Below are 57,671 nucleotides of genomic sequence, written 5' to 3'. Positions count from 1 at the left end.
CTTTCCACATCAATTGTGGTGATTGATTCCCGCCATCACATCCCCAACCAGAGTATTCAAATGTCTTCGCCATCGGGTGGCCTTCTTGAATATCTCTACTCACGAGTTCAAATGCATGGGCAGAACCGACCGCAAAAACACTCAATACCAAAACTGACTTGTATATCGCTTTCATGTTTTTCTTCCTTTCAATGAATTCAACACTAGTCTAAATACCCAGCAGTCCGAATCCTTGTCAGTAAGTATCAAAAACCACAAAATAATCTATAATTTTGACACTTTAAGATTCTAACACAAACTTCTTACTCTCTTAATTGCACTTGGTTTATGCTAATTAATCGCTCACGGAATAAGGAAGGAAAATGGAATTGGATATCTACGTGGTGGACGCCTTCACCGATACGCAATTCAAAGGCAACTCAGCAGCGGTGATACCGTTAGAGGAATGGCTAGCCCCAGAATTGATGCAAAATATCGCGACAGAAAACAACTTGTCGGAAACGGCTTTTCTAAAATCCATTGGCGCAAACCGATATGAGATTCGTTGGTTCTCTCCGATTACTGAAATCGATTTCTGTGGACACGCGACACTGGCCTCTTCGTTAGTTCTGTTTGATGAGTTTGGCATTAATGGCACGATTGAATTTCATACTCTGGAAGTAGGAACCCTCACCGTAGAGAAGAATGCGCAAGGTAAGATCGAGATGACGTTCCCTGCTCGTCCTCCAAAAGCCGTTTCTGATATTCCCTCGGCATTGATTGATGGCCTAAGTTGCGATGTGGAACGCGTACTGCTTAGCCCTCAAGCGTATTTCGTGGTGGTCGGCAACCAGCAGGAGGTACTTGAGGTTCAATACCGTTCAGAGCACCTCAAGACACTCGCTCCTTACGATGTGGTCGTTACCGCGAAAGGTGATCAACAAGACTTTGTATCGCGTTACTTTTGGCCTGCAAATGGTGGTGACGAAGACCCCGTAACTGGCTCGATTCACGCTGGGTTAGCACCGTTCTGGGCAGAAGCGTTAGGCAAAACATCACTGGTCGCTTACCAAGCTTCTCAGCGCGGAGGCATTTTGCACTGTGAAGTTACTGGCGAACAAGTAAGAGTATCTGGCGACGGCGTGCTCTACATGAAAGGCAAGATTTTTGTTTAAATGATATTCATGTAATCAACTTAAAAGAGCCAAGTAAAGCACGGCTTCCGCAGGATCAAGCCAGCTTCAACAATTAATCAATTGATGAATATTGAAGGAATTAACTTCCTAGCCGGACAAAACTGACTCACGTTACACTGAATGCAGTCCCACACTCTTCTATAGCTTGATACGAATTCGAGCTCACCTTCTTAGAGGAAGCGTCGCATGATGAAGCGAATCATTCTTGGCACCCTAGCCCTGACTCTTGTAACTGCCTGTTCCAAAGATGACGGACAGCAAGCCCTTGGCACATTAGAACGTGACCGCGTAACCTTCACTGCCACCTCTAGCGAGATAATTCGTGCCCTACCCATTAAGGAAGGCAGCCAAGTCACCGAAGGAGAAGTGCTGGTTCAGCTCGATACAAAGAACCAAGAAGCCGTTTTAGCTCACGCCGTTGCCGAACAAGCCAAGGCTGACGCCTATCTTTTGAAATTGACCAATGGTGAGCGACCAGAAGACATTGCCGCAGCGCAAGCTCGCGTTGCCAGAGCGGAAGCTCAATTGATTGAAGCGCAAAAGAACTACCAACGTAAAGCGGAGTTAGTTCGTAAAAAACTCATCAGCCAATCAGAAAAAGACACCGCTTTAGCAGCCAGAGATTCTGCCCGTGCAGAGCTAGACTCCTCACAAGAAGAGTTCAGCAAACTGACCGCTGGCTCTCGTCCTGAAGATATTGAACAAGCGAAAGCCGCACTCATGGCTGCAAAAGCCGATGTAGCACTACAAGAACAGAAACTGGCAGAACTCACCATCACGGCCACGCGAGATGGCTTGTTAGATAACCTACCGTTTAACCTTGGTGAACGCGTTCCGGTGAATGGCATTGTTGCCGTAATTCAAGCGAGCCGCGTCCCATACGCCCGTGTTTATGTTCCTGCTAACTATCGAGTCGACTTTGTGCCGGGTAAAGCGGTTAACGTGCATGTAGATGGCGTTGAGCAACCATATAGCGGCACCGTTCGTTGGGTTGCGACTGAGCCTTCATTCACTCCTTATTTCGCGCTTACCGAGGAAGAACGCTCGCGTTTGATGTACCTAGCAGAAGTCGACCTTCAAGACTCAGCGCAATCTTTGCCTTCGGGTATTCCTGCGCAAGTGGATTTGGTGGAGTGAGCCAATGACCGAATACGCGATTCAAGCTGAAAATGTGGTGAAAAAGTTTGGTGACTTCACCGCCATCAACAACATCACGCTTAATGTGCCCAAAGGCAGTATCTATGGTTTTCTTGGCCCAAACGGCTGTGGTAAATCGACAACCATTCGTGTGTTGACGGGCTTGCTTAGCCCAAGTGAGGGCAATGTCGATGTACTCGGGCTAGAGATCCCAAAACAATCTGAGCTTCTGCGCCTCAAGATTGGCTACATGACACAAAAGTTCTCCCTCTATGATGACCTGACGGTTCAAGAGAATCTTGAGTTTATTGGACAAATCTTTGGAATGGAAACCAAGGCCCTAAAGGCTCGCATCGAAGAACAACTAGCCACCTACGGTCTCGACCAACTGCGTAAACAGCGCGTCGGCGGAATGAGTGGCGGCCAGAAGCAACGCTTGTCTCTTGCCGCAGCCACTATGCACAAACCAGAATTGTTGTTTCTTGATGAACCCACGTCTGCGGTTGACCCAGAGAACCGACGCGATTTCTGGGAGCAGTTGTTTGACCTCTCTGACCAAGGCACGACGATTTTGGTCACTACGCACTACATGGATGAAGCAGAACGCTGTCATCGTCTGGCGATTATGGAAGCGGGCGAAATCCGCGCCGATGGTGAGCCAGAAGAACTCATGGCGCAAATGGGCGTTAACATCGTCGAAGTCAAAGCGGATAATTTACGCGAGCTAAAAGAGAAAGTCATTCAGCGTGAAGAGGTGCGCTCGGCCGCACAGCTCGGCATTCGTTTACGCATTTTAATCCACCAGCACATCGAAGAACCGATCGAATGGTTAACCCAGACCTTTCCTGAGCTTGATGGCTGCGAGATGAACATTGCTCGTCCTAGCTTGGAAGATGTGTTTGTCAGTGTTACGGGAGAAGGTCGCCAATGATGAAATCTATTGCCCGTATGAAAGCGGTAATGATCAAAGAGATCCGTCAGCTTTCACGTGACCGCATTACCTTTGGCATGGTCGTGATGATCCCGTTGATTCAGCTTTTGCTGTTCGGCTTTGCCATTAATACCGATATTCGCAATATTCCCGTTGGCGTCGTCGATCAAAGTGGCAGTACTGCTGGGCGTGTGATCACCGAGTCCGTCAAAGTCACGCAAGTGGTCGATGTGGTAGAAACTTTTGCTACCGCTTCAGAAGCCGAGCAAGCCATTCAAGACGGTTTAGTGCGAGCCGCTTTAATTCTACCTAGCGACCTAACCCAACGTATGGTGCAAGGGCGAGAGCTTGGCCAGTGGATTGTGGATGGTTCAGACACCATGATCAGCTCTGCGATTCTCTCGCTACAAACCATGCCGTTAACGGATTTTGATTTTGAGATACGCCCTGCCCCAACCAAAACCTTTGAAGTTGCGCTGTATTACAACCCGAGTCGGCGCTCGGCGGTGAACATTGTCCCCGGTTTGTTGGGCGTAATTCTAACCATGACGATGATCTTGTTCACCAGTGCGGCCATTGTTCGAGAACGGGAACGCGGCAATTTGGAGTTACTGATTACTACGCCAATTCACTCCATCGAACTCATGGTGGCGAAGATCATTCCCTACATCTTTGTTGGTCTGATACAGGTGTTTATCATTTTAGGCTTGGGTCATTGGATATTTGGTGTACCGATAAACGGCGCCATTAGTCAGATACTGTTTGGCACGCTGCTGTTTATCGCCGCGAGTTTAACCTTAGGTTTGGTGATATCCACCATTGCGACGACACAGCTTCAGGCCATGCAGATGACGGTGTTTATTCTTTTGCCGTCGATTCTTCTGTCCGGATTTATGTTCCCTTATGAAGGAATGCCCGTCGCCGCACAATGGATATCAGAAGCCCTACCAGCCACTCACTTTATGCGCATTATTCGTGGTGTTGTGCTGCGTGGTGCAGACCTAATGGAGCTATGGCGAGATACAGTTTGGTTACTTGGATTCACCGTTATCGGCCTTATTGTCGCTTCATTTCGCTTCAAAAAATCACTCGACTAATTCCACGATATTGCGTTCATTCCTTAAAAACAAAAATAGCCCCAACGAAGGGCTATTTTTTGTTTCTGTATTCATACACTGCGCTATCGAGCTCAACTCTCAGACAATATTAATAGTACTCACCGTAGGAACAATCTCGTAAATCGGAAATATTGTAGTTTTTCAAAGAGTTTATTTTAAAGTTGAACACTACCTGTTTACAGACAACGCCTTCGCGATCCGTGTACGTGATAATACCTTCACTGTACGCACGCTGACCATCAGAGGATGTCACGTCAGCAACAAGTTCCAAATGGCCCTTGTGCGCGTCTACGCGATTCATCATCTCAAACACATCGACCCACTCTTCGCGATTTGCCATTTGTATTAGCATGGACTTCGCCTGTGTTTCCAACTGCTGGGGGTATACATAATAACGGTTGTAACCAAAGTATGCGCACATAAGTAATAAAACGAGTGCAAATGAGGTTGTTCTTGTCATACAAGCTTCCTCTTGTTGTTATAAAAATCTTGCTTCGTTAATTCAGTATAGGAAGCGAGCAAAGTTTAGGTTATAGAACTTGCCCAAATAACAGGGGACAGTCAGAGACAGTCAATTCTATGACAAGCTCAACAACAAACTTTATTGCACTCTCATCATGGGCTTGAACAAAAATACGCCACAGAGACAGTAAGAAGTAAGAAGTAAGAAGTAAGAAGTAAGAAAGGAAAACTAACCGGAGCGCGGTGATAACAGAAAAGTAAAAGGAGTTGGAAGAAAAAGACAATCCGAGTGAATGTAGTGAGAGCGGAAATCAAGATTAGATTATCCGCCCATCAACTAGGCTCAAATTGTCAGTGACCACAACAATGTGACTCACCGAATTTAAACGTGTTGGTAACTATCTTCGAGAGACTCTGTCTGCGTTGTTTTTTCGCTCACTTCCACTTTAACCGCAGCGACCTTGAACTCAGGGATCTTCGCATGCGGATCCGTCGCCGTTGTCGTTAGGCGGTTGACTGGCGATTCAACAAAGTGGAATGGAATGAACACCACACCTTTTTGAATACGCTTAGTCACAAAGGCATCAATCTCAATGCTGCCGCGACGTGTAGACACCGTGAGACGCTGACCATTACTGATGCCTAGCGCTTCTGCGTCTTCCACGCTCACCATCGCGCGAGGGCCAGCAAGGTTATCCAACCCTTTGGTCTTACGCGTCATGGTGCCAGTGTGGAACTGCTCAAGTACGCGACCCGTCGTTAACACAAGTGGGTACTCTTCATCTGGCAACTCAGCCGCATAACGGAACGGTACACCCACCATCTGCCCTTTACCACGAGTAAACTGGGTTTGGTGCATGATGCGAGTACCTGCCGGGTTGTTCTTGTTGCTCGGCCATTGCACACCGTTTGGCGTAATGGCATCCCAACGAAGACCCGCGTATTGAGGTGTCACTCGTGCTATTTCATTGGTGATATCAGACACGCAGTGGTAATCCCAATCACTACCCATGGCATTGGCGATCTCTTGGATAATCCACCAATCTTCTTTCGCTTCACCCGGCGCCATGACAACCGGATTCACACGCTGTACACGACGTTCTGTATTGGTGAAGTGACCCGCTTTCTCTGCAAACGAGCAAGAAGGCAGAACCACATCCGCGTATTGTGCAGTCTCCGTTAGGAAGATGTCCTGAACCACTAAGAAATCGAGCGCTTCTAAGCCCTCAATCACATGCGCTTGGTTCGGGTCACTCAACACTGGGTTCTCACCCATAATGTACATACCACGGACGTCACGATGGCAAGCCGCATCAATGATTTCTGTCAGGGTTAGACCTTGCTCAGAAGGCAGATTTGGTGCGTTCCATTCAATCGCAAACTTCTGACGCACAATTGGGTTGTATACCTTTTGGTAGCCTGGGAAGCTGTTTGGCAAAGCACCCATATCACACGCGCCTTGCACGTTAGATTGACCACGCAGCGGGTTGATACCACCACCTTCAATACCGATGTTGCCACACAGCAATTGCAGGTTAGCGATAGAACGCACGTTGTCATGACCTGTCGTATGCTGAGTGATACCCATCGAATAGTAAACAGCCGTACGATCTGCCGTACCGATCATGCGCGCCATTGCTTGAATGTCTTCGGCTTTTACGCCCGTCACCAACTCCACTTTATCGAGGTTATAAGCTGGTGACATCACTTCTTGCAGTAAGGTATCAAAGCCGTCGACACGTTCTTCGATGTACTCTTGATCGTACCAACCGTTCTTGATGATCTGCTGCATGACACCATTTAGGAGCATCACATCCGTACCCGGACGGTGCGCCATATACAGTTCAGCATGCTCTGCCATATCGACACGTTTCGGGTCAGCCACAATCAAGCGAGCGCCGTGGTGACGAATTGCTTGCTTGATGTGTGAAGCGATGATCGGGTGCGCCGATGTGGTATCCGAACCAATAATAAAGATCACATCAGAATGCTTAATGCTTGGAATGTCGTTGGTCATTGCACCACTACCCAGTGATGCTTCAAGACCGGTTACACTCGATGCGTGGCACAAACGCGCACAGTGGTCGACGTTATTGGTGCCCAGTTCACGACGGACAAATTTTTGGAACGCGTAGTTGTCTTCGTTAGTGGTTTTCGCTGAAGAGAAACCCGCCAATGCGTTGCTGCCAAAATCTTGCTTGATGCCAGAGAACTTGCTCGCAATCAGTTGAATCGCCTCTTCCCAACTTGCAGGCTGCAACCAACCGTCTTTGCGGATCAATGGCGTGGTAAGACGCTCTTCACTGCCAATGAAGTCAAAACCAAAGCGCCCTTTCACACACAGCATGCCTTGGTTCACTGGCGAGTCACCGCCCTTCACATAACGAATCGTATTGGTTGCTTCATCCACGAACATAGTCAACTTACAACCCACACCACAGTATGTACAAATGGTGTCGACCGCTTTCAGATCTTCAGTACGGCCTTGCGAACGGTCACGACTATCGACCATTGCGCCCGTTGGACACACTTGAACGCACGCGCCACATTGCACGCAGTTCGAATCACCCATTAGGGTTAAGCCATTCTTGTTGCTTCCAAAGTGTGGACGATCGTCAGGACGTAATGCCGGACGACCTTGTTTATCGCACACAAAGTTCAGTACACCGTGTACGGCTTTGTCGCGGCACGCTTGGATGCACTGACCACAGCTAATACAGCGGTTAGCATCAAACTCAATAAACTCAGAGCTGCGGTCAACTTCGTACTTATGACGCAAGTCTTTCGCACGAAGATCTAACCAATCTTGATGCGATTTAATCTGCAAAGAGAAGTCAAAGCTTTGCTCAGCTTCGTATTCGGTGGAGTAATCACGCAGCGCACAATCGGTATTTGCCTGACAGCCACATTCTAGACAGCGCGCAGCTTCCTTCATCGCTTCTTCGTTATCAAAGCCCAACTCCACTTCAGCGAAGCTTTGCTCGCGTTGTGCTGGAGTCAGCTCAGGCATGATAGAGCGAGCGACTTTCTGGATGTTCTCGAAGTGAAGCGGATCGACTTGAGAGAGCTTCTTCTCTTTACGCGAGTTGAACGCCGCCTTTGGCATATCCGCCATATCACCATTCAAAAATAGGTCTATTGCTTTTGCCGCAACACGACCATCACCCACCGCTTCAACTGCCGTTGCAGGACCACGGCGGAAATCACCAATACTGAAGATGTTGCCCGTGCCTGTGTGCATGGTCTTTTCATCTGCATCAGAGGTGTTCCAGCGCGTTAGCGGAATAGATAAGTCCTCACCTTCTAGGAAGCTCAAATCAGGCTTTTGCGATACTGCTGCAATCACGGTGTCGAACTCTTCGGTAAAGAACTCGCCAGTTGGTTTAGGGCTTCGACGACCAGATGCATCCGGCTCACCCAACGCCATGCGCTCTAGACGAATCGCATTCACGCGTCCGGTTTCATCGGCAAGGTTTTCTGCAGGGTTGGTCAAGAAGTGGAATTTCACCCCTTCGTGTTCCGCTTCGACAATCTCGTAGTCTTCTGCCGGCATTTCGTCACGAGTGCGACGGTAAATCAACGTGGTGTCGGCACCAGCACGACGCGCAGTACGAGCACAGTCAATTGCCGTGTTACCACCACCGATCACCGCGACTTTCTGACCCGTTACATAGTTTTGCTCAGTAACGTAATCTTTAAGGTAATCAACGCCTAAGTAGCAACCTTCAAGGTCACTGCCTGTGTAATGCATTTCAACCGCTTGAGACGCGCCGACAGCCAAACACACTGCGTCGTATTCTTCGCTCAATTGAGAAAGCGTGAAATCCACACCCAGCTTTTGATTGGTGTGAACTTGCATGCCATTACGGCACATCAGTTCGATTTCTTTATCGAGAATGTCTTTTGGCAAACGGTATTCAGGAATACCGTAACGCAACCAACCGCCCGCTTTTGGCATGGATTCAAAGACCGTAACGTCGTAGCCTTCATTCGATAAGTAGTAGCCAGCCGTTAGACCACCAGGGCCACTGCCAACGACGGCAATGTTCAAACCTTTGCTCGGTTTCTTTTCTGGTACGTAGGCTTCATGCGCAGACAAATCCGCATCCGCGGCATGACGTTTTAGCTGACGAATTGCAATAGGCTCATCGACTAACGAGCGGCGACATTCACTCTCACAAAATGCCGGGCACACACGACCAATCGATAGCGGCATAGGAAGCGTACGCTTAATCACTTCAATCGCTTTTTGATGATCGTTCTGTGCGATGTGATAAAGGTACGATTGGATATCAACGCCCGCTGGACAAGCGGTTTTACATGGCGCTTCACAATCGGCGTAATGGTCCGTCATGATGCGGTTGAGTGCTTTTCTGCGGTGCTCGCTTAATTGTTCTGATTGCGTGACCACATTAAGGCCGCGGTAAACTTCGAGTTCACACGCACGCTTAGTACCGCCACTTTCGACTTCAACTACACACAAGTCACACGGTACTTTTTCATTACTTTTGTTCATTCCGCACAGCGATGGGATCTCGACCCCACACACTTTTGCTGCTTCTAAAAGGGTTAGACCCTCTTCTACAATTCTATATTTTCCATCGATGACAATTTCTATCATGCAACCCCCGCAGCAAAGCAAATCCAAATCTGCACAAGTAAAACCATGCATTCTATAAGGATAATCATTTGTAAGACAAGTTAGTGTGATGTAAAACTTATAAACCACATTTTTCACGTGTCATAAAAAGCGAGGGCTTCTTTCGCTAACTTTCAACACTCGGTGTTTAACAAACGTTTTACTCCCTCGAAAGTGCGAAAACTGTAGGGTTGGACTATTTTGATAATAAGAGTAATAAATGATTGACCTTACCCTTAGGTTAACCTTTAGAATCGAAGGGTTTTCATCATTTTCATCAAACACATGGGAAAGGGTATGCACTTAAAATCGCTGCATACAATCTGGTTAACTCTCTTCACGACGCTAGTGCTATTGGTATCTAGTGTGGCGAACAGTGAGCCGTTGATGAATATTCAAATGATGTCTACTGGCATGGCTCACCATCCTTCTATGATGAGTGACAGCGAACACTGCGGTATGCCTGGCATGATGGACGTCTCCATGACTGACGCTTCTATGTCCGAAGATGGCGATGCAAGAGAAACCAGCATGAACTGTGGTGGAGGCTCCGGCATGGTTCATACCTGCTGTACTGCCGCGTGTACGATAGTTTTCGTCCCCCTACCGAATCCTATCAATAGCCCAATGCCCGTCATCTATCGCGCAACTATTACTCCTGAAGTTGCTTCCCCAGTCGTACACGTCAGCCGCGACCTGTACCGACCTCCAATAGCCTAAATCCATCCTAGCATTCGACCCTGCGCGTGTATCGCAGGTTGTTTTAATGCGCCTGAACGATGAGGTAACAAGGCTTTACTGTTCCCGCAATAAAATCCGCACCTCCATCGATCCGGCGAACACTGGATTTAGATTATGGATATCAAACCATACCGCTTAGCTGCACCTATTTTTATGGTGGCTCTGGTCGCTGCGCCAACCTTGGTTAACGCCGCAGGTAAAGAGACGCACGCAGCGCAAAATTCCACATCAAGTGAGCGAGCTTCAACGACCAAGCTTGCCCAACTGATCAACGTCGCTTTGAGTAACGATGGCAATCGTAAGCAATACTCAGCGCAATCTGCAGCCATGCGTGAAACGGGCGTCGCGAGTGCGACCTTGATGGACCCAAAACTGAAAGTGGGTTTTGGTGGCTTGCCTGTCGACAGCTTCAAATTCGATGAAGACCCAATGACCAACATCTCCGTTGGTTTAATGCAACAATTTGAGCGTGGCTCGACGCTTGATTTACAGCAGAAGAAAGCCAATCAACAAGCTGACGGCCTTGGGCTTCAAGTCCATGCTCGTGAGCTTGAGGTAGCCAACAGCATGACTCAACTTTGGTTAGAACTTGGTTACCAGCAACGCGCGGAGCAAATCATGCTTGAGAACCGCAAGTTGATGAAGGAAATGGAAAGCTTTATTCAAACCAACTATTCGATTGGTAAGAGTGAAGCGCAAGATCTGCTCAACGCCCAGCTTCAAGTCAGTAAGTTGGATGAGAAACTGCAAGCCAATGCACAAATGCAACGTCGTCTTATATCTCAACTCTCCGAATGGTTGGGATCAGACTGGCTGGCAAACGAACAGGCTCTGCACGCGAGCAATCAACTTAATTGGGACACACTGAACAGCAAACTTGCTGCGAGTCAGAATTCTACCAAGCATTATCAGCAACTCAGCCAACACCCGATGGTTAAGATGGCCGACGTAAGTATTTCTGCCAATAAAACTCAGGTGGAAATTGCTGAGCAAGCCTACAACCCACAATTTGGCGTCGAAGTAATGTACGCCTACCGCCAAGCCGACAATATGATGGGTGAGCCAGCATCAGACTTGGTCAGCGCTTACCTCACCATGGACATTCCGTTGTTTACAGGTGACCGCCAAGATCGCAATCTCGCGGCCGCTCAATACCAAGTTGGCGCGGCACAATCACAAAAAGACACCTTACTAACGCAGATGAATGCCAAGGTGAACACTTTGCTGGTTGATCGCGGCAACTTAACCCAACGCTTAGAACGTTATCAATCCACCTTATTGCCTCAAGCGAAAGCGCGCATTCAAGCCGTTGAGCGGGGTTATCAAAACAACACAGCGCAGTTTAACGATGTGATTTCTGCCACGACTGACGAGTTGGCTCTGCAATTAGAGCAACAACGTCTGCTGACCGATCTCAACATCGCAAACAGCAATTTAGCCACCCTACTCGGTGGTTTCGACTATCAAGTCGAGCAACCAGAACTGTCTGAATTTAAAAAATAATAAGGTAAAACAATGAAAACATTACAAGTTGCAACCATCGCGCTGATTGTTGGTGGTGCTTTAGGGTTTGGTGCTAATCATTTTCTTACGGGCTCGGCTCACGACATGAGTGCGATGGGTGGCGAATCTGCTGCAAGCTCTAATGATCCGCTTTACTGGGTTGCCCCAATGGATCCGAATTACAAACGCGACAAGCCGGGTAAATCCCCAATGGGCATGGATTTGATTCCGGTTTACGCAGAAGACCTATCCGGTGAACAAGACGCACCGGGTACAGTGACTATTGACCCTTCAGTAGAAAATAACCTCGGGGTTAAAACCGCAAACGCGACACTACAGCAGTTATCACCACGCATCGAAACAGTTGGTTATATTGCCTTTGATGAAAGTCTGTTATGGCAAACCAACGTTCGTGTGGCGGGTTGGGTAGAAAAACTCTACATCAATGCCGTGGGTGAGAAAGTGAAAAAAGGCGATGTGCTGTTCACGCTCTACTCTCCAGAACTGGTTAAAGCACAAGAAGAATTGCTGAATGCGTACCGCACTGGCCGCAAAGGTCTTGTAAAAGGCGCGACCGAACGCTTGGTAACGCTTGGGGTTGACCGTGCTCAAATCAAATCTATTACTCGTAGTGGTAAAGCATCGCAAACCATTGAAATCAAAGCGCCTGCTGATGGCGTTATCGCGAGCTTAAACGTGCGTGAAGGTGGCTATTTGTCCCCTGCTCAAGCGGTGATCAGTGCAGGTCCTTTGGACAATGTTTGGGTTGATGCAGAAGTCTTTGAGCGTCAAGCACACTGGATGAAAGCGGGTTCTCAAGCCACGATGACCCTTGACGCGATTCCGGGCAATGAATGGCAAGGTGTCGTAGATTACGTGTACCCAATCCTCGATCCGAAAACACGTACGTTGCGTGTGCGCCTTAAATTCCCTAACCCAGATGGCGCATTGAAGCCAAACATGTTCGCCAATATTGCCTTGCAGCCTGTTACTGACGACGCAGTATTAACGATTCCTAAATCATCTGTTATCCGCTCTGGCGGTATGACTCGCGTTGTTCTGGCGGAAGGTGATGGCAAATACCGTTCTGCTCGAATTGAAGTTGGCCGTGAAGCTGGCGAACAAATCGAAGTATTACAAGGACTTAAACAGGACGACAAGATCGTTACTTCATCTCACTTCATGCTCGATTCTGAATCAAGCCAGTCGGCGGATCTGTCTCGCATCAATGGTGTAGAAGCGGCAGCAGAAACGGCATGGGCCAAAGGTGAGATCACGGATGTGATGAAAGATCACCGCATGCTGACCATCAACCACCAACCTGTACCAGAATGGGATTGGCCGGGCATGGTAATGAACTTCACTTTCGCAGATGGCGTTGAAATGGGTAACTTGAAAAAAGGTCAGGCTATCGAATTTGAAATGCAAAAGACGGAGTCCGGTCAGTACCAAATCATCGACTATAGGGCAGACAACAGCGTCATTGCAGCAGAAGTTTGGCTAACTGGTGACATTAGCATGCTGATGGCTGATTTTGGCATGATCACCTTAAAACACCTACCAGTTGCAGAATGGAACTGGGATGCGGGCGAGATGAACTTCTCTGTGGGTGAAGACGTTGATCTATCGGGCTTTGAAGAAGGACAAAAAGTTCGGTTTCTAGTTGAAAAACAAGGATCTGACTACGCTCTTAAACAGCTAGTTCCTGCAACAACAGCCGTCGAGGGTTAATTATGATCAATGCTATTATTCGTTGGTCACTGAGCAACCGATTCCTAGTGTTGGTCGCGACCTTAGCCCTTATATTAGGCGGACTTTACAGTGTAAAGAATACGCCTGTTGATGCGATTCCGGATCTTTCTGATGTGCAAGTGATCATCAAGACAAGCTATCCGGGTCAGGCTCCTCAAGTCGTCGAGGATCAAGTTACTTACCCACTCACCACCGCCATGCTTGCCGTGCCGGGTGCTGAGACAGTTCGTGGCTACTCTTTCTTTGGTGACTCTTACGTTTATATCATTTTCAACGATGATACCGACATGTACTGGGCACGTTCACGCGTGTTGGAGTACTTAAGCCAAGTAGCACCAAAGCTGCCACCGAACGCAAAACCAACGCTAGGTCCTGATGCAACGGGTGTGGGCTGGGTTTACAGCTACGTATTACAAGACAAAACCGGCAAGCATGATTTGGCCGATCTTCGCAGCCTGCAAGACTGGTTCTTGAAGTACGAATTGCAAACCGTTGATGGCGTTTCTGAAGTTGCGACCGTGGGCGGTATGGTGAAGCAGTATCAAGTGCAGATTGACCCTGCCAAGCTTCGTGCTTACAACCTCACTCTGCAACAAGTGAACATGGCAATCCAAAACGGCAACCAAGAAACCGGCGCGTCCGTTATCGAAGTGGCTGAAGCCGAGCACATGGTTCGTACCACGGGTTACCTAACCAGCATTGAAGACATAAAATCACTGCCGCTAAAAGTCACCGAGAAAGGCACGCCGTTGCTATTAGGTGATATCGCAGACATTAACCTTGGCCCACAAATGCGCCGTGGTATCTCAGAGCTGAATGGCGAAGGTGAAGCGGTCGGCGGCGTTATCGTGATGCGCTTTGGTGAAAACGCCAGTGAAGTGATTGCAAAAGTCAAAGACAAACTCGCAGACCTACAACGCAGCCTGCCAGAAGGCGTGGAAATTGTTGCAACCTACGACCGCTCTACCCTTATCGATTCAGCGGTAGAAAATCTATGGAAGAAGCTTGCAGAAGAGTTCATCGTCGTTGCGATTGTGTGTGCGTTGTTCCTATTCCACATTCGTTCTTCGTTGGTTATCGCTCTGAGCCTACCGGTTGGTATTCTTAGTGCGTTTATCGTAATGCATTGGCAAGGCATCAATGCCAACATCATGTCTTTGGGTGGTATTGCGATTGCCATCGGTGCCATGGTGGATGGTGCAATCGTGATGATTGAAAACGTTCACAAGCACATTGAACGAACGCCACTGACCGATAAAAACCGCTGGCAAGTAATCGGCAAAGCCGCAGAAGAGGTCGGCGCACCGCTGTTCTTCTCGTTGTTGATCATTACTCTTAGCTTCGTACCAGTGTTCGCCTTAGAAGGCCAAGAAGGCAAGATGTTCTCGCCGCTTGCATTCACTAAGACTTACGCCATGGCAGCGGCTGCAGGTTTGGCGATCACACTCGTCCCTGTTCTTATGGGCTACTTCATTCGCGGTAAGGTGTTACCGGAACACAAAAACCCGGTTAACCGTGGCTTGGTCGCGTTGTACCGTCCGCTGTTGAACACCAGCTTAAAATACCCTAAGACCATGATTGTTATCGCATTAGGTCTAATGGCATCGGCTTACTACCCAACCAGTAAACTGGGTAGCGAGTTCATCCCGCCGCTGGATGAAGGCGACTTGATGTACATGCCAACGACCTATCCGGGTATCTCGATTGGTAAGGCGCGTGAGCTTCTACAACAAACCAACAAGCTGATCAAAACCGTTCCAGAAGTGAAAACCGTATGGGGCAAAATAGGCCGAGCTGAGACCGCAACCGATCCAGCGCCACTCACCATGATCGAAACCGTGATTCAGTTGAAGCCACGCGATCAATGGCGTGAAGGCGTAACAACCGAGTCACTGCGCAAAGAGTTCGATAAGCTGGTTCAGTTCCCTGGTCTTACTAACGCTTGGGTAATGCCGATCAAAACGCGTATCGACATGTTGGCAACGGGCATCAAAACCCCTATCGGCATTAAGATCGCCGGACCTGATCTGAAAGTGATTGAGAAGATCGGTTCTCAGTTGGAGCCAATTCTTAACGGCGTACAAGGCACAGCATCGGTTTATGCAGAACGTGTAGCAGGTGGTCGTTATGTCACGATCGACATTAAACGTCGTGCCGCAGCGCGTTATGGCTTGAGCATCAAAGACGTTCAGCAGGTGATCTCCACTGCGGTGGGCGGCATGAATGTGGGTGAAACCATCGAAGGCTTGGAGCGTTACCCAATCAACGTTCGTTACCCACAAGACTACCGTGATTCAGTGGTTAAACTGCAAAACCTACCGTTAGTGACACCAAATGGCGCCCGTATTGCGCTGGCTGATGTAGCGGACATTCGTTACGAAGACGGCCCTCCGATGATCAAAACGGAAAACGCGCGTCCAAACGGCTGGGTATTTGTCGACATCGATGGTCGTGACCTTGGCTCTTACGTCGTAGAAGCGCAACAGGTTGTTGCTGATCAATTGGAACTTCCTGCGGGTTACTCGCTGGCTTGGTCTGGTCAATACGAATACATGGAGCGTGCGAAAGACCGCTTGAGTGTCGTGGTACCAATCACCATCGCCATCATTATGCTGCTGCTTTACTTCAGCTTCCGTCGTGTCGGTGAAGTGATGATCATCATGCTTACCCTACCACTCGCTATGGTTGGTGGTTTGTGGCTCATGCATATCCTCAACTACAACTTCTCGATTGCCGTTGGGGTCGGCTTTATTGCCCTAGCAGGCGTCGCGGTTGAAATTGGGGTCATCATGCTCGTCTACCTCAACCAAGCATGGCACTACAAAAAGCTGGATGCGGAAGAGAGCCAACAGAAGCTTGAGGCGAAAGACCTAACCGATGCCATTCGTGAAGGTGCAGGCCTGCGTGTCCGCCCAGTAATGATGACGGTACTGACGGTCATTATTGGTCTGATTCCGATCATGTACGGCGAAGGTACAGGATCAGAAGTCATGCAACGTATCGCCGCGCCAATGATTGGCGGTATGGCATCGGCACTGCTGCTGACACTGTTGGTACTTCCAGCCATCTTCAAGCTATGGAAACAACGTGAGTTGCGTCATAGCAATGCGACTAATCACCAAGCTAGCACTCAAGCTAGTGATGTAAACAACAACGCTTAATCCCTACTTTCCCCTCAATCAATTCGTTTGAGGGGAAGCAACCAAGTTATTAATGAATTAAAACAAGGATATAAAAATGAAAAAGACACTAATCACTCTTGCTCTAGCCCTAACAACAACGACTGCGTTTGCCCAAATGGATCATTCAAACATGGACCACGCGAACATGGATCATAGCAACATGAAGCATGAAAATATGGACCACGACAGCATGAAGATGGACCACAGTAAAATGGACCATTCAAACATGATGGATATGCCGGGCATGTCGGCAGTTGGTATGCCAGCAAAAGGGGCAAAGCCAGACAAGGTGGTACACGTTATCTTGGGTGATGACATGACCATCAAGTTCAAAAAAGACGTTAAAATTGAGCCAAACGATGTGGTGCAATTTGTGGTCATGAACACCGGTAAGATCAACCACGAGTTTACGATTGGTTCGGCTAAAGAGCAGCTAGAACATCGCGAAATGATGAAGACAATGAGTGGCGATCACATGCATGACTCAGGCAACGCAGTTACGGTAGAACCAGGTAAAGCGAAGCAATTACTGTGGCACTTCCACGGTGACAACAAGGTTGAGTTCGCGTGCAACATTCCGGGCCATGCAGAATCGGGCATGGTTAAAAAGATTGAACTGTAAGTAATTATCCAACTAGACAAAGGAGCTGATGATTCAGCTCCTTTTATTTCTCTGGATCAAACTATTCGTTAGCTCATGATAAGAAATTCTGAGCCAGTGTCTCACGCTAAGATATTTTTATGACCGAATCACCGACGTAATATATAAGCCAAACTACGGGCCTTGATAGCAACACTCTTCTCCTCATATTGAGACCGTATTAGCGTATTGCAAAGAATCCTACATAAAATAGACATAGATTTAACAGTGTTTAGAGTATTGGCTCGTTATAGTTTACGTGACATCGCTACGGTGCGAACTAAAACTAAAATTGAAGAACACGATCCATGAAAAAGTTATTTTTGTTGGCTGGGCTAATGGTTTGCTCAACCCTAAGTTACGCGTCCCAACTGAATGAGGACATTTCTCTCCTCGAGCAACAAACCTCAAGCAGAATTGGGGTGTCAGTTTGGGATACCCAAGCAGACGAGCGTTGGGACTACCGTGGCGATGAACGCTTCCCACTCATGAGCACATTCAAAACCCTAGCTTGTGCCAAAATGCTAAGTGATATGGACAGCGGTAAGCTAAGTAAGAATGCGACCGCAAAAGTCGATGAGCGCAGTATCGTTGTATGGTCTCCAGTGATGGATAAGCTCGCAGGCCAAAACACACGCATAGAGCACGCGTGTGAAGCCGCTATGTTAATGAGTGATAATACTGCAGCCAACTTGGTATTAAATGAAATTGGCGGCCCTAAAGCCGTAACAATGTTTCTGCGAACAATTGGAGATAAAGCAACGCGCCTAGACAGAATAGAACCTCGCTTGAACGAAGCCACACCAGGCGACAGCCGCGACACAACCACACCTAACGCCATACTAAACACTCTTCGAACTTTGGTCGAAGGCGAAACGTTGTCTTATGAGTCTCGTGTACAATTAAAAATCTGGATGCAGGACAACAAAGTTTCAGACTCGTTAATGCGTTCTGTATTACCAACAGGTTGGTCTATTGCAGACCGTTCTGGTGCGGGTGGTCATGGTTCGCGTGGCATTAACGCGATTATATGGAAGGAAAATCATCGACCTGTTTACATTAGTATTTATGTCACAGAAACCGAGCTCTCACTTCAAGCTAGGGACCAGCTCGTTGCGCAGATAAGTCAGTTGATTTTACAAAAGTACAAAGACAATTAAGTCTCTACTCACCTGACCCCATTTGTATCCTTTTCTAGCCCTTCTCTTCCAGAAGGGCTCATTCTGTACTTCCATCTTAAAAACACCACTTATTGAGTAATGACTTACTTATAAATAGGTATAAGATTTACTTATTTAGGGTGAGTTAACGCCCACATTAAGCGACCAAATGCACACAAACGGCGATAATTAAACCATACTCTTACCAAGAAGCACATTTTCTACAAAATAGCTTCACGTAATTTATTGTTGGTATTTGCAACATTGCCAAGGAGATGTCTATTGAGACTTGAAAGAACTTTTAACCCTGATGACTTATCGATGCAAAACATGGAAAGTCCGATATGTATGCCGATAGGGTTTGTTCACTTTTTAGCTCAATCGGAAACACTACAGCAAGTACTTGATACGGTGGCAGAATGGATAAATCGTATATTTAATTCTGACCGTGCGAGTATCACACTTTATGAAAACAATGATCATTTAAAGGTCTACTCTTTCTCTGGTAGTAAAGCGATTCCCGCTGAATTTTTAGTGCCCATTCATCAAGCGTTTGTTGGCCGAGTGTTCAAAAAGCAACAACTGATGATCTGCGACGATGTTACGCAATCTGATGAGATTGATTGTGTGATGCTCGCATCCAATGGTATGGGTACGTGTATGGACGCGCCTTTAATGCACGGTAAAGTCTGCCTAGGAACGCTTAATGTTGCGCATCATCAAACGCACATTTACACAAACGAACAAGCGGCACAGCTTCAGTGCATCGCTAATTGGATTGCTTTAAACATTGCTCTTCATATACAGATTATGAAAATGGAGCACCTCGCCACGACGGATGATCTAACAGGTATTCCAAACCGCAGAGAGTTCATGCGACAAATCGAAAGCCGCCTAAATGAATACCGAACCCAGGGCATTGACTTCCATGTTGCTATTTTAGATCTCGACAATTTTAAAAGCCTCAATGACCGATTTGGTCATGACGCAGGCGATAAATCACTGATCCATGCAGTCAATACTATTAAAAGTCATCTACTTGATTGTGACTTACTTGCCAGAGTTGGCGGTGAAGAGTTTGCCATCGTATTAAGAAGTCGCTCATCACAGCAAGCTCTAGACACATTAGAAACAATTCGTAATGCACTAGAAACGACGACCGTTCAACATTCAGGTTGTGATATGAGCTTCACCGCGAGTATTGGGGTAACTCAAGTCTGTCGTCTCGACGACTCATTTGAACCATTAGTTAAACGCGCCGACTTAGCACTTTACAAGGCAAAAGAAACTGGAAGAAATCGCGTTGAGTTTCATATTGGTGAAGAAAGGTAGAAAAAATAAAAAAAGGTAGCGACTCATTGCGCTACCTTTTATCGATTCTAACCCGCTTAAAATAACTAATACGAACTTTAAGCCAGTTAAAAATAAGAATGAGCAAATTTAATTATGCTTTCTTAAGATCTTTAGCTGGGTAAGTTAGTGTTTTTTCGCCTGCTTTTACATGTGTGTAAAAACCGCCACTGCTTAAACCTGTAACAACCATTTCGCCAAGATCGATACCTTTAGTCGCTACTACTACGTCACCGATTGAAAACATATTGAATACCTTGTTTGTTTAGATTAAGACACTAAGTCGTTGCGCGGTATTTAATACGATATTAGGCAAAGCACCTAATCGAGTTTTTTATCGTAAAGATTAATTTATATTTGTCGTGAACTCTAAGTTTCCACATTGAAAATCACAGGATATTTTCCAAAAAAAGATGCGCGATTCTTGTGAAATACGGTAATATTTTCTAGCATCAAGTGCGGAGGTATTCTCCGCCCTCATTGGAGAAAAATGATGAAGAAAGGCCTAAAAATGCGTGCATTAGAGCGTTCTGATTTGCGCTTTATTCATGAACTGAATAACAACCGAAATATCATGGCCTACTGGTTCGAAGAACCTTACGAGTCTTATGACGAGCTCGAAGAACTTTATCGAAAACATATACATGATGACGCTGAAAGGCGTTTTGTCGTCGAAGATGAAGACGGCATCGTAATTGGCTTAGTTGAGCTGATCGAGATTAACTACATTCACCGCAGCGCGGAATTTCAGATAATCATCGCCCCAGAGCATCAAGGCCGAGGTTATGCGACAGAGATGATTAATCGTGCGTTAGATTACTCATTCTCAATTCTTAATCTACGTAAAATCTACTTATTAGTCGCAGTGGATAACGAAGTCGCTATTCACTTATACAAAAAATGCGGCTTTATTGAAGAAGGTCACCTTGTAGAAGAATACTTTATTAACGGCGCTTACAGCGATGTTAAGCGCATGTATATATTAAAACACCAGTACCAGAAAAAGATCGAAGAAAACAACTCAATTCACTAGTTCATTCTATCAAAGTAAAAACGCAGCTATTTGGGCTGCGTTTTTATTTATTCAAATTGATATTGATATGATAATACGATGCGCTTGTCTGCTTCATCCAAATAGGTGTTGTTGTCCATGACAAACGTCATTACGTTAAAAGAGTGGCGTTTGCTCACGAGGTAACCAAGGCCGATACCACCAAAGAAGCCTTTGTAGTTCTCTCCTTCACTGTTTTCTGAGCCGTAAGTGCCTGCTGCGAAGCTGATTAACGTCAGCTCTTTGGTAAACGATTTCAGCGCAAATGCACCAACGTAACCGCTACTGCCTGAAGAGCTCATCATATTGAAGCCATTCTCTGCACTTGGCGTACCCGTAAAGTTAGGCTCGCTACAGAGACTACTTTCTGCACCGTCACAAACAGGAACATCACCAGTGTTGTACGTATAGCCTGCCATTGGGAAAATTTGGAAGCCTGCTGGCTCAATCCCGAAATAACTTAGCGGCATAAAGGTACCAACGCTGTAGTTGGTTTGATCCGCGCCGTTTACGTATTCATTTTTACCGAAGTTGAAGTTCACGATACCGACCGGAAACAGCCACGAGCCACCAATACGCCACTCGCTCGCATCATCATTGATACGCAGGTTAATTTTGCGCGCTTGGTCAAGCGCAAGTGAGCCCGAGAATGAGATGTTTTGATCATCAAAATCGTAGTTGTTTGCGTAAGACGCGCCAAATTTCGTGATGACTTTTGTTGGGTCATCCGCCAACTTGTTTTTATTGCCTTTTACTCGATGCTCGGCACCATCAGCCAACGTACTGACCAACAAAGTCGTACACACTAACGCTAGTTTGTTTTTCATTTTTTAGTCCTTTGAGATGTTGAATACCCGCACTTAGCTGCGCAGATATTTTTTGAATCATCACTCACTGGATGTGACAGAAGCGCCCTAACTACCTTAGATGGCGTGACAGCATCCAGTGCAGGTAGTTAGGGTAGAATGGCCTGTAAGGAAGGCGTTTTAGCGATTAGGAATGATTAGTTTTTCCAGTTGTAGCTCATGCTCATGAAGTATAGCGCAGGCTCATCAAAACCAGCTTGTAAGCGTGGCGTTTCTGACGATTCCATCAAGATCGCTTCAAACGCGAAACCAATTGAGTTTTCTGAATCCAATTTGTAATCAATGCCTGTACCAATGCGGTACGCCTTGCCAGTAGGAACGGTAATGTCACCGTTTGATTGACTTTCATACATGCTGGTATCGAATGCAAAACCTGCATTCCACATCATTTTTTCATTCAGTTTGTACTGAGTACCCAATGCGATTTGGTAAGTGTCTTGTGTCTCTACGTTCAGCGTGGTTGTATATTCGCTCCAGTCTTGCCAGTTCACGTTCCACATCACCGCTAGGTCATCATTCACTTCGTGGTAAGCACTGAAGATCAGTTGTTGTGGAGCAATGGAGTTACTATTGTCGAATTCAAATTCGGTTTCAGAAGAGTAAGACAGGCCAAGACGCGTGCCTGGTGTTGCCTCATAAAGCACACCTACTCGGCCGTTGACCTGAGTATCTTGGTCTTCGTCATTGAAGTTCAAGACTCCCTTCGTTTCCACTTCATACATACCGTACTGAATACCAAGCGCCGCACCCACAGACCAGTGATCATTGATGCGGTAAGAAGCGGAAGGTTGAATGGTTAAGGCTTGCGTCGTTGCTGTAGGAATATCTAAATGATTATCCAAAAGACCTTCGTACTCGAGGCCAAGGCCGTAGTTGCCATACAGACCAATACCCAGCGTCCATTTGTCGTTTACTTGTTGGCTGTAAAATGCCGACGCCATAGGAACAAAACCAATCACGTTGCCCGCATCGCCAGTCATCGTGTCTAGTTGCGCGTCACCGTAAAGGCCAATCAGGTTACCAGAGAAAGATTTACCAGAAACATTCGCCAGACCAGCCGGGTTTGCTGCCATTACTGAGGCATCTTGCGCACGAGCCGCCATACCAGCGGATGCCAAACCAATGTCCGATGCAGTTGTTTCGTAAAGGTATAACCCACCCGCTTGCGCAGCAGCACACGTCAGTAGAGAGCTCGCTACGACGATTTTTGAAAGATTTTTCATGCTAAAACCTATTATTGTTTGGGGAACCCACGCTGCGACGGTGGTTGTATATCAATGAAAGGCATTGGCCAATCGCACACAGCGTGGGGGTGTTGTGGAGTCAGTCAGTTGAAATCAGCGTTATTGCTCGCTCACCTCAAGTTCAGTGGGTTTCTTTCGCTTAAACTTCTCGCGCAGAGATTGCATCATCACGAAGAACACTGGCGTCAGTAACGTGCCTACAAACGTAGAGAGAATCATGCCGCCGAATACTGCAAAGCCCAGTGAGTGACGAGATGCCGCACCGGCACCCGATGCAATCACCAACGGGAATACCCCCCAAATGAAGGCGAATGCGGTCATCTGTACTGCACGGAAACGAATTCGAGCAGCTTCTTTGGCAGCATCAATGATGGATAAGCCCTTTTCTTCTCGCAGAACTTTGGCAAATTCCACGATAAGAATCGCCACTTTGGCGGACATACCGATCAAGATGACCACACCAATCTGCACGTACAAATCGAACGGTTGTCCCACCAGCAGTAGCGTGCCCATTGCGCCGAGAATCGCGACTGGAACCGCCATCATTACCGCAGCAGGAATAGTCCAGCTTTCGTACTGAGCCACCAAGAACAAGTAGGTGAACAGCAAAGACAATGCGAACGCGATTGGCGCCATGTTGCCTGCTTTCATCTCTTGGTAAGTCATGCCTGACCACTCGTACGAGTAACCACTTGGCAAAGATTCCGCAGCCAGTTTTTCAATGGCTTTTACAACATCACCCGAGCTGTAACCTGGCGCTGGCGCACCGTTCACGGTTGCAGAACTGAACATGTTGTAGTTCGATAAGGTATCAGGGCCGAAGATCGGCTTCACTTTCACTAGCGTTGCCAGTGACACCATTTTTCCAGAGCTTGAGCGAACAAACAGATGGTTGATGTCGTCGATATTGTCACGGTATTGCTCTTCTGCTTGCACTTTCACTTGGTACGAACGACCAAACAAGTTGAAGTCAGAAATGTAGGCGCCGCCCAACTGTGCTTGCAGTGTGCTGAAGATTTCATTCAACGGTACGCCCATCGAAATCGCTTTATCGCGATCAATATCGATGTAACGTTGCGGAATATTCGCACGGAAAATCGAGAACGCACGTGCCACTTCAGGCAGTTGGTTGATTTGGGCAACAAAATCAGCGGTTGTTTTTGCCAACTCTTGTGGAGAACGGCCCAAGTTGTCTTGCAGCACAAGGTTGAAACCATCTACCGCACCCATACCTTTGATTGCCGGCGTCGCGAAAACGAACGAAGCGGCATCTGGCATTGAGTTCAGCATTTGGTTAACTTTATTCATCAATGCGCGTTGGTGTAGCTCAGGGTCTTTACGTTTGCTCCAGTTATCCAGTTTGATGATCAACATGCCCGAGTTTGGAATCGACGCCATGTTAATTACCGAGAAGCCCGCAACCGAAACCACGTTCTCCACACCTTCCATCTGTTTTAGTTCATCAACGTACTTCTTCATTAATGGTGCAGTACGCTGCAATGCTGCTGCGTCTGGCAAACGCATTTCGACCATGAACACGCCTTTATCTTCGTTCGGTACGAAAGAGGAAGGTACGGTCATGAACGCAAACGCCAGCACCGCAATAAGCGCGCCATACACACCGATACTCAGCACAATACGACGGCTCAAGAGGCCAACTAAACCTTGGTATTTGCGCGTTATTGCTTCAAAACCTCGGTTAAACGCACGCAAAGGCGCAATAGGTTGCGAGTGAGTAGATTTCAACATCAACGCACAAAGCGCTGGCGTTAACGTTAATGCGTTGATCGCAGAGATCAGCACCGACACACAGATGGTGACTGCGAACTGGTTGAACATTCGACCGGAAATACCCGGCAATAGCGCAACCGGTACGAATACCGCCAACAAAATAAGCGTTGTTGCCAATACTGGCCCCGTCACTTCTTTCATAGCTTGGATCGTGGCCGGAATCGGGTCTAAATGCTCTTCATGGATAACCCGCTCCACGTTCTCTACCACGATGATCGCATCGTCCACCACGATACCGATGGCGAGGATCAAGCCAAACAACGAGATCGTGTTAATGGTCATGCCCATCACGCCCATGATTGCGAACGTCGCAATGATGGAAACCGGAATCGCTAAGGTTGGAATGATGGTCGCTCGCCAGTTCTGCAAGAAAACGTACACAACGAAGGTGACAAGAAGTACCGCAATCACCAGCGTCTCGTAAACTTCATCAATCGACGTCTCTACGTATTCAGTAGAGTCATAAGCGATGTCATAGACCAAATCATCAGGAAACGATTTTTCGTACTCCGTCATGGCCTCTTTCACGCGTTCCATCACGTCTAGCGCGTTCGCGGTCGGTAACTGGTACAAGGCCAGAACGGCGGCTGGTTCGTTATTCATACGACCATCAGCTTCGTAACCTTGTGCGCCAACTTCCACACGAGCCACATCTTTCAAGCGAATCAAAGAACCTTTCTTGCTCGCACGAATGATGATGTTCTCGAACTCTTCCGCAGAAGTGAGTCGACCTTTGGTTTGCAAAACATATTGATATTGCTGATCACCTGGAGCTGGCATACCACCGATCTTACCCGCCGCCACTTGGATGTTTTGCGTTTTAATTGCGCCAATAACATCGCTAGCAGAAAGCTTCAAGGTAGCCAGTTTATTTGGGTTCAACCAAATTCGCATTGAGTAGTCTTTCTTACCCAGAAGCGTAATGTCACTCATACCTTCGATACGTTTTAGACGCTCGACAATATTGAGATCCGCGTAGTTAGAAAGGTAGATACTGTCGTGAGACTGTTTCGGAGAACGCAGTGTGATAACGCCCAGCATGTCGGAAGATTTCTTCTTAACCGTCACACCGATTTGGTTTACTTCTTGTGGTAGAGACGACGTCGCCTGTGCCACCAAGTTGTTCACACGAACCTGCGCCATATCGCCATCTGCGCCCACTCGGAAGTAAATACGCAATGTGTATGAGCCATCGTTACCAATCACAGAAGACATGTAAATCATGTCTTCAACGCCGTTGACTTTGGCTTCTATCGGTTGTGCTACGGTCTTTTTAACCACGTCCGCATTTGCACCCGGATACATGGTGCTCACCGTAATTACCGTTGGAGAGATTTGAGGATACTCAGAAATTGGCAAGACTTTCAGGGCGATCATACCCATCAATGTCATCGCCAGTGAGATCACCAAAGCAAATTTCGGCCGGTGAATGAAAAATTTACTTAACATCAGTACTCACTCAGCCTTGTTCACTCTGTAGCTCAACGTCTTTCACCGTTGCACCCGGACGCACTTTTTGTAGAACATTGACGATGACTTTTTCGTTAGCCGCCAAACCAGTCAGCACAGCACGTTTCACACCGTAGGTCTGACCGAGTTCAACGTTACGACGAGACACCACGTGATCATCACCAACCACCATGACGTAGTCACCCGCTTGGTCTTGCTGAACAGCCGCCGATGGGATAAGCAAACCATCAATGGTTTTGTTGCGCAGCTTGATGGTCAAGTTGCCATATTCACCCGGCATAAGCGCGTAAGTTGGGTTATCAAATTGTGCTTCTGCTCGAATTGAGCCTGTTTCTAAATCGATCTTGTTGCCAACGGCGTAGATCTTGCCATCAAGCGGATACAATGAACCGTCTGAAAGCGTCAGTGTTAAATCAACATCCAGTTTGTCATCGTTACGATGAGCCACATCAATGGCACTTCTTACGCGGCGGTAGAGCTTCTCATCCACATCAAAGCCAAAGCGAATTGGGTCGATTTGAGTGATCGAAACAAGAGGAACGAGTTGAATTTTCGAAATACGGTCACCCACTCGGAAGTTGCTGAAACCCACGCGGCCAGAGAAAGGAGCACGCACAGAGCTAAATTCAAGATCGAGCCTTGCTGAAACCAGCGTCGCTTTCGCCTCTTCTACCGAAGCAATCGCTGCGGCGTGCGCAGCAATGGCGTCATCGTATTGCTGCTCACTGATGCTTTTATCTTTGATGAGTTTCTTCACACGTTCTGCATCACGCGTAGTTTGAACGAGTTGTGCTTTTGCTTTTTGCAACGACGCTTTTGCATACGCCAGTGCCGCTTTGTAAGGACGGTCGTCGATTTCAAACAGCAATTGGCCTTTTTCGACCATATCGCCATCTTTAAAATGAATCGCGGTTAATTCGCCACCGACTCGAGGCATAATATCAACGTCATTTACCGCTTCAGTTCGACCGATAAAAGTATGATAAGGAGTGATTTTTGTTTCGGTTAGAGTAACGGTTTCAACAGAGGGTGCTTGGGCAGTTTTCGTTGCGATATCGCCAGTTTTGCATCCTGATAGTAATGCAGAAGATATAGCAATAGATACCAACGCAAATTTATATTTGGCTTTCATGATAAACCTACTTTATGTAGAAAGTGCCCTATCCTAAATATTTAAATATATGGATAAACACACTTTCTATTCTGGAAATAAACGAGGGAGTTAGAATTGGTAGTTAAATTCGATACGGTGATCACCATCACCGAAATTAACGTGCTCATTCCAGTTTGCAAAGTAGCGAATATTTGCGCGAGGATTAATTTGATAAGACAACGCAAACTCATGAGTCAAGATATTATCTTCACCCGCGTAATAAGTATCTTTATATTGACTAGACCCTGACAACGTATGCATATACATTGGGTTGTAGTTAATCCAGATTTTATCGGTTAATTCAATTTTTGAGTACATACCTACAACAGTGAAAGTACCTGGAATTTCATAACCTTTGTCATCACCACTAAAATCATTAGCAATAGTGACACCCGCACCAGCTAAAGGAAATAGCTGCAACATACCAAACTTAGGTAGGCCTTGAATAAAGCTGTAAGATGCATCTAATTTATCGTTATCAACATCGTAGTTTACATCTAATTGACGGCCTAGACCTTTTGCGACTTCTACTTGGAAATTACGTAGTCGGAAAGAGTCAATGCTGTCATCAACGTTGGCATATATTGGATCGTCATTGTCGCGAATGCCAAATAGCTCACCACCAATGCCTTTCATTTCAATGATGTTCATCGCCATGGTACCAGGCTGGCTAGATTGGTAAGTTTGACCGATTTTGATGTTCGCGCCTTTATCAGTAATACCAAAGCCAGCTTGGGTGTATACCGCAAGTGGGTCAGACATATCTTGTAGTTCTTCGCTATTGTTTGTTTGCGCATAGGCAGAAGACGCGAGTTGTAGGGCTGCAACCACAATGGCAACAGACGGTTTCACTAAATTCATAAAACTGTATCCATTTTAATGATTATAAAATTATTCACGTCATGAGGTCATCATAAATAGCAAGCAACACAACTCTCTTTGGATAACATAAATTATCAAAGCAAATTCAATAATGACGAAAAATTCGACGTTTTAATTAAAATAAAATAAAGCATCGTAAAAGTTCAATCACCGATACTTATATCTTATATAACTTGAAATTTGGTAATACCAATGAAGAAGGAAATATTAAAACTTATGAAAATTCAATTATCATTAGAACAAATGATTAATTAATTTTACCATATAAATAGAGAGTGCAATGGATTTAGGTGATCGCGATCAATGTTTCATTTCGATCGTACAACACTCTTCAGATTAATTAGAACATTATAATAATTTAAAAACCTTAGTTTGATTAGCCTAGCATCAGATTAGAATAGTAGACCTATAATAAATAAAAAGGGAATCACTCTCTGTGATTCCCTTTTTATTATCGAGCGATAAAGCGCCGATGCGTTTCGATAACTAAAACGCAAACAATTCGCACTATTGCAGTTTCTCTATTCCCATATTGAACAGTGCAAAACTATAAATATCTGCATTTGTCTCAATTATTTTACGCGTTGGTGTGCCTGCACCATGTCCTGCATTGGTTTCGATGCGAATTAAGGTCGGATTTGAACCCGCTTGCTTCGATTGCAACTCAGCAGCAAATTTGTATGAGTGAGCAGGAACAACACGGTCATCATGATCACCAGTTGTAATCAATGTTGCTGGGTATTCCACCCCTGCTTTTACATTGTGTACCGGCGAATAACTTTTCAGATATTGGAACATCTCTTTACTTTGCTCTGCCGTGCCGTAGTCATACGCCCAACCAGCACCTGCGGTAAAAGTATGGTAACGCAGCATATCCAGTACGCCGACTGCTGGCAGCGCCACTTTAAACAGCTCTGGACGTTGCGTCATAACTGCCCCTACTAACAAGCCACCATTCGATCCACCGTTAATGGCTAACTTGTTCGATGACGTTACCTTTTCATCAATTAAAAATTCAGCCGCCGCAATAAAGTCATCAAACACATTTTGCTTTTGCATTTGAATGCCAGCGTTGTGCCACTCTTTACCATACTCCCCACCGCCACGAATGTTCGCTACCGCGTAAACACCACCAAGCTCCAACCAAGCCGCACGTGTCGGGCTAAAAGATGGTGTGAGGCTAATGTTGAAACCACCATAACCATATAGGATGGTTGGTGCACTGCCGTCCATCGGTGTCCCTTTTTTATAGGTGATGATCATCGGCACTTTTGTTCCGTCTTTTGAGGTGTAAAACACCTGGCGAGAGTCATACAAAGCTGGATCAAATAGCGCTTTAGATTTGTAGTACACCTCGCTATCACCATCTTTGATGTTCAGACGATACGTAGTGCTGGGCATCTTGTAGTTGGTGAAAGAATAGTAGACTTCGGTTTCATCTTTTTTACCCGAGAAACCGTATGCGCTGCCAATATCAGGCAATTTGATTTCTCGGATGAGTTTGCCGTTCATGTCGTATTGCTTCACCATCGAGATCGCATCAACAATATAGCTCGCAAACAAATTGCCACCCGCGGTAGAAACACGTAACACGTTCTTTGTTTCAGGAATCACATCTTTCCAGTTTTTGGGTTGCGGCTGACTCGCATCCACCGTCACGACGCGTTTGTTCGGCGCATTAAGGTTCGTAACCAAGTACAGTTTCGTGCCTTGGTTGTCTATCACCCAAGTATCAGAGCTGGTGTTATCTAAAATGGTTTTAAGCGGGCTATTTGGCTTACTCAGGTCTTTGAAGAACAGTTTGTTGCCCGACGTCGATACGCTGGCTGAGATAAACAAGTAGCGTTCATCTTCCGACGTGTAACCCCCAACGTAGCGATACTTTTCGTCCTTTACACCACCGAAAATTAATTGGTCTTCACTTTGTTTCGTTCCAAGTTTATGAAAGTAGAGCTTGTGTTGGTCTGTCTTCGCGGAAAGTTCACTCCCTTTTGGCTTGTCATAACTTGAGTAATAGAAACCTTGATTGCCGAGCCAACTGATGCCGCTGAACTTAATATCCACCAGCGTTTCGCCGACGGGCTTTTTGGTTTCTGTGTCTAACACAATGACTTTGCGCCAATCGCTACCGCCTTCCGAAATGCTGTATGCAACCAAAGAACCATCACGTGAAAAGCTCACTCCCGCTAACGATGTGGTGCCATCTTCACTAAAAGTATTTGGATCGAGGAAAATTTCTGCTTCGCCATCACCTAACTGCCGATAAAGCACATCTTGGTTTTGTAGCCCGTCATTTTTGTAGAAATAAGTGAACTTACCCTCTTTGAACGGTTGGCTTTGCTTTTCGTAGTCCATGAGCTTAGTGATGCGCTCTTCAATCTGCTCGCGGTAAGGGATTTTCGACAGATAATCAAACGTCACTGCATTTTGTGCCTTAACCCATTCTGCGGTTTCTGGGCTGAGATCGTCTTCCAACCAGCGATAAGGATCACTCACTTTTGTACCAAAGTAGTCATCGACAACATCCACTTTTTGTGTGGTTGGATACGTGATGGTTTTCGGGGTTACCTGTTCAACCGACGATTGCGCCGCTTCATTTGCATACGCCACAGACAACACACTTCCGAGTGCGAGAGCCGTTGTGAGTGCTAGGGTGTTCTTTTTCATGAAATTCCTTTTTATTTTTCTGTTGTCTTTTTGTGCAATACATCAGAACTCTACTATATATCGACAAAATGAATCTAATTTCATTAAACGAGTTGTGAAAGCCATCCTAACTCCCTCATTTCCTTCCAGTTCTACAAACTAGTAAGTGGAAGTGTAGAACTTGGGAACAATACTGAAGAGCCACGATGGCGTTTACTCTCTTTCGTCTAAGTCAGCTCGATTTGGCGCAAAACCCCAGACTCAGAAGCGAAATCTTGGTCGTGACTAATCAGAACAAATCCACCTTTGTATACATTTAACGCCTGACTAAGCATTATTTTTGACTCGAGGTCGAGATGGTTATCTGGTTCATCAAGCAGCAGCAAAGGCTGAGAATTTTGGTGGCTGACTATCAGCATCGCGAGCTTCATCTTCTCGCCACCGCTCAGTAGGCGCCCCAATCGAAACACTGCATCTCGACGAAAACCGATCCCGGCCAATAAGGTCCTCGCTTCACTTTCCGTCATCTCTTGGCAGCTCTCCATTACGTTCTCAAGTAACGAAAGATTTGGATTCACTGCACCAAAATGTTGGTCGAGATAATACAAAGGCGTATTCACTTGCAACTCACCACTCTGCAATGATAACTCGCCAAGCAACGTCTTTAACAAGGTTGATTTTCCGCAGCCATTTTTCCCTTTGAGATGGACTTTATCGTTCGCAAAAATCTGCAAAGTGAAAGGAGTAGAATCCCCAAAAGGCAATATACCTTCTTGTATCGACAATACTTTTCGCGAACGGTTCGGATTATCTGCAAGATAAAGCTTTTGCGCTTTGAGCTGCTCATGTCGCGATTGCAACGCCCGCTCTTTGGCTTGTAAATGCACTTGTCTGAGTTGCTCATTCTTATTGCGATTTGAGGCGCTGGCGGTCGCGCTATCCTTTTTGCCATCAAGCAAAATTTTGGGCTGACTGCCGTCTTTGCGCAGTTTGTTCCCTTGCGCGGCGCGTTGGTCTGCTTTTTCGCGATTTTTCTGGGCTTGCTCAGCTAACCGTTTTTTCTGTTTATCGACCTGCGCTAACTGCCTTTCGACCGCTTGTAGCTCAGTGCGTTTTTGCTCGGCATACACATCGTAATTTCCACCAGAAACCTGTAAGCCTAGGCCCGAGAGTTCCCAAATTTCCTCCATTGCTCGCAGCAGCTCACGATCGTGACTGATGAGTAAAATCGCGCCGCCGAAATGCGTCATAGACTCTATCAGCCATTGTTTCGCCTCGGTATCGAGGTGATTGGATGGCTCATCGAGAATCAAAAGCTCCGTTTCGTTTTCAAACAACTGCCATAACTGCAAACGCGCCAACTGACCACCACTGAGCCGAGCACATGAGAAATCAGGGTCTTGCGGTAAGCCCATCGCAGCAAGCTGCTGTTTGAGTTTCAGTTCAATATCCCACTGTTCGCCAACCAGTTCGAACCAATGCTCAGAAACATCACCTTGTTCAATCTGCTTTAAAGCATGCAAGACCGAGTCTGTTCCCAGAAACTGGGCGATCGATTGCTGACCTGAAAGCAAATCAGACGGCTGCTGGCGATACATCATGAAAGAAGAGGGAGAAGTCACAACACCGCTGGCAGGCTGAGTTTCGCCCGCCAAAATCGAAGCCAAAAGCGACTTACCGATGCCATTGCGCCCAACCAAACCAACACGTCGTTTAGTCATGGAACAAGAAATAGGCTGAAATAGCGTCTCACCATTATCAAACTGATGGCTAACATTAAAAGCTTGTAAAACTGGCATAATTTGCCTCCTGTATGACAGGGACAACAGCCGTAGCTATGATTTGAGATTGCAACAAAACGCGTGCACAAACGCATTAAGCTCTATGTAAAGCTCGACGATAAACGTCAAATCAAAAGGTCATCTTGTTGCAAAGAAATATCGGAAAGTGAGCTACGCCTACTAACCCTGCAGATCCAAAAAATAAGTAAAAACATGGATGACAGGTTTAGTTCTTCATGTTGGCGTAATCTCCTAGAGAAATGATGCCCAAAGTGTAGCCGCTTTTTTGTTCAAAAAGCAAGCTTTCTAACCAAATGTGAACAAAAAGAAAGTTTCACAGTAAGTTGTTATATCACATTAACTTTTTAACAAGTCTTTGAACAATTTCGAGATCTTAGCAACACAATTTTTATCCAAGCCATACTATGCTTAGGGTAAAGATAATCCACATAAGGGCGTGGTTATGAAATACAAACATATCCTTGTTGCACTCGAACTGTCAGATGAAAGCACCGTGCTTATCGACAGAGCGGTATCAATGGCAAACTATCTCGACTCCGATATCTCCTTTATTCATATTGATGGTACGCACGGAGAAATCTATCGTGAGCTTGTAGACATTAAAGAAAACCCGGATCAAAGGCCGTTGAATGAGCATTCAATGGAATGTTTAAAAACATTTAGTGATTACATGGATTACCCACTTAAACATTTCTTCGTAGGTACTGGCGACTTGGCTGATAAATTAGAGGTCACCATTAAAGAGCAAGAAGTGGATCTTCTGATTTGTGGCCACCACCAAGATTTCTGGAGCAAGATTATTTCTTACTCGAGACACTTAATTAACAAGTCACCGGTGGATATTCTAGTCGTCCCTATTCATGATTAGTAAAACGTAACGCTTCCCAAAACCACCAATTTATTTGGTGGTTTTTTATTGATATTGAAACAGCTTAAACAGTTTTCCAAACTAGCTTGGCGATCATTTATGAGTTACATTTTCTAACCAACCCGCGCTCCTACTGGGCATGGTTATTTAGATAGCAAGGATCCCTATGGCAAATAAAAAAGTACTCATTCTCTTTGCTCATCCTTCCCAGCATCGTTCAGAAGTGAATACTCCACTTTTCAAAGAAGCTCAAAAAATTGAAGGCGTGACATGTGTTGATCTCTATGGCGAATACCCTCGTTTCGATATTAATATCGACCGTGAGCAGCAACGCTTACGTGAACATGACGTGGTGATTTTCCAATTCCCACTATATTGGTATTCAACGCCTGCGATTTTAAAAGAGTGGCAAGATCTGGTTTTGGAATATGGCTTTGCTTACGGTACAGATGGCACAGCACTGCAAGGCAAGACCATGCTTTGTGTGCTGTCTGCAGGGGGTAAAGAAGAAGCTTATAAGGCAGAGGGCTGCAACCACTTTACGATTCGTCAACTGCTTGCGCCTATTGAACAAATGTCCGCACTGACCGGCATGAACTACATTGCCCCTCTCGCGATGTTTGGCGCACGTACAGCCGATGAAGAAGGGCGAATCCCTCGTCATGTTGAGCGGTACAAGAGCCTGCTAACAGCTTTAGTCGAAGATAGGTTGGATGTTGAAGCTGCGGCGTCATTAATCAAGCTTAACAGCGCATTGCCAGAGCTCATTAAGGAGGCTTCATGACAGGAATATTCTTACAAGCCTTCATATATTTGATTGCTGCTGTAATTGCAGTCCCACTTGCTAAGCGTTTGGGACTTGGGTCCGTTTTAGGCTATCTCATCGCAGGTGTGGTCATTGGCCCAATTATCGGTTTAGTCGGTGAAGAAACAACAACAATACAGCACTTTGCCGAGTTTGGCGTGGTGATGATGCTGTTTCTCGTTGGTTTAGAGCTCGAACCCAAAATGTTGTGGGCGATGCGCAATCGCTTAATGGGTTTAGGAGGTCTGCAAGTCGGTGGTACCGTCGCGGCGATTATGGGTATTGCCTTGTACTTTGACCAGCCTTGGACCATAGCCTTAGCCATAGGTTTGATCTTCGCCCTCTCTTCTACTGCGATTGTTTTGCAAACTTTTAGCGAAAAAGGATTAACGAAGACGGAAGGTGGACAAAACGCTTTCTCCGTGTTGCTTTTTCAAGATATTGCAGTGATACCAATGTTGGCGTTCATTCCTCTATTGGCCTTACCTGAATTAATTGAACAGGCACAGTCCGCGGCTCAAACATCCGCAGCGCACCATGAAGAATTAAGCCTCGTTGCGGGGTTGCCTGGCTGGGCATACGGCATCGTAATCACAGCATCGATTGCAATCGTCGTCGTTGGTGGACACTTTTTAAGTCGACCTCTGCTCAATTATGTGGCTAGCTCTGGTTTGCGAGAAATCTTTACCGCAACTGCACTCATGCTGGTCATTGGTATCGCTGCGCTGATGAGCTTAGTGGGCTTATCTCCTGCCTTAGGAACCTTCTTGGCTGGCGTTGTATTGGCAAACAGTGAATTCCGCCACGAGTTAGAGTCCAACATCGAACCATTTAAAGGCTTATTGTTAGGTCTGTTCTTTATTACCGTTGGCGCAGGGATCAACTTCTCGGTTCTATTTGGTGATTTCTGGCTGATCATGGCGCTGACCATTGGCGTGATGGTATTGAAAGCCTTGGTGCTGTTTATTCTTGCACTGATATTTAGGGTGAAAGGCAGCAACCGCTGGCTGTTTACCCTAAGCTTGGCTCAAGCAGGTGAATTCGGCTTTGTGCTTCTAAGCTTTTCAGTGCAAAACCACGTCATCCCATTTGAACTTTCACAAACTCTTGCGTTAGTGGTTGCGATTTCGATGTTCCTGACACCAGGTTTGTTTATTCTGTTTGATAGAGTGATTCTGCCGCGCTTTGAAAGCCAGTCAAATGAACGCGAAAGCGATACGATTGAGGAAACAGGCACGGTGATCATCGCCGGCATCGGCCGCTTTGGACAAATAGTGAATCGCCTATTGGTATCAAACGGCGTGACTACCGTGGTACTTGACCATCAATCTGACCAAGTCGATAACATGCGCCAAATTGGCACTCGCGCCTATTTTGGCGACGCGACTCGACCAGATATGCTACATACAGCCGGCATTGAGCACGCCGCTGCTTTGGTTGTGGCGATTGATAACCAAGAATCGAGTGTAGAACTGGTGAAGTACGTTAAGCACACGTACCCAAAAGTAACAGTGATTGCACGTGCCTTTGACCGTGGACATGGCTATCTTTTGCGTCAAGCGGGGGCTGATATTATTGAATCAGAGACCTACCATTCTGCATTGGAGATGGGCGGTCACACAATGAAAGCCCTTGGCATTCACCCCTTCTTTGTTGAACAACAGAAGGCGACATATAAGCGTGTTGAAGCACGTAAGTCAGAAATACTTTACAAAGCTTGGGAGGATGATTCTGAAGGTGAACGCTATGACAACAATTTCCGACAACTGTTTATTCAGTTAGAGGAGAAAATGGCGGAAGAGATGCAAAAAGATCGTCATGACAAACTATCGCGGTCAGAACGTGGTTGGACACCGCCACCTAAAGGTTACGCCGATGACTTTAATGAAGATAACGTCCAAGAGCTAACACCACCAAGAGAAGAGCCTATCCAACGATAACGCACTCCATATTAAAAACCTCCCACTTGGGAGGTTTTTATTTTTTCAGTACAGAGCCACACGCCGTGCAGGATAAAATGATCTTCTCGATATTACATAAGATCATTCATTAAAATCTCATACTCTTCGTTTGCTTCTTCCACTAAATGAGAAAGCTCTAACGCATCAGTAACTGCAAGATTGAACTGCCACGGAGTTGTGTCTTCTTTACCACAGATTCGAGTTTCACACCCACGACTCTCAAAAGACAAATCATCAAACTCTGTGGTGTGGCGCTCTTGAAGTTCAACAATCTCAACTTCTAATTTACCGACAGGATTGACTTTAACGTGGGCATGTAACTCCGAACTGTTAGACAAACAATAATCTCTATGAACCGCAATCATGGCCGCCTCCTTGGTCTGCCAACTGACAACTCAACATTGAGTGTAGACGAGGGATTTTGAACGTGGCGTGAAATAATAATGAAGATTGATCTGTCTCATTAGAACAGACAATTGTTGTCATGAAGGCATGAGCCAGTATGAATCTCATCTGATTTAAATTGTTCTGAGATCGTAATAGTTGGCATTTACCGAGACTTTCCCTATTATCGAAACAAAATTACTGTGGTCATTCTTTAGAGGTCAGTATGGAGCTTGAAGCCGTTGCTAAAGCACTAAAAGAGTTAGGGCATCCGACTCGTTTAAGTATTTACAAAGAAGTCGTCAAAGCGGGATACAAAGGTATCGCGGTAGGCGGCGTACAAGAAAAGCTTGGCATTCCAGCATCCACTCTCTCTCATCATATCTCGAGCCTTGCTTCAGCTGGTCTTCTCACCCAGCGCCGCGAGGGTAGAACCCTTTTTTGTGTTGCAGAGTATCAGTGCTTAGATGACGTAATTGGTTTTTTAAAAGCAGAATGTTGCGTTAACGAGTGCTCATAAATTTCTAGCAAAAACGAGAGAGTTTGAGTTTCTATTGAACTTCAGCAGAACGTGAATGACGATGAAAAACATACACACCGAAGTTGCTAAGCTCGGTGTGTACATCTTCTAGTTCGCGACAAGTAACATCGACGACTTAGATGGTACGATTAACTTACCGTCAGTTGGAATGATTTGTTCTGTCATCAAATCAACCCAATTGCCATCCGTTTTTAATGTCAAAGACTGTTGACGCTGTGATTTATTAAGCACCACAATACCTTTGTCACCTCGCTTAAGTACGAGCATGTCATCGTTACCTTCAAGAACACTCATCGGCTCGCCATGCGTCATATTATGGAACTGGATCATTTTTGCCATTCTCGGGTCGCTCCATGCACCTTGCCACCTTGGCTGACCATTTTTACCTTTAATACCGCTGGTGTTTAAGTCGGTATAAATCAACGGCACACCGCCATCTCGGCCTAGAATATAGGCATAAGCTAACCATTCGTTTTCCTCGTCCATGATGAGATCAAGAAAGACATCATTGTTAGGAATATCATGTGTGATAGCAAATGTAATCGCACGACCGGGGGACAAAGCCTGACCAAAACAATAGGGATCAATCAGAGACTTGAAGCTGCCCTTTTTAGCAAACGCCTTAAACATGGTTGAGAACAAAGGGAAATCGTACGCACCTAGGCGAGTTTCCTGTAGATACGGCTCAAGAAACAGCTGATACTCTTCTTCCGTCGCACCGCCATCGGTAATAATTTCACCAAATATATGCACATCCCGCGTGATGTCGTCTGTCCAAACACGCTTAAGATGCTCTAACGTCATGTGTTTCGCAGCGTCAATACGAAAACCTTTCACACCAATAGCTTTCAGCGCCTTTAGGTACGCTCGCTGCTGCTCAACGACATGGTCACAAACACGAAGAGTTGGCAAGCCAGGATCGGTTGGTCCACCTGTGATACGTCCGTTTTGAACCTGCCACTTATCTTTCCAGTCTTTGATGCCGAATGCTTCAACAAAGTCCTCTTCATCAAAAAGTGGTTGAGATAGATCGCCAAACAACGCTAGCGACTGATATTTCTGTTTGTTGTTCTGGTATTCCTCCAAGACCTCTTGTCTTGGGTACTGAAGGTCTCTGCGAAGGTGGGCCTCATTTGCCATATGGTTAAACACTACGTCGGCATAAACCCACACACCAACTTGCTCCAGTTCACGAACCATATGAATAAAATCTTTGGTATCACCCAAAGCATTATCGATAACACGATAATCTTGTGGTTGATAACGCTGCCACCAGCGCTCATCGTGTGCGCTTTTCATTGGTGGCGAAACCAACACAGAGCCATAACCAAGCTCGCGGATTTCTTTTGCTCGTTGGGCAATGTCAGCATACTTCCAATCAAACGCATGTAAGATAACGTTTGCACCGAATGATTGTGTTTCCTGTGAGCCACTCATGTTGTTCTCCTGCTCGTTTCCACTCACGATTACTTGTTTGCATTTTTTTGTGAGTGAATTCAATAATCGAAATTATAAAAGCTATTCATCAGAGGCACTCACCCTTTTAGCACTAACTCAAGGCTGAAATCGAAGGCGTAGCGACTCATCCATTGCACAGCGATAAATCGTTCTGAGTGAATAACGGGCACACGACATACAACCCGAACAGACCAACACAAAACTAAGGTATTGTTTTGATTAACAAAAACTCAAATTTAAAAAGATAGAACATAAGACCTATGTACGCCCTAAAATAGGCCCAAAGGATAAAAATAGCCAAGCCAACCCGTTGAGTAATCAATTGTTAATAAAACGAAACTGGCAGATGGATCACGTTTGGCGCGTTTCAAAAATCCAGTAAATCACCATACCTAGCGTTAAAAGACTAAAGATTTCTGTTTGTATCTGTCCCGAAATGACTTCAAAATGCGAAACTTAGCTTATCTCTATGGGGTATGCTCTACCTTGGAGGATAATAATGAATATCAAAGAATTTTCTGACCTCGTCGGGCTATCTGCTCATACACTTCGATACTATGAAAAAATCGGTTTACTTAAACATGTCCATAGAAACGCGAGTGGACATCGAATGTATAGTTCGAAAGATCTAAACTGGATAAGCTTTGTTAAGCGTTTAAAAGAAACTGCAATGCCACTTGAAGAGATTCTAGAGTATGCCAAATTAAGGGAAGTCGGCTCTCAATCTGTACCACAACGTCAAGCCCTGTTAGAACAACACCAAGAAAACCTCAAACGCCACATTGAGCAACAGAAAAAGCACTTATCGGCTCTAGAAGAAAAAATTGCCTTGTATAAAAGCGGAAAAGTTCGTTGACTTAGAGTTAACTCTAACGATTAAGGTGTGTTTACGTTTATTCACTAGGAACATACCGATGGAACAATCACGCTTTAACAAAGGATTAGAACTACTCTCTCAAATTGATGGCGACGCTGGTCATAATGTCATCGAAACCTTACAAGATATTTGTCCAGATTTAGCTCAGTACACCATTGAGTATCCGTTTGGCGATATTTATGCTCGCCCGGGCTTAGACCTAAAATCGAGAGAAATCGCAACCGTCGCCGCGCTAACGGCAATGGGGAATTGCGCGCCGCAACTAAAAGTGCACTTAAATGCAGCGCTGAATGTAGGCTGTAGCGAGGATGAGATTAAAGAGATCATTTTGCAGATGTCCGTCTACGCAGGTTTTCCCGCGGCATTAAACGGCATGTTTGCATTCAAAGAAGTGCTAGCGGAAAGAGCAGAGTAATAACGACGTTGAAATCAATTTAACCGCAATTAAAAACGGCCCTTGGGGTTCGGGCCGTGATTAAAACAACGAGTGAATTAGCGCTCAGGAGTTTCAAGCAGTTTAACCGCGCAATCTACCGCGTTGTTAATGCCTTGACTGCTCTCCAACTTGCCTGAACTTGCAGGACCAAGGGCACAAGAATACAAAGCCAGCTGCTTATCGAACGGCAGATCCAACTGTTCATAGAGATTTTGTCGGATTCTTGCATGTTGTTCTGGTTCTTGGTTAGCAAGGCTAATCAACGTTTCATAAATAAGCGTTTTCATGTCTTTCCCTTTTCACTTTATTGCACGGGGTGCATATATATTGTATCCATTTGGGAAGCACAAATCAGAAGCTAGGTCACAGAACGCGTCGCTAAAAAAGTTTATGTGCGCGGTAAATTGCAATACAAACCTAAAGCCGTTTAGAAAAAGGGCAACTGATAACTCGATAGATCAGCCGATTAACTAGCATTCGCCGCTGTTTGTTTATAATCGTGTCCGATATAAACAAAAACGTCGCTGTATCAGCGACGTTTTATCTCGACTTTAGTTAATCGAACCTGTTTAGTTGAAGTGCACTAGCATTTCAACGTCATCGCCTTGCTCTGGAGCCTGAAGAGCGAAGTGCACGTACCCTGCTTCAGTAACAGGAATCGCAAGGTATTCATTGCTGCCTGCATAGTTGGACGCATACTCGTGCTGCTCTACTGTAGGCCAATGCTCCCTACTCGCGTATAGATCGACATTACCAGTTTGAGAGTGAGCCGTTAGCCATACACGAACCTCTTCAACACCTTCAGGCACATAAACTGCTGCATAACGCTGCTTGTGAACGGTAAGCATTTTGGCTTCACCAGACTCTAATACCACAGGTGCTAAATCATCTTGCACTTGGGTTGGCGGTGTTTGCGCTTCCACTTCTAACGCAGCCACAAGATTCACTGAGTCATAGCTATCACGTCCAGTTAAGCTGATGTAGTAACGACCCGCTTTAACGTAACCATCTTGCTCTGGTTCAAACACAATCTCTTCATTGCTGCCATCAGCATATTGACTCATTTCGAAATCATAGTAATGCGCGACTTTGTTGTAGCTCATGTAAAGATCCGCATCACCCGCACCCTCAATAGATACATTGAAGTTAACGGTGTTGGCTGGAACATCAACGTAGAACAGTTTTTCGCTGTATGCTTCGCCACTGAGCTGAAGGCTTTGGTTCGCCGTCAATTCAGTCACTTGTGCTTCAGGGCTTGTTGGTTCTGTTGGCTCTTCTGGGTCTGTATCAGGTTGCTCAGGTTCCACTTTTAATGTGTCCAACCAACGTTCAAACTCAGCATCGTATTGTTGACCTAAAGACGTCACCTGCTGTGCCCATTGTTCGAACTGGCCAGAGCGCGACAATGCCAACAAGCTTTCGACGTCTTGTGGATGATTTTCTAACATGAATCGAACAGCTAGATAACCCCAACGATAGATACGATTGGTATCGTGAGAGTACGTGGTATCAAACACAGTGGAAAGGCTCAGTTTACCATCTGCAATCAGCTCAATCGCAGCTTGGTAACCTTGCTTGTAATGCATGTATTCAGCAAAACCTTCTAGCCACCAAACAATATGACCATGAGCCAAGTTATCGCTGAACGAACCGTATTGGTTAAATCGTGCATCTAAATAGTGCGTGTATTCATGTTCTAGGTTCAAGATAGAGAGATCTTCACCATTCGCGTAGCGATAAGCGACGAAACGCGCAGTATTGTTCGCTTTTGAAGGGTCACCTTCTAGGTACTGACCACCGTTGTCCGTGGTATTACCAAATAGAAATGAAGAGTAATCAACGTAACTAGCGTTACTCGCGAATACCGCCACTTCAACACGATCATTCAAATCATCAGCGACAGGTTGATTACCCGTATTCGCAACTCGATGGAAGTCGGCTTCTTTTGCCGCTAGCACTTCACACGCTTTCGCTGCTTGAGCATCGGTCAGATCTTCAGAGCGAATAATGGCAGGTCCCTGACATTCAAAACGATTTGGCATTACACGTGCAGCTAAATCTTGCTTGGCTTGCTCAATATTCAGACCATTTAGGCCTTCTGGTGCGTAGTAGCTCATCATTTCAACGGCAGCAAGCCATAGTTTGTCATGCTCACTACCCAGTGGATAACGCTGCATCACCTGTTGCATTACTGCCAATGCTTTGCGTTTGGTCTCCTGATCTGGGCTCGCGAGCAAACGACCAGTTTCACGTAATGCATTGAAAACGATAAAGCTTGCATCCGTATCTAATGCCCAAGCATTATCAGATGCAAATTTCACCAACGTATCAATATGGTGTGTATTGTTTGCCATGTATCGGTAGAACGCATCGTTCGCCGCATGGCCTGCCATAGAGCGGAACAAGTTGTTCAAACCATCGACCCATTGCGTGTCCTGCGCGGTTTCACGATTAAAGTGCATCAACGCGGCCATCATGCTATCCATGGTCAGCGGCAACTGCTTAACGTTATCAACCATCAAAGTCAGGCTCTTCATTGCACCAACTTGTTCACGACCCTGATCCAAAGCATGAGGGTTGTTTAGGAATAGGTTCGTCGACTGAGCAAAACGCTGACTCAACGCTTGCGAAAACTCAGGTGTACCAGTACCAGCGTTGTAGCGAACGTAGTAGGCCGCTCGAACAAATTCGCCTAGGTTCTCTAGAACACGGGCTTGATCTGCTTCACCACGATAGCGAGCGATTTCTTGATCCAGCGCGACTTGGATACGGCTTAGGCTCGCTTCACTATAGATATCATTCAGCGTTTCTGAAGGTGCTGAAAACCAAGCGTGGTAGCAATCATACTCAGCACCAGAAACGGCAGTAGCCAGATCTCGCGATTGTTGTAAATCAGCAACAGCACACTGATTTTGTGCAAAAGAGAAGCCAGACACACTCGCTAGCATACAAGCAAGCGCCAAACGATGGCGAGGGAAAAAACGGATATGAGACATAACAACACTCATTGATTATTAACATACATTGAGTGGGGATTTATATTCTTTACAGCTCAAACAGTGAAATCAGTGTCATAAAATTTATGAAACCGCTCCCAAAAATAGGTCTTTTACTCTAATTAAATGGGAGCAATCCCACTCCCCAAAAACTCACAATTATCAATAAAAACATTAATTTACCTTTTTCTAAATAACGACTTTATGAGGAAAATTGACCTTAAACGCCCCCCTTAACTCTTCCAGATAGAGTTCACGACAATCAAAGGTTCTAAATTAAATTTTGATGCTTGATACCATCTATTTTTATTTGTGACTCATTCCCAATAAGTCATCGAGTGCATATCAAAAGGCTGGCATTAATGGTAAATTCTCCGCCAAATCAAACACATTTACTCCTCCAGTCATTGATGAGTGAATAAAGCAGATATTTGGCTAGGGATAATACATGTCACTTTGGGGATTTTTGGGAGCGGGGATTGCCTACTTCATGACAACGTTTGCCTTTGTTTTTGGCGGCATTTTTTGGTTATGTGCTGAAGGTAATACATTAAGAGAAACAAAGCGCCAATCATCAATAATGTCCGGGGTTATTGCTTGTACTATTGGAACTTGGGTGCTTGCTTTTGGTGTTTACGTTTACGGTTACTTTTGGGATAACTCTTCTCACTATTATTTTTATTTGCTCGCTCCATGGGGACTTGCCATTTTTGGGGTAAAACTTCGTAACCGCTGGGTTAAGCAATACGCGCGTGTAAAACACGCAAAAGAAGAACAGTGGCAAAAGCGCTGGCGAGAATTATTAGGGGAAGATACTGAAGATCTTCCACCATATACACATGATTACGAGCTCTACTCGGGCATTTGGCAAGCCAATGAAGCGCTCCGAGAACAGTGTTTTGCGGCCCTTCCTCACGGGAAAGCAGTCTACGAGAGAGTGAAAGCCTTCCAAACGATGGCCTCCCACGCTGGTGACATAAACAATCAAGTTTTGCTGAGTAAACTCGATCAACTAGAGGATGAAATCATTCAAGTTCTTGAGCAACACTCGCAAAAGAAAGTAAGCATTGAAACTGTCGCTGGTACTTTACGCAAAGAGTCAAAACGCAATGTTTATCACCATGAGAATGGCCCAACAGAAGAGCAACTGTACGACTCAATCAACCTCCAACATGATTTGGATCGAGAGCTACGCAACATTATCTATGATCGGCTCGGTTACGATGGCGAAGATGAGTACTTTTTCCTCCAAGCGCCACTCGAAGAGCTTACCGAGAATGAAACCGCAATCAACTGGATGCTCTGGGGGTTAGTAAGCGACCATTTTGCTGTTGACCCATACCAAACGGCGTTGGATCTCAGCCTAATGAATGCGGAACCAAGATGGGGGCAAAATGAACGGTTTGTAATGATTACGGCTCAATAAACGCAAGTACTAAGTCTAACTTTAATACAACCTATTCTGAGACCACCCTCGCGTTGGTTAACTTAGCCAATAAGCGGCCAACGCGATCGCGCATTTCACGTCTATCGACAATCATATCTAGCGCACCATGCGCTAGTAAAAATTCACTTCGCTGAAACTCGTCTGGTAACTTTTCACGTACCGTTTGCTCAATGACACGTCTTCCCGCAAAGCCAATACTTGCTTTAGGTTCACCAATATTGATGTCTCCTAACATGGCTAAACTCGCCGAGACGCCACCATAAGTTTGGTCCGTCAATACTGAGATATAGGGTAATCTGTGCTCAGATAAGTGGTTTAACGCGGCGCTGGTTTTTGACATTTGCATGAGTGCCACCAAAGACTCTTGCATGCGCGCCCCTCCGCAAGCGGAAAAACATACTAACCCAGATTTTGTATTAATTGCGCTTTCAACTGCTCGGACAAACTTCTCGCCAACCACTGCGCCCATCGAGCCTGCCATGAAAGAGAATTCGAATGCACACGCAACAACAGGCAGCCCCAATAACTTGCCCTCCATCACCACCAACGCATCTTTTTCTCCAGTCGTTTTCTGTGCTAAAGCAATTCGCTCTTTATATCGCTTTAAGTCTTTAAAACCCAAAATATCTTGTGGCTCCAACTCACTTGCCAACTCTTGTTGTGTTCCATGGTCCAGAAAAGAGATCAACCTTTGACGCGCAGCCATTCTCATGTGATATGAGCATTTAGGGCATACTTCCAAATTTTCTTTTAACGCGGCACGATAAAGTATTTGTTCACACTCAGGACACTTTGTCCAAACGCCCTCAGGGATAGACGCTTTGCGCGAACCTATTATATTTTTATTCTCAAATAACCGTTCTAACCAGCTCATAAATTCACCACTATTGATTACGTTCTAGCGCGATATCTCGTTGTTTGTTCGCTTAAACTTGTAAATAAAATTGTATGTAACTTAGTACAGGGATAAAGTGCGATATGCTGGCTTGATAATCCAATAAAGTGGGATAATGAAATGTTTGATAACGTTGACCAAATCTGGTTAAAAAGTTTTCACTGTGTTTATGAGAACAACAGCTTTAAGCGAGCCGCTGAGTGTTTGAATATACCAACATCAAATATCAGCCGACACATTGCCCTGCTTGAAGAAAAGTTAAACATTAGGTTGTTCAATAGAACAACAAGGCGAATGACGCCTACCGAGGCTGGAGAAGAGCTCTATAGCAGCACTCGTCCGTTATTGGAGCAACTCAACGCCGCACTAGAAACGGTAACGCGCCACTCGCACACGGTAACAGGGGAACTGCGAATTCTTATGCCAGACACACCTGTACTGGCCAAAGCGGTTGTCACCTTTTGCACGCAATACCCGTCAATCTCTTTGTCTTGCGATACAACGCTAAACCCTAAAGATGATGTTATTGACAGCTTTGATGTCATTTTGAGTTTTCATAGAGGGACTTTGTCAGACAGTAACTGGGTGGCGAGAGAGATAAAACGCTGGCTCAGTGCCATTTTAGCCGCGCCTCAACTAATTGAGAAATACGCCACCCCTTACAAAATTACGGATCTAAGTCATGTTCCCTGCATCACGACGCTTACCGCAGTAAATGGTGCACCATGGGTATTCAGAAACCCTGTTGGGGGCCATATTACTCAAACTGTGCAATCTTCATTCAAAGTAAACAGCGGTCATCTCGCCAGATATGGCGCGTTATTAGGGCTTGGATACGCAATATTGCCAATTGAGTCATGCCAAAATGAGATCAAAAATGGTGAGCTAGAAATCGTCACTCTAGAGTACGAACCTGAGGATTTAGTGCTTTACGCCTTTTACTCGTCAAGAAAACATGTAGCTAAGAAAATATCTATGTTTGTTGAACATTTAAAGCAAAACGCAAAACTTAACGCCTAGCTAAGCTTTACTCAACTAATTTATCGTATTCTGTTTTATCGTCTAGAAAGGACAAACACCGCTAAGCGATTTGAGACTCGATTTCTCAAATAAAAAAGCCAGCAATTAACATTTACTGGCTTTTATTAAAGAGGGTCAGTTGGCGTTTAGATTCTAAACGCTCCTACGTGACGATCGAGTGTTCGCGATAGCTCCGCGAGTTGTTGACTTGATTCTTCTAGTTGCTCACTCGCTGTTAGCGCACTTTTCACTGAGTGGCTGACGGTATCCATGTTCATATTAATTTCGTTTGCTACCGTTGATTGCTGTTCTGTTGCGGTTGCTACTTGAGTATTGATATCTGAAATAGTCGTCACTTGTGCAGCTATTGCTTCTAAAGCCTGTCGAGCTAACTCAGTTTCTGCCGTTCCTTCTTCAATAAGAGTCTTACTATTACTCATTGAATTCACCGCACTTTGAGCTTCAGTTTGTAGCTGGTGAATCATATTGTCAATTTCATCGGTAGAATGAGCCGTTTTAGTCGCTAGGTTGCGAACTTCATCAGCGACTACTGCAAAACCTCGGCCGGCATCACCAGCGCGTGCCGCTTCGATAGCCGCATTGAGAGCCAATAGATTGGTTTGCTCCGAAATACCTCTAATCACCTCTAGAATACTACCAATCGACTGAGTATTTTCAGCAAGACTCACGATAATGTTGGAAGTGCTGTTCATCTCGTTTTCAAGATTAGTCATCGCCGTTTTGGTTCTTTCTAGCGTCGTGTAGCCATCTTGCGCTTCATTACTTGCTGCACTCGCAGCATTTGCCGCTCCGGCAGCATTGGAGGCAATTTCATTGACCGTCGCAATCATTTCGTTCATGGATGTGACAACCAGCATGGTTTGCTCGTTCTGCTCTTGCCCTCTTGTGAGCGCTTGTTGAGATTGCCCACGCAAAGCGACAGCTGAACTATTAAGCTCCACACCAGTATTTACAACTTGTGTAATAATCTCATGTACTTTCCCAACAAAAACGTTGAAAGCAGAAGAAATTTGCGCGACTTCGTCATTACCTTTCGCTGGCAAACGAACGGTTAAGTCTCCGTCTCCTTTTGAGATGTCTTGTAGAGCGTCTTTAAGCGCAGAAAGCGGTCTCATCAGTTTATTTAGCAGAAGTGACAGAATCAAAACACACATAACGAAGATCGCCACCATAGAGATCAACTGGTAAGTAATAATTCCATTCGTCGCTTGGCTCACTTCGGTAATAGGAATACCGATATCAAAAGTACCGTATAACTGACCATCCACATAAATTGGTGCCATGATGTCAAACACCCATACTTTCTGGACATCGGCATACCACTTTGAGTACTGTTGAACACCTCTCGTCGCGCCTTCAACAGTATATTCATCGTTATAGGTTTTGTTCAGCTTGTGCTTATCACTGTGGGCTACTGCCGTTACGTTACGGTCAATTACAACGGCATAACTCACGTCTGAACGTTGTTTCAGCCCCTCAACAAGCGATTGTAAATCTTGCATTGGATTGGCTGAGTTCTCCAAAATATAACTCGCATTTCCCGCTAGAAACTCAGCTTGAACTTGGGATTTGTTTAAGATGATGTCATCGATTTTCTGACTCGAAATTAGGTACGTTGATGCCATACTCGCCACGACAGCAATACCAAACATGGCGCAGACTGCTAATAAGATGATTCTTTTCATTATAATTGTCTCAATACAATTCAATTGATGCTCATTAATCGAGCGCTAAGCCTTTCTTCTCCAAAACCAACCAAACTGCATTTTGGGTCTGTTTGGCAGAGCAAGACATAACTTTATAACTATGTATCTGCTTGGTTCCCGATTACTTTAGACAGAAGGAAAAAAAGTCTTCAAAACGTCACATTTCTACGAGGTTTGGCGAAGGGACGAGTACGCAAAAGGAAACGTTTGCATAGTTAAATTTAACTATGCGACCAAATTGGTATCGAACATTAAAGAAAAGAGTTCTAATTAGCGTTTTGCCGTCGGGAGCGCTGTGGTCAGTGCTCCCGTTTTATCATTTAGTATCTCAGATTCAGATATTAGAGCCACAATCGCAGCGGTTGTAATCCGAGATGCTTGGTGAAGCGAGAATGACTTGGTTTGTAGATATGGCAGCGATGTCAGATCGAGTGATTCTCAATAAAGAATCGGCAGCAAAATAGGCAAACCAAGGCATTAAGCCATTGCCCATAAAAAAGAAAGGAAAAGAATCTTTACCACAGAGTTTAACTCGTCAGCGATATGTATCCATGCATACCCATGTACAAACCAACTGCACTGATCAAGACGCCCGATAAGTAAGGAGCTCGACGTGCAACATCATTCAAACCGCTCCATTTAGATGTCGCTTTTTGCACGCCCACTGCTGCCACAACGCCAACAGCAACCAGAGTCAAGGCTAAGCCAATACTGAATGACACAACTAAAGTCGCACCAAGAGTCATTGCCTTAAGCTGCAAACAGATAAGCAAAACCGTTACCGCAGCAGGGCATGGAATCAAACCGCCCGTTAATCCAAACAGCAGAATTTGCCCATTCGTCACGTCTCGATTCTCAAAGCGTTTTTGAATGTCTAAAGCGTGATCGCGTTCGTGAGCATCTTGATATTCCTTATCTTCGCTTTCTAAATGAGAACCAGGACGGAAATGTACATCAAAGTCATGGGTATGATCATGGTGCCCGATGATCAAAGTGACAGAAAGTCCATTAGAGACTTCAATGCAAGACGCCGATTCCAAGTATCCATCACGCTCTATAAAGTGATAAATATCAGCAGGTTGATAACCATCACTCGCTACCGAAACCTTGATACCTTCAGCAGTTAAAGGTTTACCGCTGAGTGTTCGCAACTGGAAACGGTGATGCTCCCCTTCCTCTGTAATCGAAAGCGAAACATGCCCATGTCCTGTATCCACAACTTGCGTCGTCCAATCGCGAGCATGATCCTGAGCTTTGTTCCAAGCTCGCTCATCGCTCCATGTCCGCCAAAACATCCATACGCCGGTTGTCACGATAATGACCCCAGAGATAAGTTGCATCCATGGTTCAGCCGCTTCAGCGGTGAATTTCTGGCTAACATACATCCCGCCAACAGCGATTAACCATACAATTGCAGTGTGAGAAAGTGTGGCAGCTAAACCCAGCATCACGGCTTGTTTGACCGTTCCTTTCACCGCGACAATGAACGCCGCCATCATCGTTTTAGAGTGCCCAGGTTCTAAACCGTGCAAGGCGCCAAGCAAAATGGCACTGGGAATAAAGAACCACCCATTACCTTGTTGTAGTAACGCGACAAAATCCATTGTTGTTCTATGTTGTTGATTCTAATTTATCGCAAACTATACTCCCCCCTAGTATTAAATACTACCCCCCAGTATAAATTGAGTGCTACATTATCAGTTAGAATAACTCGGCCCGTAACGTAAAGAAGATAAGACATGTCGCATACAACCAGAGATCAAAAGAAGCTCAACACTCGAGTCAGTAAAATACAGGGTCAGGTGAATGGACTTAAAAAAATGCTGGAAGAAGAGCATGAATGCCAAGATGTGTTGCAGCAGATTGCCGCTATTCGGGGAGCAGTAAATGGTTTGATGCGAGAAGTAATTAAAGGTCACTTACTTGAACACGTCGTACTTGAGGAAGACAAAACTCAACGTGAAAAAGATATGGAAGTCGTATTAAAAGTACTGGACTCTTATATAAAGTAACCCTACTTCGCTAGAGTAAAATCACTAGAGTTAAACTCGAATAGATCCTTTATAGGTAATCGCTTACTAAGCGGGAAATAACAATTCCATTTCATATTGATTAAGTTGAAAATGGAACCTATATCGGTTCAAGTTAAATAGTTTATTTATAAGAACTAAAACGGCCCAAACATAGGGCCGTTCATATTATTAACAATCTCTAAACCATCTGATAAAAATACATGTTGTGATAGGTTTTTACTTTATGGAAGAGTACAAGTAAACCTTTATACCTCTTGTAATTCGACGTGCTTAGCGCTGTAAGATTTTGTAAATGCAACACACCCCAAAAGTACAGCAAGTGGTAACACGGGATCAAAGATTGAACCATGAGATCCGAAGAATAAGTTAAGAATCATGACTAATGAACCACCAATAGCCCAAGCAATTGTTGTTGGAATAGTCCAAATAATGAGTTGTTTCTTAACCTCGGTCACCCCCATTAGTCGATTAACAATATGGAATAACGAGTCATTAAAGTAGCCAGCAAATAGAGATCCCATCGTAGCTGCCGTCGCTGCGAATAAAAGATTAACGTCAGGAATATTTACTAAAACTGGGGCAGATATAGAAGCAGCGGTTATCATGGAGACTGTACCAGAGCCCTGAATAATACGAACTAACGTCGCAATAATAAATGGAATCATAACCGCAGAAATAGGAAGCCCTGCAACTTGGTTAGCAATCTCTGCGCCCGCACCCGTTTCACGCAATACGGCACCTAACGCGCCACCAGCTCCTGTTACTAGCAAAATGATGCCACAAGTGGAGATTCCTTGTTCCATCTTTTCATTCGCTTCTTCTTTGGTAAGGTTATTACCCAATGTGTAAACCGCTAATAACGTCGCTATTGATAGTGCAATAGTAGGGCTGCCGATAAAAGCGATAAATTGACCAAATGTTGTTGCAGTCAGCCCTTCGAAACCGAAAGTCCCCTCTAATAAACCCATCACTGATTTCGCAAGTATAAGTAAAATTGGGATAATAATTGGAGCGATAGATTTACTTAAAGATGGTAGGTCTTTCGCTTCTTTACTTGCAATGTACTCTTTGTGATCATTAATCAGTTGCTCACTAGACTTCGAGAAATGTTCGGTTGGAATGAATTCAGGAAACTGCTTTTCTAACCATCTTGCATACCAAACAATACCCATGACACAAGGCGCTGCGATCATCAAACCAAAACCTAACATGCTGGCAAGATCGACACCAAAGATACCAGCAACTCCCAAAGGCCCTGGAGTCGGCGGAATAGCGTGATGCGCTACGACCAAGCCGCCCGCCAGAGCAACCGTAAGCGTTAAAATCGAGCGATTGGACGTTTTTGACAAAGACTTCGCTATTGGATAAAGAATGATAAGCGCGCTATCCACAAAGATTGGGATGCTAACAATATAGCCAGTTACAGCAAGAGCGGCCTCTTCTTTCTTTTTTCCTAACCACTTTATAAAATTATAGGCAATACTTTCTCCTGCTCCAGAAGCCTCTAAAATAGCCCCCATCATAACGCCGAGACCAATGACAATCCCTATACCGCCTAATGTTCCACCAAATCCTTTGCTAACGGTCGCAATCGTGTCGTCAACACTTAACCCACCAATAATACCTGCGATACATGCCGCAATTAACATCGCAATTAACACATGTACTTTTGTACGTAATACAAGAAAAACAAGGACTGATACGGCTACTATTAGTCCAATTACTGAGGTTGGTAACATTAGACAATCTCCATATTGTTAACAGAAATAAATTGTTGTAATACATCCTTGAAATTACTGTCTGCTTTAAATCCAAGCTCCAGTTCTTTAGTACAATCAATTTTTTGTGGCCAACTACTCACAATACGATCAATACCCGCATCATGCTCATAGGTAATATAATTAGAAAGTTGTTTACCCATTAGAGTGTCCATTGTTTGAATCATCTCAGCTGGTGTAGTTTGAATACCAGGTAAATTAAGCGTTCTATAGGACAGATTATTTAACTGCTCATAAGGCATTAGCCCTGCATATTGAATATTGTCCACCACTCTAGACGGGCTCGATATCCAAAGTTTTAGCGTAGGGTCTACAGGACAATTTGATTCTTGAGCATTCAAAGGCTCACGAATAATTCCGCTTACGAAAGAGCTAGCGGCAAGGTTTGGTTTCCCAGGGCGAATACAAATAGTCGGTAAACGTACGGATACAGCTTTAACAAAGCCTTTACGGGCATAGTCGTTCACCAATAACTCACCTATAGCTTTTTGCGTCCCGTAGGATGACTGAGGATGAAGTGCTGTTATTGGTGTAATCGTTTCCGGAAGATCACCACCAAATACAGCTAAAGATGAAGCAAACGTAAAACGAATATTAGGGTTTACTTTACGGCAACGCTCAAGCAATAACTGTGTGGTCGTCAGATTTACAGCTACGCCTAAATCAAAATCTTGCTCAGCATGGCTCGATACAATTGCCGCTAAATGAAAAATGTGTGTCGTTTCGGCAGTAATAACTTGGTCTATATTTTCTCGCTTTGTCATATCCATGACTAAAGAAACGACTCGGTCATCAATGCCCTCTAAGCGCGACTTTTGAATGTCGACAATAGTAATACTTTCAGCTTTGTTTTCTTTTAGTAGTGATTTGGCAAGTAGGGTTCCGAGAAAACCCGCCCCTCCAGTTATGATAATATTCATAGTCACGACCCTTTGTTTTTGTAATTGGTTTCAAGTTATTTATGGATAGAAATTAAAATTGTTATAGGTATGGTTTAACCCAACTAAGGCCCAGCTGCGTGCTATGCCTTGGGTTGTATTCACAACCGATCCAGCCTTGGTAACCAGAGTCATCCAAAACATTGAATAGGTGTGGGTAATTCAGTTCGCCTTCCGATGGTTCGTGCCTTTCAGGCACAGAAGCAATTTGAATATGGCCTGTGTATGGCGCCACATCGCGAATCAACGTACTCAGATCACCGTCCATAATTTGTGCGTGATAGAGATCGAGCTGCAATTTCACGTTTGGACGAGCCACTTGTTTGATGAGTTCCACCGCTTCACGTTGATGTGCAACAAAGTAGTTCGGTACATCGCGATTGTTGAGTGGCTCAATCATCAGCTCAACACCATGTTCGGCAAACTTATCCGCTGCATAACGAATGTTTGAGATAAAGGTTTCAATATGCTGATCACGAGTGAAGCGAGAATCAACAATGCCAGACATAGCGTGAACCTTTTTACAGTTCAGTGCCTTGGCGTACATCAGAGCAGTCTCGACGCTCGTTTTAAATTCATCCTCACGCCCCGGAATAGCTGCAAAACCTCGTTCACCTGCATCCCAATCACCTGGAGGCATGTTGAATAACGCTTGCTCAAAACCAAACTGCTGTATCTTGCTTGCTAGTTTTTGCGCTTCGAATGCGTATGGGAAAAGGTATTCCACCGCTTTGAAGCCCGCTTGGTGTGCTTTTTCGAAACGATCTAGAAAAGGAACTTCTGTGAATAACATTGTCAGATTTGCCGCGAATTTAGCCATTACTTACCTCTCCCTTTTAGGTCTTGAATCTCAGTATCCGTTAAGTAGCGGATGTTGCTGTCTTTAAGAATGAACGCTAGCTTCGCTGTCTCTTCTAGCTCTTCTGCGTTATCCACTGCATCTTCAAAGTCCGTACCCGTGATCACTGGACCATGGTTCGCCAGGAGGAAAGCTCGGTAGTCACTTGCCCGCTGCGCAAGTTCTTCAGCAATCTGAGGGTCGCCCGGGCGCAGGTACGGAATCACTGGCAGTTCGCCAATGCGCATTACAAAGTAAGGTGTGAAAGCTTTGATGGCATTCTCGCGATCTAAACCTTCAAGACAAGAAAGCGCCGTCAAGTAAGTAGAATGTAGATGCACAATCGCATTACACTTTGAGTTATTTCGATAAATCGCCAGATGAAAAGCCACTTCTTTTGATGGCTTTTCACCAGAGATATGGTTGCCATCAATATCCACAACCGAAAGCTCTTCAGCAATCAAGCGGCCGAACGAAGAACCAGTTGGCGTTGCCAGAAAGTGTCCATTAGGCAGTTTTAGAGAAAGGTTGCCAGCGCCGCCAGTCGCATAGCCACGTTCAAACATAGAGCGCGCCATAGTGACCATTTGCTCTCGCAGTTGTTGTTCTGTCATCAATTCTTTATTCATCACAACCTCACCTATTCAAAAAACGACTGTGCTTTGGCAAAGAAGTGTTCATCGCCGAAGTTGCCCGATTTCAGAGCCAAAGAAAGCTCGCCTTCAAGTGACTTCACCCAAGGTACACCTGGTGCGATTTGAGGACCGATATGAAAACCTTTTACGGCTAGGCTTTGGGTTACAACCCCTGAGGTTTCCCCACCCGCAACGATGAAATTTTTCACACCGTGCTGCTGAAGTTTGATTGCAAGTTGGCTAAAGAATTGTTCAACCGCGTGACTTGAAGCATGCGCGCCAAACTCTTGTTGAATCGCTTTTAACGCCGCTGCATCTGCGGTTGCGTAAACCAGTGGTGCGAACTCGCTTTCGATGTTGGTCATGACCCAATCAAACACTTGATTTGAGTAATCTTCTTCCGTCAGACACGCCTTCACATCAATAGCAAAGTGTGGCGCTTTTTCTTTGTAAACAGCGACCTGTTGGTTGGTCATGACAGAACAAGATCCAGATAACACAACGGTTGGTGCCTTTTTAGGGTTCCCCCCTTGCTTCGCATCACTTTGATCTTCAAGGTTCTCTATCCAGTTCTTAGCAATACCCGCAGCCAAACCAGAACCACCAGTTACCAGTTTTAGAGACTTCGCCGCTTGGCCAAGTGTGACAAGATGCTCTGCATTGAATGCATCAACCACTGCATAGCGGTTGCCTTGTACTTTTAGCTCTTCAAAGCGCTCAATTACCGCTTTTGGACCTTGTTCAATTATTTGGAAGTTCACCAGGCCAGATTTGCCTTGAGATTGAGCATCCATCATACGAACTAGGCTTGAATCAGTCATTGGGGTCACAGGGTGATTACGCATACCTGAGTCGCTTAGCAAGTCTTGGAATACAAATAGATGGCCGTTGTAAACTGTGCGACCATTCACTGGTAATGATGGGCATACAATGGTGAACGCTTCACCTAGCTCTGCAAGCAGTGCATCCGTTACAGGACCAATGTTACCTTCTGCTGTGCTGTCAAACGTTGAGCAGTACTTGAAGTAAAACTGCTGACAGCCATTTGCTTGCAGCCACTTAAGCGCTGCTACTGAATCCTCGATTGCCTCATCTACAGGACAAGAGCGAGATTTAAGACTGATCACGACCGCATCTGCGTTTACATCAATCTCTTCTTTTGGAATACCGTTAAGCTGAACTGTGCGCATGCCGTTTTCTACAAGAAAACCTGCGATGTCTGTTGCGCCAGTAAAGTCGTCTGCGATAACGCCTAATAACATCATTTTTTCTCCGTTTTACGTGCGCTTATTTCTGTTTGTTTTCTACACCTGGAAGCTCAATACCATCAAAAATCTTGATAACGGCACTGTCGTCCTCCTGCCCAAAACCAGCATTGCTTGCACTCAAAAACATGTTTAGTGCTGTGCTTGATAGAGGAAGTGGAAATTTGAGATCTTTTGCTGTGTCCGATACGAGGTTTAAATCTTTCACAAAGATGTCGACCATAGATTTAGGGGAGTAGTCACCATCAACTACATGCTTCATGCGGTTCTCAAACATCCAAGAGTTACCCGCTGCATTCGTCACCACGTCGTACATCAGGTCAAGAGGAATGTTTGCACGTGCCGCTAATGCCATTGCTTCAGCACCAGCTGCGATATGAACACCTGCTAGCAATTGGTGGATAATCTTCACAGTTGCGCCTAGGCCAATCGCTTCACCGATGTTGTAGACTTTAGCTGCCGTTGCGTTGAGTACTGGTTCAAGTGCATCAAATGTGCTTTGCGCTCCCGACGCCATAATAGTCATCTCACCTAATTCTGCTTTTGCAGCACCACCAGATACCGGTGCATCAAGCATCACAAGGTTGTGTTCTGCCAATTTCGCTTCAATTTGTTTTGCGTCTTCTGCTGAGATGGTTGCTGAAACCATTACTGGCGTATTCGGCTTAAGCGCTGTAGCAAGACCGGTTTTGAACAAGACCGTGTTAACTTGAGCTGCGTTCACAACAAGAACTAGAACCGAATCAAGCTTATCTGCAAACTCAACTGCATTTGTAGAAACAGCTTTTGCACCGAATGAACCTAACTCTTCAAGCGCTTGAGAATTTAAATCGAAACCATAGACATCTAGGCCTGCACGCACACATGACTTTGCGGCGCCCATTCCCATAGAGCCTAAACCGATAACACCTACAGATTGAACTTCACTCATAAAAACAATGCCTTCTGGTCTATTAAACTTTGTTAATTCTTGTTTGGTTGATGTGATTATATGTGAAGATTAATACTAAGACCTCGCTTTGAATCACATTTTTTCACACAAATTAACAATATCGTGATATATACCTCTTTATGGGCAGAGATAATCCGAGCAGTTAACACAAGCGAAGGCTGTTCTTACAACGTTGAGAACATAATTCACAGATATTCACAACAAATGAAAAGATTGGTAGGATACTGAAAAACAAGAATATAGAAGTGAAACTATGATCCCAGCAGAACGTCAAAGAACCATATTATCCCTGTTATCACATCAAGAAGTGTTAAGCATTTCAGATTTAACCGACCACCTTGGCGTATCACATATGACCATTCGTCGTGATATCGTGAAGCTTGAATCCTCAGGTAAAGTCGTTTCTGTTTCTGGTGGAGTGCAACTCGCTCAAGCTCTACATTCCGAACTTTCCCATGATGCGAAGGTCGAGCAACAAGCGGATGAAAAAATTCAAATTGGTAAGCTGGCGGCTACGTTAATTGGTCAAGACGCTACGATTTACTTGGATGCGGGAACAACCTCTCTAGAAATCGCCCATCAAATAGCAAATCGTAATGATCTTTTAGTGATCACCAATGACTTCTCTATTGCTGCTTTCCTTATGACGCACAGTGAATGTGAGCTTTACCACACAGGGGGAAAAATTGACCGCGAGAACCAATCCACCATTGGAGGAAAAGTCGCAGAGTTCTTGAATGGGCTAAATATTGATATCGCCTTTATTTCGACTTCATCTTGGAGCTTGAAAGGCTTATCAACACCTAATGAAAATAAAGTTCTCGTTAAAAAAGCAATCATCAAGGCGGCACAAACCAATTATCTGATCTCAGACTCAACTAAATACGGTCAGATAGCGAGCTTTCATGCATTAGACATCGAGCAATTGGACGGAATTATTACCGATCGAAACCTATCCGAAGTGGTCACTCAAGAGTTAACGGATAAAGGATTACGTGTGTATAAAGAGTAACACTACCTAAACATCTGAGTTCGCGTAACTTTTATACTCGTTAATTTATAGGTGCTTCCAATATACATAGACCGTGCTGTGTACTTTCTGGCAGAAAACACATCCTTTTG

The 57,671-nt window shown here is 45.2% G+C and carries 46 protein-coding genes (1 of these 46 running past the window's edge); 22 read left to right on the top strand and 24 right to left on the bottom strand.

What is annotated here, in order from left to right; genetic code table 11:
• Nucleotides 1–175: the beginning of a YbhB/YbcL family Raf kinase inhibitor-like protein gene (locus tag R7R78_RS05730; protein ID WP_225473262.1), read on the bottom strand. Its footprint begins 359 nt before the window's first position; 175 of the gene's 534 nt are visible here — the first part of the coding sequence; the start codon lies at nt 173–175; its stop codon lies off the left edge, out of view.
• A gap of 187 nt (nt 176–362) precedes the next feature.
• Between R7R78_RS05730 and R7R78_RS05725 the strand changes: the two genes are divergently transcribed.
• The 4 genes from R7R78_RS05725 (at nt 363) to R7R78_RS05710 (ending at nt 4,340) form a co-directional block, all read left to right on the top strand.
• Complete coding sequence (locus R7R78_RS05725; RefSeq protein WP_225473261.1) at nt 363–1,154, top strand: PhzF family phenazine biosynthesis protein; 792 nt, start codon at nt 363–365, stop codon at nt 1,152–1,154.
• Between the two features lie 207 nt (nt 1,155–1,361).
• Complete coding sequence (locus R7R78_RS05720) at nt 1,362–2,312, top strand: HlyD family secretion protein (RefSeq protein WP_406707364.1); 951 nt, start codon at nt 1,362–1,364, stop codon at nt 2,310–2,312.
• A gap of 4 nt (nt 2,313–2,316) precedes the next feature.
• Nucleotides 2,317–3,243: an ABC transporter ATP-binding protein gene (locus R7R78_RS05715; RefSeq protein ID WP_225473260.1), complete on the top strand. Its 927-nt coding sequence runs from the start codon at nt 2,317–2,319 to the stop codon at nt 3,241–3,243.
• Nucleotides 3,243–4,340, top strand: coding sequence for an ABC transporter permease (locus R7R78_RS05710; protein ID WP_017635233.1), 1,098 nt, complete (start codon nt 3,243–3,245; stop codon nt 4,338–4,340). The genes R7R78_RS05715 and R7R78_RS05710 overlap by 1 nt, the downstream gene beginning before the upstream one ends.
• A 109-nt stretch (nt 4,341–4,449) precedes the next feature.
• On the opposite strand, the gene R7R78_RS05705 is transcribed toward R7R78_RS05710, so the two are convergent.
• Both R7R78_RS05705 and fdhF read right to left on the bottom strand, forming a co-directional pair.
• On the bottom strand, nt 4,450–4,821 hold the full coding sequence (locus tag R7R78_RS05705) for a hypothetical protein (protein ID WP_005375433.1): 372 nt from the start codon (nt 4,819–4,821) through the stop codon (nt 4,450–4,452).
• 384 nt (nt 4,822–5,205) lie between these two features.
• A complete protein-coding gene (gene fdhF / locus R7R78_RS05700) occupies nt 5,206–9,444 on the bottom strand; it encodes a formate dehydrogenase subunit alpha (protein ID WP_225473259.1) in 4,239 nt (1,412 codons plus the stop codon).
• Between the two features lie 315 nt (nt 9,445–9,759).
• Between fdhF and R7R78_RS05695 the strand changes: the two genes are divergently transcribed.
• The 7 genes from R7R78_RS05695 (at nt 9,760) to R7R78_RS05665 (ending at nt 19,772) form a co-directional block, all read left to right on the top strand.
• Nucleotides 9,760–10,182 carry a hypothetical protein gene (locus R7R78_RS05695; RefSeq protein ID WP_225473258.1) on the top strand — a complete coding sequence of 141 codons (423 nt, stop codon included), beginning with the start codon at nt 9,760–9,762 and terminating at the stop codon, nt 10,180–10,182.
• 135 nt (nt 10,183–10,317) lie between these two features.
• Entirely contained in the window at nt 10,318–11,706 is a 1,389-nt protein-coding gene (locus R7R78_RS05690; protein WP_225473257.1) for a TolC family protein, read from the top strand.
• A gap of 12 nt (nt 11,707–11,718) precedes the next feature.
• On the top strand, nt 11,719–13,437 hold the full coding sequence (locus R7R78_RS05685; RefSeq protein WP_225473256.1) for an efflux RND transporter periplasmic adaptor subunit: 1,719 nt from the start codon (nt 11,719–11,721) through the stop codon (nt 13,435–13,437).
• A gap of 2 nt (nt 13,438–13,439) precedes the next feature.
• Entirely contained in the window at nt 13,440–16,619 is a 3,180-nt protein-coding gene (locus R7R78_RS05680) for an efflux RND transporter permease subunit (RefSeq protein WP_225473255.1), read from the top strand.
• Nucleotides 16,620–16,695: 76 nt separating this feature from the next.
• Complete coding sequence (gene copI / locus R7R78_RS05675; RefSeq protein ID WP_225473254.1) at nt 16,696–17,262, top strand: copper-resistant cuproprotein CopI; 567 nt, start codon at nt 16,696–16,698, stop codon at nt 17,260–17,262.
• 326 nt (nt 17,263–17,588) lie between these two features.
• Complete coding sequence (locus R7R78_RS05670) at nt 17,589–18,440, top strand: carbenicillin-hydrolyzing class A beta-lactamase CARB-42 (RefSeq protein ID WP_005375420.1); 852 nt, start codon at nt 17,589–17,591, stop codon at nt 18,438–18,440.
• Nucleotides 18,441–18,722: 282 nt separating this feature from the next.
• Nucleotides 18,723–19,772, top strand: coding sequence for a sensor domain-containing diguanylate cyclase (locus R7R78_RS05665; protein ID WP_053303796.1), 1,050 nt, complete (start codon nt 18,723–18,725; stop codon nt 19,770–19,772).
• Nucleotides 19,773–19,884: 112 nt separating this feature from the next.
• Here R7R78_RS05665 and R7R78_RS05660 read toward each other — a convergent pair whose 3' ends face one another.
• Nucleotides 19,885–20,037 (bottom strand): hypothetical protein, encoded by a 153-nt coding sequence (locus tag R7R78_RS05660; RefSeq protein ID WP_005375418.1) that lies wholly within the window; start codon nt 20,035–20,037, stop codon nt 19,885–19,887.
• Nucleotides 20,038–20,283: 246 nt separating this feature from the next.
• Here R7R78_RS05660 and speG point away from each other — a divergent pair, with 246 nt between their 5' ends.
• Entirely contained in the window at nt 20,284–20,823 is a 540-nt protein-coding gene (gene speG, locus R7R78_RS05655) for a spermidine N1-acetyltransferase (RefSeq protein WP_005375417.1), read from the top strand.
• A 47-nt stretch (nt 20,824–20,870) separates the two neighbouring features.
• On the opposite strand, the gene R7R78_RS05650 is transcribed toward speG, so the two are convergent.
• From R7R78_RS05650 to R7R78_RS05620, 7 genes are all read right to left on the bottom strand, one after another.
• On the bottom strand, nt 20,871–21,668 hold the full coding sequence (locus tag R7R78_RS05650) for a hypothetical protein (protein WP_225473253.1): 798 nt from the start codon (nt 21,666–21,668) through the stop codon (nt 20,871–20,873).
• A 176-nt stretch (nt 21,669–21,844) separates the two neighbouring features.
• Complete coding sequence (locus tag R7R78_RS05645; RefSeq protein ID WP_024701438.1) at nt 21,845–22,930, bottom strand: OmpP1/FadL family transporter; 1,086 nt, start codon at nt 22,928–22,930, stop codon at nt 21,845–21,847.
• Between the two features lie 120 nt (nt 22,931–23,050).
• Nucleotides 23,051–26,191, bottom strand: coding sequence for an efflux RND transporter permease subunit VmeQ (gene vmeQ / locus R7R78_RS05640; protein ID WP_225473252.1), 3,141 nt, complete (start codon nt 26,189–26,191; stop codon nt 23,051–23,053).
• A 10-nt stretch (nt 26,192–26,201) separates the two neighbouring features.
• Complete coding sequence (gene vmeP, locus R7R78_RS05635; RefSeq protein ID WP_225473251.1) at nt 26,202–27,344, bottom strand: efflux RND transporter periplasmic adaptor subunit VmeP; 1,143 nt, start codon at nt 27,342–27,344, stop codon at nt 26,202–26,204.
• Nucleotides 27,345–27,434: 90 nt separating this feature from the next.
• The gene (locus tag R7R78_RS05630) at nt 27,435–28,226 is read right to left on the bottom strand and encodes a hypothetical protein (protein WP_017821525.1); all 792 of its coding nucleotides are present in this window, start codon (nt 28,224–28,226) and stop codon (nt 27,435–27,437) included.
• Nucleotides 28,227–28,754: 528 nt separating this feature from the next.
• Nucleotides 28,755–30,914: a prolyl oligopeptidase family serine peptidase gene (locus R7R78_RS05625; protein ID WP_225473249.1), complete on the bottom strand. Its 2,160-nt coding sequence runs from the start codon at nt 30,912–30,914 to the stop codon at nt 28,755–28,757.
• A 206-nt stretch (nt 30,915–31,120) separates the two neighbouring features.
• Entirely contained in the window at nt 31,121–32,692 is a 1,572-nt protein-coding gene (locus R7R78_RS05620) for an ATP-binding cassette domain-containing protein (RefSeq protein ID WP_225473248.1), read from the bottom strand.
• A 445-nt stretch (nt 32,693–33,137) separates the two neighbouring features.
• On the opposite strand from R7R78_RS05620, the gene R7R78_RS05615 reads away from it, so the two are divergent.
• The 3 genes from R7R78_RS05615 (at nt 33,138) to R7R78_RS05605 (ending at nt 36,308) form a co-directional block, all read left to right on the top strand.
• A complete protein-coding gene (locus R7R78_RS05615; protein WP_005375398.1) occupies nt 33,138–33,563 on the top strand; it encodes a universal stress protein in 426 nt (141 codons plus the stop codon).
• Nucleotides 33,564–33,729: 166 nt separating this feature from the next.
• Entirely contained in the window at nt 33,730–34,347 is a 618-nt protein-coding gene (locus R7R78_RS05610; protein ID WP_225473247.1) for an NAD(P)H-dependent oxidoreductase, read from the top strand.
• Nucleotides 34,344–36,308 carry a monovalent cation:proton antiporter-2 (CPA2) family protein gene (locus R7R78_RS05605; protein ID WP_225473246.1) on the top strand — a complete coding sequence of 655 codons (1,965 nt, stop codon included), beginning with the start codon at nt 34,344–34,346 and terminating at the stop codon, nt 36,306–36,308. Before R7R78_RS05610 ends, R7R78_RS05605 begins: the two co-directional genes overlap by 4 nt.
• A 92-nt stretch (nt 36,309–36,400) precedes the next feature.
• On the opposite strand, the gene R7R78_RS05600 is transcribed toward R7R78_RS05605, so the two are convergent.
• Entirely contained in the window at nt 36,401–36,694 is a 294-nt protein-coding gene (locus R7R78_RS05600) for a hypothetical protein (protein WP_005375389.1), read from the bottom strand.
• Between the two features lie 245 nt (nt 36,695–36,939).
• Here R7R78_RS05600 and R7R78_RS05595 point away from each other — a divergent pair, with 245 nt between their 5' ends.
• Nucleotides 36,940–37,233, top strand: a complete 294-nt coding sequence (locus R7R78_RS05595; RefSeq protein WP_005375388.1) for an ArsR/SmtB family transcription factor — start codon at nt 36,940–36,942, stop codon at nt 37,231–37,233.
• A gap of 108 nt (nt 37,234–37,341) precedes the next feature.
• Here the strand turns inward: R7R78_RS05595 and R7R78_RS05590 are convergent, their stop codons facing one another.
• Complete coding sequence (locus tag R7R78_RS05590; RefSeq protein WP_005385092.1) at nt 37,342–38,691, bottom strand: alpha-amylase family protein; 1,350 nt, start codon at nt 38,689–38,691, stop codon at nt 37,342–37,344.
• Nucleotides 38,692–39,211: 520 nt separating this feature from the next.
• Here R7R78_RS05590 and R7R78_RS05585 point away from each other — a divergent pair.
• On the top strand, nt 39,212–39,568 hold the full coding sequence (locus tag R7R78_RS05585; RefSeq protein WP_005375386.1) for a MerR family transcriptional regulator: 357 nt from the start codon (nt 39,212–39,214) through the stop codon (nt 39,566–39,568).
• 58 nt (nt 39,569–39,626) lie between these two features.
• Nucleotides 39,627–40,004 carry a carboxymuconolactone decarboxylase family protein gene (locus tag R7R78_RS05580; protein WP_005375385.1) on the top strand — a complete coding sequence of 126 codons (378 nt, stop codon included), beginning with the start codon at nt 39,627–39,629 and terminating at the stop codon, nt 40,002–40,004.
• A gap of 77 nt (nt 40,005–40,081) precedes the next feature.
• On the opposite strand, the gene R7R78_RS05575 is transcribed toward R7R78_RS05580, so the two are convergent.
• On the bottom strand, nt 40,082–40,312 hold the full coding sequence (locus R7R78_RS05575; protein ID WP_005375384.1) for a PAS factor family protein: 231 nt from the start codon (nt 40,310–40,312) through the stop codon (nt 40,082–40,084).
• Between the two features lie 282 nt (nt 40,313–40,594).
• On the bottom strand, nt 40,595–43,021 hold the full coding sequence (locus R7R78_RS05570) for a M9 family metallopeptidase (RefSeq protein WP_225473245.1): 2,427 nt from the start codon (nt 43,019–43,021) through the stop codon (nt 40,595–40,597).
• 448 nt (nt 43,022–43,469) lie between these two features.
• On the opposite strand from R7R78_RS05570, the gene R7R78_RS05565 reads away from it, so the two are divergent.
• Nucleotides 43,470–44,447: a hypothetical protein gene (locus R7R78_RS05565; protein WP_225473244.1), complete on the top strand. Its 978-nt coding sequence runs from the start codon at nt 43,470–43,472 to the stop codon at nt 44,445–44,447.
• Between the two features lie 31 nt (nt 44,448–44,478).
• Here the strand turns inward: R7R78_RS05565 and accD are convergent, their stop codons facing one another.
• Nucleotides 44,479–45,342, bottom strand: coding sequence for an acetyl-CoA carboxylase, carboxyltransferase subunit beta (accD, locus tag R7R78_RS05560; RefSeq protein ID WP_017821534.1), 864 nt, complete (start codon nt 45,340–45,342; stop codon nt 44,479–44,481).
• A gap of 141 nt (nt 45,343–45,483) precedes the next feature.
• Between accD and R7R78_RS05555 the strand changes: the two genes are divergently transcribed.
• Nucleotides 45,484–46,383, top strand: coding sequence for a LysR family transcriptional regulator (locus tag R7R78_RS05555; RefSeq protein ID WP_225473243.1), 900 nt, complete (start codon nt 45,484–45,486; stop codon nt 46,381–46,383).
• 146 nt (nt 46,384–46,529) lie between these two features.
• Here R7R78_RS05555 and R7R78_RS05550 read toward each other — a convergent pair whose 3' ends face one another.
• Nucleotides 46,530–48,089, bottom strand: a complete 1,560-nt coding sequence (locus R7R78_RS05550) for a methyl-accepting chemotaxis protein (protein WP_017635256.1) — start codon at nt 48,087–48,089, stop codon at nt 46,530–46,532.
• Between the two features lie 548 nt (nt 48,090–48,637).
• A complete protein-coding gene (locus R7R78_RS05545; RefSeq protein ID WP_225473242.1) occupies nt 48,638–49,714 on the bottom strand; it encodes a nickel/cobalt efflux protein RcnA in 1,077 nt (358 codons plus the stop codon).
• 135 nt (nt 49,715–49,849) lie between these two features.
• Between R7R78_RS05545 and rcnR the strand changes: the two genes are divergently transcribed.
• Nucleotides 49,850–50,122 carry a Ni(II)/Co(II)-binding transcriptional repressor RcnR gene (gene rcnR / locus R7R78_RS05540; protein ID WP_005375370.1) on the top strand — a complete coding sequence of 91 codons (273 nt, stop codon included), beginning with the start codon at nt 49,850–49,852 and terminating at the stop codon, nt 50,120–50,122.
• Nucleotides 50,123–50,388: 266 nt separating this feature from the next.
• Here the strand turns inward: rcnR and R7R78_RS05535 are convergent, their stop codons facing one another.
• The 6 genes from R7R78_RS05535 to ltnD form a co-directional block, all read right to left on the bottom strand.
• Nucleotides 50,389–51,882 carry a GntP family permease gene (locus tag R7R78_RS05535; RefSeq protein ID WP_005375369.1) on the bottom strand — a complete coding sequence of 498 codons (1,494 nt, stop codon included), beginning with the start codon at nt 51,880–51,882 and terminating at the stop codon, nt 50,389–50,391.
• On the bottom strand, nt 51,882–52,841 hold the full coding sequence (gene denD / locus R7R78_RS05530; protein WP_017635260.1) for a D-erythronate dehydrogenase: 960 nt from the start codon (nt 52,839–52,841) through the stop codon (nt 51,882–51,884). The genes R7R78_RS05535 and denD overlap by 1 nt, the downstream gene beginning before the upstream one ends.
• 61 nt (nt 52,842–52,902) lie before the next feature.
• On the bottom strand, nt 52,903–53,679 hold the full coding sequence (gene otnI, locus R7R78_RS05525) for a 2-oxo-tetronate isomerase (protein ID WP_130545818.1): 777 nt from the start codon (nt 53,677–53,679) through the stop codon (nt 52,903–52,905).
• Nucleotides 53,679–54,326: an aldolase gene (locus R7R78_RS05520; protein WP_005385078.1), complete on the bottom strand. Its 648-nt coding sequence runs from the start codon at nt 54,324–54,326 to the stop codon at nt 53,679–53,681. The genes otnI and R7R78_RS05520 overlap by 1 nt, the downstream gene beginning before the upstream one ends.
• An 11-nt stretch (nt 54,327–54,337) precedes the next feature.
• On the bottom strand, nt 54,338–55,594 hold the full coding sequence (otnK, locus tag R7R78_RS05515) for a 3-oxo-tetronate kinase (protein ID WP_213969429.1): 1,257 nt from the start codon (nt 55,592–55,594) through the stop codon (nt 54,338–54,340).
• A gap of 25 nt (nt 55,595–55,619) precedes the next feature.
• Nucleotides 55,620–56,528: an L-threonate dehydrogenase gene (ltnD, locus tag R7R78_RS05510; protein WP_005375356.1), complete on the bottom strand. Its 909-nt coding sequence runs from the start codon at nt 56,526–56,528 to the stop codon at nt 55,620–55,622.
• Nucleotides 56,529–56,802: 274 nt separating this feature from the next.
• Here ltnD and R7R78_RS05505 point away from each other — a divergent pair, with 274 nt between their 5' ends.
• Nucleotides 56,803–57,561: a DeoR/GlpR family DNA-binding transcription regulator gene (locus R7R78_RS05505; protein WP_005375354.1), complete on the top strand. Its 759-nt coding sequence runs from the start codon at nt 56,803–56,805 to the stop codon at nt 57,559–57,561.
• Nucleotides 57,562–57,671: the final 110 nt, after the last annotated feature.

Source organism: Vibrio sp. 2134-1, from assembly GCF_033339495.1.
Note: the sequence above shows the minus strand (reverse complement) of the source record. Positions and strands in the feature narration are given on the sequence as shown.

Coding starts and splice junctions, on each gene's coding strand:
- R7R78_RS05550 (WP_017635256.1), bottom strand. CDS start 48,089: ATGAAAAGAATCATCTTATTAGCAGTCTGCGCCATGTTTGGTATTGCT.
- R7R78_RS05690 (WP_225473257.1), top strand. CDS start 10,318: ATGGATATCAAACCATACCGCTTAGCTGCACCTATTTTTATGGTGGCT.
- R7R78_RS05715 (WP_225473260.1), top strand. CDS start 2,317: ATGACCGAATACGCGATTCAAGCTGAAAATGTGGTGAAAAAGTTTGGT.
- denD (WP_017635260.1), bottom strand. CDS start 52,841: ATGAATATTATCATAACTGGAGGGGCGGGTTTTCTCGGAACCCTACTT.
- R7R78_RS05600 (WP_005375389.1), bottom strand. CDS start 36,694: ATGATTGCGGTTCATAGAGATTATTGTTTGTCTAACAGTTCGGAGTTA.
- accD (WP_017821534.1), bottom strand. CDS start 45,342: ATGAGCTGGTTAGAACGGTTATTTGAGAATAAAAATATAATAGGTTCG.
- R7R78_RS05535 (WP_005375369.1), bottom strand. CDS start 51,882: ATGTTACCAACCTCAGTAATTGGACTAATAGTAGCCGTATCAGTCCTT.
- R7R78_RS05625 (WP_225473249.1), bottom strand. CDS start 30,914: ATGAAAAAGAACACCCTAGCACTCACAACGGCTCTCGCACTCGGAAGT.
- otnK (WP_213969429.1), bottom strand. CDS start 55,594: ATGTTATTAGGCGTTATCGCAGACGACTTTACTGGCGCAACAGACATC.
- R7R78_RS05595 (WP_005375388.1), top strand. CDS start 36,940: ATGGAGCTTGAAGCCGTTGCTAAAGCACTAAAAGAGTTAGGGCATCCG.
- R7R78_RS05650 (WP_225473253.1), bottom strand. CDS start 21,668: ATGAAAAACAAACTAGCGTTAGTGTGTACGACTTTGTTGGTCAGTACG.
- copI (WP_225473254.1), top strand. CDS start 16,696: ATGAAAAAGACACTAATCACTCTTGCTCTAGCCCTAACAACAACGACT.
- R7R78_RS05710 (WP_017635233.1), top strand. CDS start 3,243: ATGAAATCTATTGCCCGTATGAAAGCGGTAATGATCAAAGAGATCCGT.
- R7R78_RS05720 (WP_406707364.1), top strand. CDS start 1,362: ATGATGAAGCGAATCATTCTTGGCACCCTAGCCCTGACTCTTGTAACT.
- R7R78_RS05580 (WP_005375385.1), top strand. CDS start 39,627: ATGGAACAATCACGCTTTAACAAAGGATTAGAACTACTCTCTCAAATT.
- vmeQ (WP_225473252.1), bottom strand. CDS start 26,191: ATGTTAAGTAAATTTTTCATTCACCGGCCGAAATTTGCTTTGGTGATC.
- rcnR (WP_005375370.1), top strand. CDS start 49,850: ATGTCGCATACAACCAGAGATCAAAAGAAGCTCAACACTCGAGTCAGT.
- ltnD (WP_005375356.1), bottom strand. CDS start 56,528: ATGAGTGAAGTTCAATCTGTAGGTGTTATCGGTTTAGGCTCTATGGGA.
- R7R78_RS05545 (WP_225473242.1), bottom strand. CDS start 49,714: ATGGATTTTGTCGCGTTACTACAACAAGGTAATGGGTGGTTCTTTATT.
- R7R78_RS05605 (WP_225473246.1), top strand. CDS start 34,344: ATGACAGGAATATTCTTACAAGCCTTCATATATTTGATTGCTGCTGTA.
- otnI (WP_130545818.1), bottom strand. CDS start 53,679: ATGGCTAAATTCGCGGCAAATCTGACAATGTTATTCACAGAAGTTCCT.
- vmeP (WP_225473251.1), bottom strand. CDS start 27,344: ATGAAAGCCAAATATAAATTTGCGTTGGTATCTATTGCTATATCTTCT.
- R7R78_RS05680 (WP_225473255.1), top strand. CDS start 13,440: ATGATCAATGCTATTATTCGTTGGTCACTGAGCAACCGATTCCTAGTG.
- R7R78_RS05685 (WP_225473256.1), top strand. CDS start 11,719: ATGAAAACATTACAAGTTGCAACCATCGCGCTGATTGTTGGTGGTGCT.
- fdhF (WP_225473259.1), bottom strand. CDS start 9,444: ATGATAGAAATTGTCATCGATGGAAAATATAGAATTGTAGAAGAGGGT.
- R7R78_RS05505 (WP_005375354.1), top strand. CDS start 56,803: ATGATCCCAGCAGAACGTCAAAGAACCATATTATCCCTGTTATCACAT.
- R7R78_RS05645 (WP_024701438.1), bottom strand. CDS start 22,930: ATGAAAAATCTTTCAAAAATCGTCGTAGCGAGCTCTCTACTGACGTGT.
- R7R78_RS05590 (WP_005385092.1), bottom strand. CDS start 38,691: ATGAGTGGCTCACAGGAAACACAATCATTCGGTGCAAACGTTATCTTA.
- R7R78_RS05610 (WP_225473247.1), top strand. CDS start 33,730: ATGGCAAATAAAAAAGTACTCATTCTCTTTGCTCATCCTTCCCAGCAT.
- R7R78_RS05620 (WP_225473248.1), bottom strand. CDS start 32,692: ATGCCAGTTTTACAAGCTTTTAATGTTAGCCATCAGTTTGATAATGGT.
- R7R78_RS05670 (WP_005375420.1), top strand. CDS start 17,589: ATGAAAAAGTTATTTTTGTTGGCTGGGCTAATGGTTTGCTCAACCCTA.
- R7R78_RS05725 (WP_225473261.1), top strand. CDS start 363: ATGGAATTGGATATCTACGTGGTGGACGCCTTCACCGATACGCAATTC.
- R7R78_RS05615 (WP_005375398.1), top strand. CDS start 33,138: ATGAAATACAAACATATCCTTGTTGCACTCGAACTGTCAGATGAAAGC.
- R7R78_RS05630 (WP_017821525.1), bottom strand. CDS start 28,226: ATGAATTTAGTGAAACCGTCTGTTGCCATTGTGGTTGCAGCCCTACAA.
- R7R78_RS05520 (WP_005385078.1), bottom strand. CDS start 54,326: ATGAATAAAGAATTGATGACAGAACAACAACTGCGAGAGCAAATGGTC.
- R7R78_RS05555 (WP_225473243.1), top strand. CDS start 45,484: ATGTTTGATAACGTTGACCAAATCTGGTTAAAAAGTTTTCACTGTGTT.
- R7R78_RS05705 (WP_005375433.1), bottom strand. CDS start 4,821: ATGACAAGAACAACCTCATTTGCACTCGTTTTATTACTTATGTGCGCA.
- R7R78_RS05575 (WP_005375384.1), bottom strand. CDS start 40,312: ATGAAAACGCTTATTTATGAAACGTTGATTAGCCTTGCTAACCAAGAA.
- R7R78_RS05570 (WP_225473245.1), bottom strand. CDS start 43,021: ATGTCTCATATCCGTTTTTTCCCTCGCCATCGTTTGGCGCTTGCTTGT.
- R7R78_RS05585 (WP_005375386.1), top strand. CDS start 39,212: ATGAATATCAAAGAATTTTCTGACCTCGTCGGGCTATCTGCTCATACA.
- speG (WP_005375417.1), top strand. CDS start 20,284: ATGAAGAAAGGCCTAAAAATGCGTGCATTAGAGCGTTCTGATTTGCGC.
- R7R78_RS05565 (WP_225473244.1), top strand. CDS start 43,470: ATGTCACTTTGGGGATTTTTGGGAGCGGGGATTGCCTACTTCATGACA.
- R7R78_RS05695 (WP_225473258.1), top strand. CDS start 9,760: ATGCACTTAAAATCGCTGCATACAATCTGGTTAACTCTCTTCACGACG.
- R7R78_RS05660 (WP_005375418.1), bottom strand. CDS start 20,037: ATGTTTTCAATCGGTGACGTAGTAGTAGCGACTAAAGGTATCGATCTT.